At 35.3% G+C, this 57,671-nt stretch carries 51 protein-coding genes and 5 pseudogenes (2 of these 56 cut by a window edge); 44 read left to right on the top strand and 12 right to left on the bottom strand.

Features of this window, described 5'->3' with window-relative positions; translation table 11 throughout:
• Positions 1-760: the 3' portion of a glycosyltransferase family 2 protein gene (locus AC1RRY_RS17330; protein WP_492822297.1), read on the top strand. Its footprint begins 26 nt before the window's first position; only the last 760 of its 786 coding nucleotides appear in the window; its start codon lies beyond the left edge, outside the window; its stop codon occupies positions 758-760.
• Positions 757-1,539: a polysaccharide deacetylase family protein gene (locus AC1RRY_RS17325; protein ID WP_492822299.1), complete on the top strand. Its 783-nt coding sequence runs from the start codon at positions 757-759 to the stop codon at positions 1,537-1,539. The genes AC1RRY_RS17330 and AC1RRY_RS17325 overlap by 4 nt, the downstream gene beginning before the upstream one ends.
• Positions 1,540-1,712: 173 nt before the next feature.
• Here the strand turns inward: AC1RRY_RS17325 and AC1RRY_RS17320 are convergent, their stop codons facing one another.
• Positions 1,713-2,120: an EthD family reductase gene (locus AC1RRY_RS17320; RefSeq protein WP_492822301.1), complete on the bottom strand. Its 408-nt coding sequence runs from the start codon at positions 2,118-2,120 to the stop codon at positions 1,713-1,715.
• A 124-nt stretch (positions 2,121-2,244) separates the two neighbouring features.
• On the opposite strand from AC1RRY_RS17320, the gene AC1RRY_RS17315 reads away from it, so the two are divergent.
• The 32 genes and pseudogenes from AC1RRY_RS17315 to AC1RRY_RS17160 all read left to right on the top strand — a co-directional run bounded on the left by AC1RRY_RS17315 (position 2,245) and on the right by AC1RRY_RS17160 (position 31,112).
• The gene (locus AC1RRY_RS17315) at positions 2,245-3,111 is read left to right on the top strand and encodes a LysR family transcriptional regulator (protein WP_492822303.1); all 867 of its coding nucleotides are present in this window, start codon (positions 2,245-2,247) and stop codon (positions 3,109-3,111) included.
• A 657-nt stretch (positions 3,112-3,768) separates the two neighbouring features.
• Positions 3,769-7,476, top strand: a complete 3,708-nt coding sequence (locus AC1RRY_RS17310) for a hypothetical protein (RefSeq protein ID WP_492822305.1) — start codon at positions 3,769-3,771, stop codon at positions 7,474-7,476.
• A 13-nt stretch (positions 7,477-7,489) separates the two neighbouring features.
• Positions 7,490-10,825, top strand: a complete 3,336-nt coding sequence (locus AC1RRY_RS17305) for a DUF6443 domain-containing protein (RefSeq protein ID WP_492822307.1) — start codon at positions 7,490-7,492, stop codon at positions 10,823-10,825.
• Positions 10,822-11,100, top strand: coding sequence for a hypothetical protein (locus AC1RRY_RS17300; protein ID WP_492822309.1), 279 nt, complete (start codon positions 10,822-10,824; stop codon positions 11,098-11,100). The genes AC1RRY_RS17305 and AC1RRY_RS17300 overlap by 4 nt, the downstream gene beginning before the upstream one ends.
• A 247-nt stretch (positions 11,101-11,347) precedes the next feature.
• A complete protein-coding gene (locus AC1RRY_RS17295) occupies positions 11,348-12,160 on the top strand; it encodes a hypothetical protein (protein ID WP_492892916.1) in 813 nt (270 codons plus the stop codon).
• Complete coding sequence (locus AC1RRY_RS17290; protein ID WP_492822314.1) at positions 12,157-12,579, top strand: hypothetical protein; 423 nt, start codon at positions 12,157-12,159, stop codon at positions 12,577-12,579. The genes AC1RRY_RS17295 and AC1RRY_RS17290 overlap by 4 nt, the downstream gene beginning before the upstream one ends.
• Positions 12,580-12,727: 148 nt before the next feature.
• Positions 12,728-13,612, top strand: a pseudogene (locus AC1RRY_RS17285) (RHS repeat-associated core domain-containing protein); the annotation flags it as partial.
• Positions 13,609-14,346, top strand: a complete 738-nt coding sequence (locus tag AC1RRY_RS17280; protein WP_492822316.1) for a hypothetical protein — start codon at positions 13,609-13,611, stop codon at positions 14,344-14,346. The pseudogene AC1RRY_RS17285 and the gene AC1RRY_RS17280, both read left to right, overlap by 4 nt.
• 139 nt (positions 14,347-14,485) lie before the next feature.
• Positions 14,486-15,277: pseudogene (locus AC1RRY_RS17275) on the top strand (RHS repeat-associated core domain-containing protein); the annotation flags it as partial.
• 8 nt (positions 15,278-15,285) lie between these two features.
• The gene (locus AC1RRY_RS17270; protein WP_492822318.1) at positions 15,286-15,663 is read left to right on the top strand and encodes a hypothetical protein; all 378 of its coding nucleotides are present in this window, start codon (positions 15,286-15,288) and stop codon (positions 15,661-15,663) included.
• A gap of 534 nt (positions 15,664-16,197) precedes the next feature.
• Positions 16,198-16,656 carry a hypothetical protein gene (locus tag AC1RRY_RS17265; protein ID WP_492822320.1) on the top strand — a complete coding sequence of 153 codons (459 nt, stop codon included), beginning with the start codon at positions 16,198-16,200 and terminating at the stop codon, positions 16,654-16,656.
• Positions 16,657-16,995: 339 nt separating this feature from the next.
• Positions 16,996-17,703 (top strand): hypothetical protein, encoded by a 708-nt coding sequence (locus tag AC1RRY_RS17260; RefSeq protein ID WP_492822322.1) that lies wholly within the window; start codon positions 16,996-16,998, stop codon positions 17,701-17,703.
• Between the two features lie 117 nt (positions 17,704-17,820).
• Entirely contained in the window at positions 17,821-18,651 is an 831-nt protein-coding gene (locus AC1RRY_RS17255) for an RHS repeat protein (protein WP_492822324.1), read from the top strand.
• Positions 18,623-18,991: a hypothetical protein gene (locus AC1RRY_RS17250; RefSeq protein ID WP_492822326.1), complete on the top strand. Its 369-nt coding sequence runs from the start codon at positions 18,623-18,625 to the stop codon at positions 18,989-18,991. The genes AC1RRY_RS17255 and AC1RRY_RS17250 overlap by 29 nt, the downstream gene beginning before the upstream one ends.
• Before the next feature lie 386 nt (positions 18,992-19,377).
• Entirely contained in the window at positions 19,378-19,668 is a 291-nt protein-coding gene (locus tag AC1RRY_RS17245) for a GH-E family nuclease (protein ID WP_492822328.1), read from the top strand.
• Between the two features lie 2 nt (positions 19,669-19,670).
• Positions 19,671-20,219 carry a suppressor of fused domain protein gene (locus tag AC1RRY_RS17240; RefSeq protein ID WP_492822330.1) on the top strand — a complete coding sequence of 183 codons (549 nt, stop codon included), beginning with the start codon at positions 19,671-19,673 and terminating at the stop codon, positions 20,217-20,219.
• 412 nt (positions 20,220-20,631) lie between these two features.
• Positions 20,632-21,090: a hypothetical protein gene (locus AC1RRY_RS17235; RefSeq protein WP_492822332.1), complete on the top strand. Its 459-nt coding sequence runs from the start codon at positions 20,632-20,634 to the stop codon at positions 21,088-21,090.
• A gap of 104 nt (positions 21,091-21,194) precedes the next feature.
• Complete coding sequence (locus tag AC1RRY_RS17230) at positions 21,195-21,536, top strand: RHS repeat domain-containing protein (RefSeq protein WP_492822334.1); 342 nt, start codon at positions 21,195-21,197, stop codon at positions 21,534-21,536.
• A 98-nt stretch (positions 21,537-21,634) separates the two neighbouring features.
• The gene (locus AC1RRY_RS17225) at positions 21,635-22,033 is read left to right on the top strand and encodes a hypothetical protein (RefSeq protein ID WP_492822336.1); all 399 of its coding nucleotides are present in this window, start codon (positions 21,635-21,637) and stop codon (positions 22,031-22,033) included.
• A gap of 126 nt (positions 22,034-22,159) precedes the next feature.
• Positions 22,160-23,482: a JAB-like toxin 1 domain-containing protein gene (locus AC1RRY_RS17220; protein WP_492822338.1), complete on the top strand. Its 1,323-nt coding sequence runs from the start codon at positions 22,160-22,162 to the stop codon at positions 23,480-23,482.
• Positions 23,483-23,630: 148 nt separating this feature from the next.
• A complete protein-coding gene (locus AC1RRY_RS17215; protein WP_492822340.1) occupies positions 23,631-23,972 on the top strand; it encodes a hypothetical protein in 342 nt (113 codons plus the stop codon).
• A gap of 146 nt (positions 23,973-24,118) precedes the next feature.
• A pseudogene (locus AC1RRY_RS17210) lies at positions 24,119-24,976 on the top strand (hypothetical protein); the annotation flags it as partial.
• Positions 24,977-24,980: 4 nt separating this feature from the next.
• Entirely contained in the window at positions 24,981-25,328 is a 348-nt protein-coding gene (locus tag AC1RRY_RS17205; protein ID WP_492822342.1) for a hypothetical protein, read from the top strand.
• A gap of 313 nt (positions 25,329-25,641) precedes the next feature.
• A complete protein-coding gene (locus tag AC1RRY_RS17200) occupies positions 25,642-26,148 on the top strand; it encodes a hypothetical protein (RefSeq protein ID WP_492822344.1) in 507 nt (168 codons plus the stop codon).
• Between the two features lie 117 nt (positions 26,149-26,265).
• A pseudogene (locus tag AC1RRY_RS17195) lies at positions 26,266-27,123 on the top strand (RHS repeat-associated core domain-containing protein); the annotation flags it as partial.
• Between the two features lie 59 nt (positions 27,124-27,182).
• Entirely contained in the window at positions 27,183-27,575 is a 393-nt protein-coding gene (locus tag AC1RRY_RS17190) for a hypothetical protein (RefSeq protein ID WP_492822345.1), read from the top strand.
• A gap of 150 nt (positions 27,576-27,725) precedes the next feature.
• Complete coding sequence (locus AC1RRY_RS17185; protein ID WP_492823128.1) at positions 27,726-28,592, top strand: RHS repeat-associated core domain-containing protein; 867 nt, start codon at positions 27,726-27,728, stop codon at positions 28,590-28,592.
• Positions 28,589-28,993, top strand: a complete 405-nt coding sequence (locus AC1RRY_RS17180) for a hypothetical protein (RefSeq protein ID WP_492822347.1) — start codon at positions 28,589-28,591, stop codon at positions 28,991-28,993. The genes AC1RRY_RS17185 and AC1RRY_RS17180 overlap by 4 nt, the downstream gene beginning before the upstream one ends.
• Before the next feature lie 124 nt (positions 28,994-29,117).
• Positions 29,118-29,291, top strand: a pseudogene (locus tag AC1RRY_RS17175) (RHS repeat-associated core domain-containing protein); the annotation flags it as partial.
• 63 nt (positions 29,292-29,354) lie between these two features.
• Positions 29,355-29,924: a polymorphic toxin type 24 domain-containing protein gene (locus AC1RRY_RS17170; RefSeq protein ID WP_492887685.1), complete on the top strand. Its 570-nt coding sequence runs from the start codon at positions 29,355-29,357 to the stop codon at positions 29,922-29,924.
• Complete coding sequence (locus tag AC1RRY_RS17165; RefSeq protein WP_492822348.1) at positions 29,921-30,316, top strand: hypothetical protein; 396 nt, start codon at positions 29,921-29,923, stop codon at positions 30,314-30,316. Before AC1RRY_RS17170 ends, AC1RRY_RS17165 begins: the two co-directional genes overlap by 4 nt.
• A gap of 289 nt (positions 30,317-30,605) precedes the next feature.
• Positions 30,606-31,112 carry a hypothetical protein gene (locus AC1RRY_RS17160; RefSeq protein ID WP_492822351.1) on the top strand — a complete coding sequence of 169 codons (507 nt, stop codon included), beginning with the start codon at positions 30,606-30,608 and terminating at the stop codon, positions 31,110-31,112.
• Between the two features lie 1,047 nt (positions 31,113-32,159).
• On the opposite strand, the gene AC1RRY_RS17155 is transcribed toward AC1RRY_RS17160, so the two are convergent.
• Positions 32,160-32,579: a hypothetical protein gene (locus tag AC1RRY_RS17155; RefSeq protein WP_492822353.1), complete on the bottom strand. Its 420-nt coding sequence runs from the start codon at positions 32,577-32,579 to the stop codon at positions 32,160-32,162.
• Positions 32,580-32,909: 330 nt separating this feature from the next.
• On the opposite strand from AC1RRY_RS17155, the gene AC1RRY_RS17150 reads away from it, so the two are divergent.
• The 10 genes from AC1RRY_RS17150 to AC1RRY_RS17105 all read left to right on the top strand — a co-directional run bounded on the left by AC1RRY_RS17150 (position 32,910) and on the right by AC1RRY_RS17105 (position 44,355).
• The gene (locus AC1RRY_RS17150) at positions 32,910-33,728 is read left to right on the top strand and encodes an EboA domain-containing protein (protein WP_492822355.1); all 819 of its coding nucleotides are present in this window, start codon (positions 32,910-32,912) and stop codon (positions 33,726-33,728) included.
• 31 nt (positions 33,729-33,759) lie between these two features.
• The gene (locus tag AC1RRY_RS17145; RefSeq protein WP_492822357.1) at positions 33,760-34,779 is read left to right on the top strand and encodes a TatD family hydrolase; all 1,020 of its coding nucleotides are present in this window, start codon (positions 33,760-33,762) and stop codon (positions 34,777-34,779) included.
• A 16-nt stretch (positions 34,780-34,795) separates the two neighbouring features.
• Positions 34,796-35,677 carry a UbiA-like protein EboC gene (eboC, locus tag AC1RRY_RS17140; RefSeq protein WP_492822358.1) on the top strand — a complete coding sequence of 294 codons (882 nt, stop codon included), beginning with the start codon at positions 34,796-34,798 and terminating at the stop codon, positions 35,675-35,677.
• 40 nt (positions 35,678-35,717) lie between these two features.
• Positions 35,718-36,872, top strand: a complete 1,155-nt coding sequence (locus tag AC1RRY_RS17135; RefSeq protein ID WP_492822360.1) for a 3-dehydroquinate synthase — start codon at positions 35,718-35,720, stop codon at positions 36,870-36,872.
• On the top strand, positions 36,869-38,062 hold the full coding sequence (eboE, locus tag AC1RRY_RS17130; RefSeq protein WP_492822362.1) for a metabolite traffic protein EboE: 1,194 nt from the start codon (positions 36,869-36,871) through the stop codon (positions 38,060-38,062). Before AC1RRY_RS17135 ends, eboE begins: the two co-directional genes overlap by 4 nt.
• A gap of 22 nt (positions 38,063-38,084) precedes the next feature.
• Positions 38,085-39,461 (top strand): alkaline phosphatase family protein, encoded by a 1,377-nt coding sequence (locus AC1RRY_RS17125; protein WP_492822364.1) that lies wholly within the window; start codon positions 38,085-38,087, stop codon positions 39,459-39,461.
• 307 nt (positions 39,462-39,768) lie between these two features.
• On the top strand, positions 39,769-40,749 hold the full coding sequence (locus tag AC1RRY_RS17120; RefSeq protein WP_492822366.1) for a class I SAM-dependent methyltransferase: 981 nt from the start codon (positions 39,769-39,771) through the stop codon (positions 40,747-40,749).
• A 497-nt stretch (positions 40,750-41,246) separates the two neighbouring features.
• Entirely contained in the window at positions 41,247-42,020 is a 774-nt protein-coding gene (locus AC1RRY_RS17115) for an FkbM family methyltransferase (protein ID WP_492822368.1), read from the top strand.
• Positions 42,021-42,596: 576 nt separating this feature from the next.
• The gene (locus AC1RRY_RS17110) at positions 42,597-43,439 is read left to right on the top strand and encodes a polysaccharide biosynthesis/export family protein (protein ID WP_492822370.1); all 843 of its coding nucleotides are present in this window, start codon (positions 42,597-42,599) and stop codon (positions 43,437-43,439) included.
• A 178-nt stretch (positions 43,440-43,617) separates the two neighbouring features.
• Positions 43,618-44,355 carry a tyrosine-protein phosphatase gene (locus tag AC1RRY_RS17105; protein ID WP_492822372.1) on the top strand — a complete coding sequence of 246 codons (738 nt, stop codon included), beginning with the start codon at positions 43,618-43,620 and terminating at the stop codon, positions 44,353-44,355.
• 26 nt (positions 44,356-44,381) lie between these two features.
• Here the strand turns inward: AC1RRY_RS17105 and AC1RRY_RS17100 are convergent, their stop codons facing one another.
• The 10 genes from AC1RRY_RS17100 to AC1RRY_RS17055 form a co-directional block, all read right to left on the bottom strand.
• On the bottom strand, positions 44,382-45,770 hold the full coding sequence (locus tag AC1RRY_RS17100; protein ID WP_492822374.1) for an undecaprenyl-phosphate glucose phosphotransferase: 1,389 nt from the start codon (positions 45,768-45,770) through the stop codon (positions 44,382-44,384).
• Between the two features lie 766 nt (positions 45,771-46,536).
• Positions 46,537-47,439 (bottom strand): class I SAM-dependent methyltransferase, encoded by a 903-nt coding sequence (locus tag AC1RRY_RS17095; protein WP_492822376.1) that lies wholly within the window; start codon positions 47,437-47,439, stop codon positions 46,537-46,539.
• A 172-nt stretch (positions 47,440-47,611) separates the two neighbouring features.
• Positions 47,612-48,466, bottom strand: a complete 855-nt coding sequence (locus AC1RRY_RS17090) for a hypothetical protein (protein ID WP_492822378.1) — start codon at positions 48,464-48,466, stop codon at positions 47,612-47,614.
• 7 nt (positions 48,467-48,473) lie between these two features.
• Complete coding sequence (locus AC1RRY_RS17085) at positions 48,474-49,490, bottom strand: Gfo/Idh/MocA family protein (protein ID WP_492822380.1); 1,017 nt, start codon at positions 49,488-49,490, stop codon at positions 48,474-48,476.
• Positions 49,491-49,497: 7 nt separating this feature from the next.
• On the bottom strand, positions 49,498-50,586 hold the full coding sequence (locus AC1RRY_RS17080) for a DUF1972 domain-containing protein (protein WP_492822382.1): 1,089 nt from the start codon (positions 50,584-50,586) through the stop codon (positions 49,498-49,500).
• Positions 50,587-50,885: 299 nt separating this feature from the next.
• On the bottom strand, positions 50,886-52,142 hold the full coding sequence (locus AC1RRY_RS17075; RefSeq protein WP_492822384.1) for a glycosyltransferase family 4 protein: 1,257 nt from the start codon (positions 52,140-52,142) through the stop codon (positions 50,886-50,888).
• Between the two features lie 185 nt (positions 52,143-52,327).
• Positions 52,328-53,437 (bottom strand): glycosyltransferase, encoded by a 1,110-nt coding sequence (locus AC1RRY_RS17070; RefSeq protein WP_492822385.1) that lies wholly within the window; start codon positions 53,435-53,437, stop codon positions 52,328-52,330.
• Between the two features lie 322 nt (positions 53,438-53,759).
• Positions 53,760-54,929, bottom strand: a complete 1,170-nt coding sequence (locus tag AC1RRY_RS17065; RefSeq protein WP_492822387.1) for a hypothetical protein — start codon at positions 54,927-54,929, stop codon at positions 53,760-53,762.
• Positions 54,930-54,969: 40 nt separating this feature from the next.
• Positions 54,970-56,394 (bottom strand): hypothetical protein, encoded by a 1,425-nt coding sequence (locus tag AC1RRY_RS17060; protein WP_492822389.1) that lies wholly within the window; start codon positions 56,392-56,394, stop codon positions 54,970-54,972.
• Positions 56,395-56,563: 169 nt separating this feature from the next.
• Positions 56,564-57,671: the 3' portion of an O-antigen ligase family protein gene (locus tag AC1RRY_RS17055; RefSeq protein ID WP_492822391.1), read on the bottom strand. Its footprint extends 188 nt past the window's final position; the window shows 1,108 of its 1,296 coding nt (coding positions 189-1,296); the start codon falls outside the window, past its right edge — the gene reads right to left on this strand; the stop codon is at positions 56,564-56,566.

Raw genomic sequence — 57,671 nt, 5'->3', positions numbered from 1 at the left:
ATTATCTATTATCACCCTTACACTTAATAATACCAGAACATTAGACGGCGTATTGAAATCTGTTGCAGATTGGGCTGATGAACTTTTAGTTTTAGACTGCGGAAGCACCGATGAAACCGAAGCCATCGCCCGGAAGTATCAGGCAAATTTCATTTACCGCAGATTCGATAGTTTTGGTAAACAAAAGGCATATGCGGTTTCAAAAGCCAAACACGACTGGGTTTTTATTGTAGATTCAGATGAGGTGGTGAGTGATGAACTGAGGGAAGAGATTCTGAATGTATTTCAAAATCCTGATTGTGAGGGATTCATGATCCCGAACACATTGATTTTCTTAGGTAAGCCCTTGCGGTTTGGCCGGGAATATAAACTGCCGCATCTTCGGTTATTTAACCGAAAACATGGCAATTACAACGACCGCGAGATTCATGAAGATGTTATACTGAATGGAAAAAGAGGAATGCTGAAAAATCATGTTTTGCATAATAGCTATGCCGATGTGAGCGATTATTTAACTAAAATAAACCATTATACAACCAAAGGAGCGGTTGAATTACACAAAGCAGATAAAAAGGTGTCTGTTTTAAAAATAGTGACCAAGTTTCCTGTCAAGTTCTTTATTGAATACCTGGTCCGGTTAAATTTTCTGAACGGCTATCGTGGTTTTGTCTGGTCATTTGGGCAGGCTGTCAGTACGACTATCAAGTATATCAAACTGCATGAGATTAATCACGAAAACTTTAACTCTGAGCTTCGATGACATACGCTTTCATTGCTATTGCAGTAGCTTGTTTTCTTTGGTTGTATCTGCTGACTATTTCCCAAAGAGGTATTCCGGTTTTAATGTATCATAAAGTTTTACCAGATTACACGGATGATCTGACAGTAAGTGTTGCTCAACTGGAGGAACACTTACAATTCCTGCAATTGAACGGGTATCAGGTTCTTCCACTGGAACGTCTGGCAGCCAGTATTTCAGAGAACACAGAGTTACCTGCAAAGGCTGTTTTCATCACTTTTGACGATGGATACCTGAATAATTTTAAGTACGCCTATCCTATACTGGAAAAATACAAGGTACCTGCCACCATTTTTCTGCCCACCAATTATATCGGCCAAAAAAGCAGCTGGGATAAAGCAGCCGACGATTTAATGAGTATCGATCAGCTAAAATCATTAAACCCTGCCCTTATATCTTTTGGATTACATTCTCACGCACACCAAAACTATAAAACACTGAATATTGCTGAAATAGCAGACGACTTGAAAAATAACATCCGGTATTTTACTGAGAATGGTTTGCTGTTTGTACCTGCTTTTGCTTATCCTTATGGCGGGCGACCTAAAGATAAAATCGTACTTCGTCAGATGAAGGAAAAAATGCGGGCCATGGGAATTGTTATGGCTTTCAGAATAGGCAACAGGTTGAACAGGTCATTTAGCGATGTTTATGAATTACAGCGCTTGGATATAAAAGGAACTGATTCCTTGAAGATTTTTCAGAAGAAACTGAAAGGAAAAATGAAAGTAGTTTTTTAGTATTTAATGTCAGACGCTTTAGATTACGATTCCCAATCACCAACCCGGAAAGTAAAAAAAGCACTCAGCAATGGGTGCTTTTTGCGATCCGGACGGGACAAGACTTGAGCAGAAAAAAACTGGTGAATGAGGCTCATTCACCAGTTCATGCGCAGGATGCCAAGAGGCTATGCTTACTTTACTACCTCGCTCACCAGAATAACAGGACTGATATTGGTATAATTAGGGAAATCTGCTCGAATGGCATCTCTGTTCGGCCCGATAGCAGCCTGATAGTCTTTTAAGCTTTTTATATAAAATGTGCCAATAGCCATAAAAGGTAGTGGTTGGTTAGGAATACCACTGGCAAGCCCTTTTTCAATGGTGTATTTAACCAGATTTGACCCTAAATACCCTGCCACCATGGGCATGTGTTTGGTTTCGTAGTACTCCATATTAAAGGTTTTACCTTCAGCATAAGGGTACATAACAGATACTTTAATTAAGCCTTTTTCAGCAACTGCCGCATTGGGTTTTTCTTGACTAAACGCAACCAAGCAAGTGGTTAAGAGAAAAAACGATACTATTAGTTTAAATTTCATAGGTAATTTATTTAAGTGATAAAACATTCAATACAAAACATTATTCTGTAAATATCTATATAGTGTCTATATTTACAAAACGCTATTTTTCGATGAAAACAATCGAAAAAACCGATTTAGAAATATGGAATTAAGACAACTCAGGTATTTTCTGAAAGCCAAAGAGCTATTGAATTTTACGGAAGCTGCAAAAGTTTTGAATATCAGCCAAAGTACTTTATCACAGCAAATTAAGCAGTTGGAAGATGAATTGAATGTTCCTTTGTTTAACCGTATCGGAAAACGAATTACATTGACCGAAGCCGGTAAGCTGTTTGGCGAATACGCTTTGCAATGTATCAATAGAGCCAATGAAGGATTATTGCTTCTACAGGATCTGAAAAATCTGAACACGGGAAAAATAACCATTGGTGTGATTTACTCCATGCGTATTCTTTTTGCCAAAACACTGATACAATTTGCAAAGCAGTATCCGAATATCAAAATACAGGTTGTGTTTGGTACTACAAAAGACCTGCTCGAAAAACTCAATTTGCATCAATTTGACTTTATTTTGTCATTCCATGAAAAAACCAAAGAACCACATCTGAAATACCAGACACTTCTCAACTCAAATATGGTATTGGTAACTGCTAAGAAATCATCGTTGGCTCAAAAAAGCAGTATATCACTTAATGAGGTGGCCGAGTTGCCATTGGCTTTACCTTTCAGTGGTTATAGTACAATACAGTTTTTTGTGGAATCGTTCAGCCAAAAAAACTTAAATCCGAACATTTGTATGGAAATAAACGATATACCTACACTGTTTGAAATTGTAAAAACAGGGCATTGGCACACCATATTAAGTGATACCAGTGTAAATGACCCCGAAGTAGTAGGTATACCCATTGAAGGAAAAAACATGAGGCGAACTATTATGATTATTTCTCTCAAAGAAGCCTACGAAAAGAAGGCCGTGAAAAAATTCTATGAACTGCTGACTAAAATTTAAAGTTTATGCCTTCATAAAAGATAGATAATAAGAACTCTCTTTCATTGATACATTAGTTGATTCCGAATGGCGCTTGAAGCAAGACATTGCATCGACGTACTCCTTCTAAATGACAGCAAACGTTTAAATTTTCTCCTCTAAATTAACTAATCTGAAGCTCAGAAAAAACCAAAGACTCGGTAGATAATTAGGTATTTTCCGATGTAAAGCCACTATCAGCAAGGGTTGGCTTTGTTTTATCGCTCAATCAAATGAGATGACATATTAATCTGTTAATTTTGATATAAAGAATAAGGGACAATGTCAGAATCCAAAAGATGAAGGGAAAGACAGGGAAATTACCGTTAAGTAATTTCATAACATTTTCTCTATTTCGTAAGGATTGATTTGTCTTATTTGATTCATACCACAACTAAATCAAGCACTTAAAAAATCACTTTTGCACATGACAACCAGAAAAACAAAACTCACTTCACATCCCGGCTCTGGTGACTATCAAATCTTCTTGTAGGTCATCGCATAGGCTGAACAAGCGTTAAAGCCTGCCAATTCCGAATATTTTGATTCGATAACCCCCAATAACAATTGGGTGGGCTTTGCTATGGCCTTAATGGTTCAATTTCTTTCAATTAATTAATTAAATCCGCAGAAATGCTCATGAAAAATCCACTCATTTTAGTTTTTTTTATCTGCCTCTCCATTGGCTCGATGGCTCAACAAGGTTCTTCCCTTGTTTCGCCATTTGAGGGCCTTTCAGGGAGATTAAGGCTATTGCCTCCCAATGCTGCCAAAACGGAGGAGTTCGGAAACCTTCCGGTTAATTTCAGCACCGGCCAGTTGAATTACAACATGCCGCTTTACCAGATTCAGGTAGACGAAAATTTAACTATACCTATTCAGTTAGCGTATAACAACACGGGCCTCAAACCCCAGGATGTACCCACATGGGTGGGAAATGGCTGGAACCTGGAAGTTGGCGGAACGATAGTTCAGAACGTTAATGGTATATCTGATTTTGGTAGTAATGGGTTACAAACCCCTGGTGTAAGTCCGCAAATGCAGAATTATCTGAATGGAACGATGTCTGATCCTGATAAATACTACTATTTAACGGAAGTACTTAATGGTCTGAAAGACTCTCAATATGACCTGTTTTCATTCAATATTCTTGGCAGAAGCGGTAAGTTTTACTTTTATGGCGACAGTATTATTCTGTTGAGCAAAATGCCTCTGAAAATTGCATATGCGTCTAATGCATTCACGATTACTGATGAAAAAGGTTACCAGTTTGCTTTTACCTTGTCTTTAGCTAATGGCGGAACTTTCTCAGACGGATTTGTACATCCGGTTAGTGACCCCTCCTTTTTAAGTAGCGTTACTTGGTATCTCACAAAAATAACATCGCCCAATGCGGTTGAGGTAAATTTCAACTATTATCAGGATATTTCTTACGGAACCAGTGTTACGGGCACTTCCTACTCTACCGGATGGACAGGAGGGGATAATTGTCTATATAATGGTGGATTTTCCCCAAGTGCAACTAGTACTGATATAGGTGTCGCACAATACCTGTTGGATAATATTACATGGAAGAGCAAAACGGTAGATTTTCAATTCGTTGATCGTAATGACCTGATTAGCGTTACGGGCGCGAAAGCCAAGGCTCTCTCGGCAATTGTTGTGTCTGATGAAGCGAGTCTGGAAACTAACCGGATTGGTTTCAACTACGGCTATATCGGGACAAATGACCGTCTGAAACTGAATTCGGTATCTTTTATTGAAAACAAAAGCCCGTATGCATCTGTTCAGACCACTTCTTTTGAATATTACGAAAAGAGCGGTGAAAATATTCCAATCCCCTCTCTTAAGACACCAAGCGGGACTCGCCCTGCTAACAACGCTGTAGATCATTGGGGCTATTACAATGGACTGGGTGGTACAGATAAAATTCCGGCCGCTAATTACTCTCTGATTACCTCAACCCATTCAACAAACTTCGGATCTGCTGACAGGCGAGCTGATAATACTTATTCAAAAATAGGGTTGTTGAAAAAGATTAATTATCCAACAAAAGGGTATACTGAAATATTCTATGAACCCAACATAGTTACCTTCAAAACGTCAGAAATTCCATTCTTTTTAAAAACACAAACAGCTGAAGCCGTTGTCGGAGATAGCAGCAGATTGCAGATAGGTGGCAACCGCGTATCACGTATTATAGATAATGCAGGTACTACTGAGGCCAACGAAAGAGTTATCACTTACGAGCAGGCTAGTCTTCTGGCTGTACCCTACTATGTTACAGCCATCGAGTCAGGTTTAATAAGTAAGGCTCCATGGCCAACGGCTCCTTGTTCATCCTGTGGGTCAAGATACTTTGTTTCAGAGAATAATGTCTATAACTGGGATGGGTACCAGATAGAATACAGAAAAGTAACTGAGACTTACGGTGGTACTGGAGCAAACGGAAAAAAAGTATATACGTTTAAAGGTAATGCTTATGAAGGCACTCAGATTTCTGAACCCCCTCACGCCGCTACTGTGAACTTAACCTGGCGAAGTGGAAATCTTGAAAAAGAACAGACCTATGAGAAAACCACCTCTACTTACACACTGGCAAAGGAGGTAACAAATGTCTATAACAACAAAACTACTATTCCCGTTACTCGATACGGATTTAAAGCCGGAAGAATCATGGCTTGTACACAAGAGTATACTTCAACGGGATTCAATTATGATTTCTTTACACATGTAATTACCCCTGTATTTACAGATCATTACAAGCTAGAGTCTACTACTACTACAGAATATTCAGGAGGTGCAGCTTTAAGTAATACCGTCAATTACGCTTATACGCCGGAAATGCTTTCCAGAAGCACCAAAACTTTAAACAGTAAAAATAAAGCAGACTCGACTGTCAATTATTATGCAAATGATTTCAATAACATTTCCGGTACAAACATTGATCAGTTGAAAAGCAAAAACATTATTAGTTTGCCGCTGAAAGTTATCCGTTATGTCGATAATAAAACAGTTGACGGAGTAATGATTAAAAGTGACACCAAGGGGAATCCAATAGAAGTATATCGTTATGAAAATGCTTCACTGGCTACGCTTACACACAATCCGGCACTCTATATCCTGCCTGAATTTAAACTGTTTGAAACCAGAAAGTATAGCAGTAAGGGGAACCCGATAGAGATAAAAAGGCTTAACCAGCCGCCTACTACTTATGTTTGGGGGTATAAGCATTCGTACCCTATTGCCTCTGTACAAAACGCCAGTGTAGCAAACGTAGAAGGTGTGATTGGCAGCCTGGAAACAGTGGCAGACACTTATACAGCTGCTAATGTAGAAACCATTGGTACAAACCTGAGAAGTGGTCTTCCATCAGCGATGGTAACTTCGGGCGTAATGAAATCAGGTGCTGGGCTCAGCCAGATTACTGCTCCTAACGGACTAAAAAACACGTTTGAATATGATGGTGTCAACAGGCTGAGCGCTGTTAAAGACCATGCAGGAAACCTGACAGACCTTTACAGGTACTTCTACGCTACAACTACAGAGTCATGCACTACTCCGTCAGCACCGGTAATATCAATAACAGGCTCTACGCTTTGCTCGGTTACGCTTACGGCTACAGGTTGCACAACCGGAACGGTTCAATGGTCAAACGGAGCTATCGGTTCATCCATTTCTGTGGGTACTACTACAACAACTAATTATACTGCCAAATGCAAAGTCGGAACCTGTGAAAGTGTGGCCTCCAATACCTTAAAAGTACCAGTAATACCTTTAAACGGAAGTACGATGGACATCGGGACACCTTCTTCGCCCGGATGTACTCAGGTTTCTTCAGGAACCGTTACCATGCTTGGTTATGGCCCTTACGGTACTGCTTCTGAGAATTTTCATTGGATATATGCACCCTTTAGCGGAGATGTAACATTCATTGCTAAAATTGCTTCGATTCCAGGAGATGACGGCGACAGATCTGGTTTCATGATCAGGAGTAATCTCACTGCTAATTCCAAATATTACACCCTGATTCAGGATGGCAATGGCCATGTGGGTGAGCTGAAGCGTGATGTGAACGGCGGCATTGGTAATCTTTACAGTTTTGCGCCCTCTGCTCTGAACCAGACCTGGATAAAAGTAGTGAAGACAGGAAGCACAATCAAGGGATACTACAGCACCAACAGTAATCCTGAGGCCAACAATGCCTGGAATGACTCCTTTAGCCTGACCGGAAACAGCCCTACTACGCTCGATTTCGGCAGTAACTTCTATATAGGCTTTGCCGTGTGGGGAGACGCTAACCAGACAACTTTTACCAATATTACCATTAACGGGACACCGTTCTAAATCCACAAATCCAATGAAAAAAAATATCATCTTATGGCTTTTGCTTCCACTATGTAGTTGGGGGCAAACCATTACCACTCATAAAAACGCCATTGTGCACAGCTCGTTCCGCGTCAGTGGTGCAACAACCGGTGATGCCGGCGACGCAACGAAAGCGTTGATATCGATACAATACATGGATGGTCTGGGTCGGCCACTACAAACTGTCGGTTATAAACAGTCTCCTACGGCAAAGGATATCGTATTTGAAGGGAAAGTCTACGACATCTTAGGCCGCCCTGTTAGAACGGCTCTGACTGCCCCAACAACTGTGCAAACGGGAGAATACCAGTCTAATCCGTTTAGTCTTGCGACTACTTTTTACGGAGACAGTTATTCATACAGTGAAGTTACTGCCTTTGATAATTCGCCGATGAACCGACTGCGGACACAATACGGCCCCGGTCAGGCATGGCGAACCAATACCAAAAATACTCAGATTTTTGATGAGATAGCCAGTACTGTACGTCTTTATAATTCAGACCTTACGGGTAATATTACACTATCCGGAAGTTTCCCGGCTAATAGCCTGTATAAAACCCGGGTGATTGATGAGCAGGGCAATACAACTGTTGAAATAAAAGATAAGTCGGGCAACCTGATTCAACGTGAGCAGCCTGTTGGAACTGAAACATTGGTTACCTATTATGTGTATGACGACTGGCAAAGGCTAAGAGCGGTTATACAGCCGGAAGGGTATGCCTTAAATTTAAGCATTACCAAAAACTCAAGCGACTGGAGCAAATGGGTATTTGGCTATACTTATGATGCTGCAGGAAGGGTCATCGAAAAGCACACCCCCGGTGGTGGATGGGAATACATTGTATATGACCGGAACGATCTTCCGGTGATGACTCAGGATGCCAGCCAGACTGCCTTAAACAAATGGTCATTTACTAAATATGACAGATTTGGCCGGACTGTCGTGATGGGAGAACTCGACAATACTTCAAGCCGGACTACACTGCAAACAGGTTTTGACGGCATGTCGACAACTTATGAAAGCTGGACCAGCCCGTATGGATATACCAATAGCAGCTTTCCGATAAGCTATAGCTCAACGGCCGAAAAGACCCTGAACATTTATGACACCTATGAGTGGATTGCCGGAGAATGGTCATTCAATTCGGGCATTGCCTATAATTCAGGCAACTACCACAACAACCCCAGAGGGCTTCTGGTAGGATTCGGTGCCCGCAGCCAGGACGACCCCGCCAAATCGTACTTCACTACCTCCTACTACGATTTCAAAGGCCGCATGATGCAGAGTTTCCGTACCCACGACAAGGGAGGAGCTACTCCCTGGGCTAAACCGGTGATTACAAATCTGGCATATAATTTTGCCGGTGAAGTAATCAATGAGAAAGTGTTGTATCAGGTAGACGGTTTGTCGAATACAGAAACCCTTGCTACTTATGAGTATGATAATACGGGCAGACAGACGAAAATATCACATGGTATCAACGCTGCTGTATCAGAAGTCAGAAGGTCAGAGTATGATGAAGCAGGCCGTTTAAAACAGGCCAAAATAAGGGCTACAGGTACTTATACCGCCAATGGCACTTCGATTAGCGGTTTACAGACAACAGATTATGCTTATCATTTAAGAGGACAGCTACGGGGCATTAACCTGGATGGCTCCGGCAATCCGGTTCCGAACGCCAGCCAGGGTGATTTGTTTAGCTACAAGTTGGATTATGAAACAGCCGGTTTTTATAATGGCAACATTGGTAAACAATACTGGCAGGCCAGTACTAACAATGCTCCCGCGGGGGTTCGAACCTATACTTTTACCTATGATGCGGCCTCAAGGTTAAAGTCGGCTACTTATACCGGAATCGGCTCTGAAAGTTATGGATTGCCAACCATTAACTACGACAAAAACGGTAACATCACCAGTCTGCAACGGAATGGTAAACTGACCAGTACATTTGGCTTAATGGATAACCTGACTTATACGTACTCTGGTAACAGACTAACAAAAGTGGAAGATGCCGTAACAGGTGATTATACTGTGGATTTTGTTAACCGTAATACAGTAGGTGATGACTACAGCTACTACGCCAACGGAGCGTTGAAAACTGATAAGAATGAAGACATTAACGATATTCTTTACAGTACTTATGACAATCAGCCTGTGGAAATTCAGCTTACCGGCAGCAGATGGATTAAAAACTTATATGATGGCAAAGGCCGGCTATACAAAACTAGTTATTCTACAGGAGAATACTGGGAGTATCTGGACGGTTTGGTTTTCAAGAATGGTGCTTTGTATCAACTGACCACGCCCGAGGGGCGGGGGGTTTATCAAAGTGGAGCCTGGTCTTATGAATATTTCCATACCGACCATCTAGGCAACACGCGTGTAGCCTACAAAACAAACGGCACTGCTCTGACCAAGACCTCAGAAACTTCATTTGACCCTTGGGGGATTGTGTTAAATGGAATAAATCAGTTAAATTCGTATCAGAATAGATTTGAGTTTTTAAATCGGGAAAAAGAAAGTACTTTTAATCTGAATTATATCCGCTTAGGTGCAAGAGGTTATAATCCGACGATTGGACGTTTTGATAGAACAGATCCTATAGTTGAAGGACAGGAATTTTTAAGTAACTATCACTATTCTTTCAATAACCCTGTCCGTTTTTCTGACCCTGATGGGTTAATGGGTGAGGGTTGTTGCCAAAATGTTGTAGATTTTTTTGCGGGTGCTGCATTGACATTTATTGATAACAACTCTCCGGCACCAACTAAGTTAGATGGTGGTGGATATAGAGGTAGTGCATATGAAAATGGCAGAAAAGCAGGAAATGTTTTATCAATTCTTAGTGGTGGGGTTCAAGTAGTTGTAGGTGCATTAGGAACTCTTGGTGCAGGTGGTGCAGAACTTGTTACTTTAGGAGGTGCTATACCAGTAGCTTTACCTGCCGGAGCTGCAGCTGTTGCTACTGCTACAAATGGAGCTGCAACTATTTCTAAGGCCCTTAATAATTTAAATTCAACTGGAACAAATAGTGGAGGTAATGGTCAAAAGGCCAATCCTTATTCCAAAATGAATGATAAACAACTTCAAAGTTCGAAATCTACTTATGAAAAATTAATAAAGCAGCATAGAGACAAATTATCAGATTTTAAGTCCAATCCACTAGAGAAAAGTAATCCGAATAAATTAAAAGAAGCCAAGAAAGGAGGGGCGGAGGCTGTAAAAAAATTCTTACAAGGAAGAATTGACGCTTTAAATAAGCAAATAAAAAAACAAGAAGGAGAACTAGAAAAAATTAATAGCGAAATTAAAACCCGAAATTTATGATTAAAATTAGTAAGAATGAATTGAAGCAATTTTTCAGTAAAATAATTGACTTCATTCCTGATGAAATAAATCTTTCAGAGGATAATTATTGGTTAATAGGGAGTGATATATGGACTGACTTTAGCAAAGACGGTTCTCCTGAGGTTGGTTCTCTGAATGATGATTGGTACTTTCTTTGTCAATTAGTAAGTGAGAATCGAGAAGTATCAAGCTCTGATTTGGATAGACTATCTTCTATTTTAAGGGCTATAAGCCAAGTGGTAAATCCAATTTAATATGTCTCGTCTGAAATAAGTTGACAAACTTAAGTGAGAGTATTTATTTTAAGACCATCCAATAATTAATTTGTTGGATGGTCTTTCTATATAAATGAAATGCTAATTACGCAACCCTCCCCCAAACAGATTCGAATATCAAAATAAAGAGAAAGAAAGTACGTTTAACTTGCGAAGAATTGATTTTGGTGCCAGAAGCTATAATGCGAGTATTGGGAGGTTTGATGGAGTGAATCCGCTGGCGGAAATGAATTATGAATTAACAGGGTACAGGTATGGTTTTAATAACCCTGTTCGATATGCTGATTTTATGGGTTTATGGGAAACGGACAAAAACGGTAATCTGACAACCGACAATAAAGAGGATATCACAAGGTTTATGACTTATTTGCAGGCTCAATCTGCAAATGGCAATAATTCAACAAGAGAGGAAATAGATAGGTTTATATCTTTTGAAAATAATGGCGGCGGTGATTCATATAACCTAAGAGATGGCTCAACTTTGTTGTTTGATGGTCCAACCGTTAATGGAAATATTGAAAACGGTCGCTGGAAAACTTCAAGTGTGGAGTGGGGTGCATTGTATCCACATCAAGGATATTTTGACAGATGGGGGCTTGGCAGTACTTACGCTGGATTAGCCAAAGATGGTTTAGAAGCCTTAAATACAGCATCACAAGGGATGTGGTTTGGGAAAAATGGTATTCAATACTCTCAAAGTTGGGGTGGAAATCAGTATACAGGTGGGCGGACAGCATCAATGGCTCAATCTGTTAAAGCTTTGAAGACAGTAAAAACCTTAGGTAAAGGGGTATTTGTAGCAGATATTTTTATGAATGCTGCCGAATTAGACTATAATGGTTATTCAAACAGAGGGATTGCTAAAGTTGGTGTAGCAATTGCCATAGGTGTGGTAAGTGCTGCAACAGGTGGATTGGGTGGAATAGCAATAGGTTTTGCTTTAAGCGCTATTGAAGCACATGGCGGCTTTGATGCGGTTTATAAACAATTCTCGAATGACCCAAGATTTAGTATAAGCAATCCAAACTTACAGAAATGAAAAGAATAGCCAAATATTTTGATTATTTATTTTACTGTACCTATCATTTTTTGATGAAAATCAGAAAGACAAGTGATAGAGTTGATGATGTAGTATGGCTAATATCTATGCTATTTTCAGCGCCACTTTTTGGAATCATTTTTCAGTTCTGGGGTTATATTTTTGAAAGAGGATTAATAAACATTAGGCCAACTTTACCCGCATTATATGTTTTGATTCTAATTTTAGTATTCTTGTCATGGTATTTGTCAGATATTTATTACATCAAAAATGATAGGCATAAAAAAATACTCAAGAATTTTGGAGGTGATCCGACCCGTAAAGATGTTTTGATTGGATTTATTTCATTTTTATTTTGCACTTGCATGATTGGTATTGTAGCAATAGGGATGTTTTTATTCATGAGACTTACTCACTGATGCTCACATTGCCTTTGTATTGTATTGAAATAAGTTAACAAATTTAAGTGCGAGTATTTAGTTTTAGACCATCCAATAATTAACTTGTTGGATGGTCTTTTTATTATTAATGAATTGCTAATTACCCAAACCTTCCCCAAACAGATTTGAATATCAAAATAAAGAAAAGGAAAGTACGTTTAACTTGCGAAGAATTAGCTTTGGGGTAAGGACTTACAATGCGAGTATCGGGAGATTTGACGGGGTGGATCCATTGAGTGAAAAAGACAGAAAGACAACAAGTTTTGCGTATGCATTTAACAATCCTCTAATTTTTGTTGACCCTGATGGAATGTTTGCTGACTACTATGATAATCAAGGAGTTCATTTGGGGAAGGATAAAAATGAAGATGGGAGAGTTTTTGTTTTAAAAGATGGATTTCAACCGAACAAAGCAAATACAACTGTTAATTGGGGAGGTGTTTTGAGCGAAGCTCATGCTAACGACTTGAAAAATCATTCTTTAGAGGCAGAAACTCCCGGAGCAATTACTTATTCTCTCGATAAAGGTGAAAATCCATCATCAGGTAAATATAACCAGTTTGATAAACTTATTGCAGTTGCTACGCATTTAATTAATCGACAAATAAGTAAAAACGCCTTGTCTATTGGAAAAGGTTATAAATTAGGCAGCAATGCAACGCTCTTAGATGTAAATTTAGTAAAATCGCTTGCTTATAAGGAGTCTAGATTAGGTCAGGGTGTTTCCCAGTCAACGAATGCAAGTGACATATTTAGCATGTTTAATATAGGAGATTATGGAGACAAAGGAAAAATGGGAATGAGTATAGAGAATGTACAAAATGGAAGTGGTGCCATTCAAAGTACGCAATGGGGTTTAAGATGGTTATATTATAAATCCTTTAGCTCGTCTGACGGTAAAACTAAGAATTTTCAAGGATGGGATTATGCCATAGAGAAATATGGTCCTGGGCAGAGAGAGCCCAATTATAAAGAAACAGTATATAAAATATATAACTCAATAAAAAAATGAAACTTCTTTTCTGTAAGCTAATTATAATAATATTTTTCATCTCTTGTAATTACAAAAGAAATGAGAACGTAAGTTATATATCCAAAACAAATGAGGGTGAAATTTTAGAATTACCTATTAATCTAAAAAAGTATCCTAACAAACAAATGGCCATAAGGAAATGGCTCAATGAAAATTATTTTAGAATTAATACAGATATAAAAATTGAAGAAATTGATGACTCAGCCAACCTATTGAGTATTTTCAAAATTTCATTTAATGGTGAGCATGCCAATAGCTTTAATAATTTCTATTCTTTAATATATTTTCAAAAAGATAATAAGTCTTATTTGATTCCTATAGAATACCTTCAGTCGTATAAAATAAATAGTATTCCCATGCTTGGTGGTGTTTATAGTAAACGAGAATTTGAATATTACTTGATTTATGCTTTAAAAGATAATAGTTTAAAAATAATTCTAGATTCCAGAAAACAAGGAGAATACGGCCTAAAGATTGGATACTTCCGTAATGACGAATGTATTGTATATAAACCGAACCGTTTTCTTTACAATTTCAATGATAAAAATAGCACTATTAAATTTACAGGCACAATACTAGATTATTGCAAACCAAACTTTGATAGGGATACTTCTCAAAAAAAGCCAATAAAGAGAAAAGATATAACTATTGAATATATTTTTACCAATAATCAATGGATGTATTCTAGTAAATCTGATTATATTTTCTGGTAACTGTCTAGTCCCGAAAAAGCTAGCTAATTTAATTACTAACACTTAGCTTAAGACCATCCAATAAATAGTTTATTGGGTGGTCTTTTTATTCAGTTGCAAAATTAAACGATGATTACCCAACCCTCCCCCAAACAAATTTGAATATCAAAATAAAGAGAAAGAAAGTACGTTTAATTTGCGAAGAATTAGCTTTGGAGCCAGGACTTACAATGCAAGTATCGGGAGATTTGATGGGGTTGACCCGTTGGGGGAGAAAAGATTATGGGCAACACCATACAATTTTGCACAAAACAACCCTCTTAATCGTTTAGACCCTAATGGTACTTTGGATGAACCTTGCTGTGGAGATGGTGCTGATGGTATTGGCAACGGGATGACAATGGTGGAGAATATTTACTGGAGTACAAGAGACGCTTTAGCCAGTAGTATTACAACTGTTAGTACTTTTGTAGGGTCATTGTTTGGAGACACTAAAACCCAAAGGCTAAATGCCTCTTACGAAAATGGTAAAAGAACATTATCAACAGAAGTAGTACCAAAAGGTGAAGTTACAAAAGAAGTTGTTGCAAGTACATTAGTTTTAACTACAGCAATACCTTCAGGTGGCAGTAATGCTGGTACAGGAATGTTACTGGCTAAGACCGGAACGAAAGCTTCTACGGCTAGCACTGTTGTTAAAGCGGTTGGGGAAGGTTCTCAAAAACTATCCAAAGTAGAAAAAAGCAAAACAGTAGAAACAGTTGGCGAAAAATTCACTAAAAAAACTGAAGTGCGTCCTGGAAAAGGCCCCGGTCAATCAAGGGCTGAATATGTTACATACAAAAACGGGGAAGGAAAGACTGTTAAAACATATAAGGATAGTTATGATAGGAGTAATAAATTTCAAGGCCGTAAACCTTTAAGAGGCGGCCCAGAAGGTCGTCCACAATAGATATAACAATGAAAATTAGTCAGATAAAACAGGTATTAAATAGGCAGATATCAATGAGTGAGTTTAAAAAGCTTATTGAAAAAGAGGTTGATGATTACAAATTCTCATTAGCTAAGAAAGGCGGAAGCGCACCAATAATCCTAATTGAAGATATAGACTTATTGGTGGGCAAAATTGAGATTGCTGCATTAAGCCAAGCATTTATAAATGACGAACTTTCCGAATATCAAGTTTACTATATTATAGATGCGTTATTATTGTCAGACAAGATAGCGTTTGAAAGTGAGGGCTTTAAAGATGTAGTTGAAACCTTAACAGATCCTGTAGTAAATGGCAGGTTAACAAAGTCTACTGCCCTAGAAATCTTGTCTTATTGCAAATCATAGAAAGACACAACACGAACAAAGCCCGATTGCTTGGGCTTTGTTCATTTATATGACTCAAATAATTATAAGTTTTACGGATTTCATGAAGCCGTCCAGTACATGCAAGATATGTTTATGCATTACCCTCCTTTTAATCTAACCATAACAGTTATTCCACTACAGTGTCTCTGAATAAAGCACTTAAAGTCAGCCACTAACTATGATCATCCAATAAATAACTTGTTGGATGGTCTTTCTATATAAATGAAATGCTAATTACCCAACCCTCCCCCAAACAAATTCGAATATCAAAATAAAGAGAAAGAAAGTACGTTTAATTTGCGAAGAATTAGCTTTGGGGCAAGAACTTACAATGCGAGCATTGGGAGATTTGATGGGGTGGATCCGTTGGCGGAGTCTAGTATATGACCAATCCTCATATCAATATACATTTAATAGTTATAATCTAATTGACCCTCTTGGCAAGGCAGCAGCAGAACCAGAAAATGAAACACTAATAAATTCTTTTTCTGATGATAATTCACAAAGAATGACATGAAAAATTCCAAATCATTTTATCTATTAATACTTATGGCTATTTCTTTATCAGCTGTTCTATTTTATTTTGCTTTCAAGATACCAAATGAGGATAACAACCAATATGAGAGTTTGTCCGTTATGGAAGTAAATGTTGGACAAGAATCAATATTTATAAAAAAAGCAATTTGGGGTGTTTCTGCGGATAAGGCGGCAATTGTTGTTTCTCGAGATAGTTCTCAATTTGTTGACATTAAAAAAGATTTGGTTTTTGAGGGAATACGAACTGAATACTTGTACTACATAAAAAATGACACCTTAAATCTTTTCATGGATACAATGATTCCAAAGTTTTACAATGATTCTTTCAAAAATCTGGTTCGTGTAGACACAAATTATAATTATGTAAGGAGAGTTTATGAAATGCATAGCAAAAATGAGCTAATTCAAGACAGCATTAAAATTATAAAGTTCTAAAAGTGTCTTGTTTAACTAATTTAAGAACAAGTATTTAGTTTTAGACCATCCAATAATTAACTTGTCGGATGGTCTTTTTATTAAGCAGTTAAATGAGAATATGATTATATTGACCATTTAAGAAATACATCTGTAACCTATAAAGCAAGCAGTCCTGCATTGACTAAGACCTCTGAAACCTCTTTTGACCTTTGGGGGGATGTTGAAGGGTTTACTTATAAAGATTCTGGATATCAAATATCAGCTACTTCAATAATTGGTAAAACATTATATACAAATTTAAGAACCGTTAGAGGAGAAATAAAGCAGAATGCTTCAAAATTTAAATGAATAATAAGCATGAAAAAGAGAAGATTTATGTCTCTTGTAGCTAGTTTTTTGTTAGCAGGACTTGCTTTCTGTAATGGTAGCTGTGAAACTTCAAAAAAAGAAGACAGGAGTAGTAAAGACTCTATACAAAATGAGCAACTCATAAAACTTGAGGATGCTATATTAACTCTCGATACTTTAATAGTTAATAAAGAACCATTAATTAAATTTTCAGAAGACAATGAGTTTAGATGTTTGTTAAGGGCTGATGGTGATACTATTGTAAAATTTAATGATTACTATAACAGTATTAAATTTCTAGACATCAACCAAGATGGTTATAGCGATATTCGTGTGTTTGTGTATAGTAATACCCCAAACCAATGTATTAACTATTTTTTTGATAAAAAATCTAATAGCTATCAAGAGATTACGAATTCTTATCTGGATATTGAATTAATCAGGGGCACGAATCTTTTTTATTCTTACAATTCAACAGGCTGCGGAGATATGAATTGGGAAAGCCATATTAGTAAAATCGAAAATTTTGAAGAAACTAATATTGGCTCTATAGAAGTGAATGGATGTGGAAATAAGGATGAGAAAATAAACATCTATAAACTCAATAATACAAGTAAAGTGCGAATTGATTCAAATCCAATAACAGTATTAGAAAAACAGAATAAATTTGACTTTATTCGTGAATATTGGCGAAGAAATTATGCTTTATTCCAATAATGTTAATTGCCTCGTCCTGAAAAAATTAACTGATTAAGTAAGAGTACGTTGTTTAAGACCATCCAATAATTAACTTGTTGGGTGGTCTTTTTATTAAGCTGTAAAATGAACCACTGATTGTACCAGCTCTTTCCAAGCAGATTTGAATACCAAAATAAAGAGAAAGAAAGTACGTTTAATTTGCGAAGAATTAGTTTCGGCGCCAGAACTTACAATGCAAGTATCGGGAGGTTTGATGGGGTTGATCCGTTGGCGGATGAAAGAGAGCAGATAGATAAAAGCCCTTACGCATATGCATGGAATAACCCAATTAAAAATATTGATCCAGATGGAAAGTGTCCTAATTGCTTTACTGCGCTTGGTGGTGCGTTATTAAAAGGAGGAATAGAATTAGGAAGTCAATTACTTTCCGGTAAAAGTCTGAATGAAGTTGACTGGGCTGATGTAGGTGTTGAAACAGTTAAGGGTGCTATTATAGGGTCAGGAGTTGGTGCAGTTACTTCTGGAATAATGGAAGTTGGAGGTATTGCAGTAAAAGCCAATTTAGATATAAGCAAAAAAGACGGAGTAAAAACCACTATTAACGGAAGTAAAAGTGTTGGAGAAGCGACCTTTGATGCGACCGCTGATGTTGTTGCAGGAAAAGTATCTGGTAAAATTGGTGGAACAATTACATCAGGTCTTGAAAAGAGTGCTAAAAAACTAACTGCCGAAGCAACGACAGCAAATAGAGCTTCTTCAATAGCTAAATCTTATGCCACAGAGACAAACAAACAAGGGGCTAAAACATTAGCAACTAATTTAGGGAAAGAGGCTACTGCTGCTACGGTCAAACAAAAAGTAGTATCAACTACAGCTCAGGTTTCTAAATCAGCAGTTGGAGAAGTAGTTAAAACCACATACCAAAATAAATTTACCGATGCAGTCAAAAAACTATTTGGATATTAAATCGAGCATATTTCAGAAAATTCTTTCGATTATTTTTGCAATAGCAGTAACAAGTGTAATAGTTTTGGCAATATGGCAATATATGGATATGGATTTTGAAGAAACTAGAGCAGAAATCTTAGCAAATCCAGTTTACACGAAAGGAATAATTACCGCTAAGAGAACCTATAAAGGTAAAGGTGTAGATATAGAGTATTATGTTGAAAGCAAAAAATATGAGTTAAAAACTGGGATTACTACCGAATTTTATAAACAACACAAAATTGGAGATACAGTTGAGATAGCATATTCAAAGAAGAATCCCAAGATAGTATTATTAAGCCAAGACTTAAAGCCCTAATATTTAGCATTTTGTCCTGAATTAAGTTAACAAATTTTAAGAACAAGTATTTAGTTTAAGACCATCCAACAAGTTAATTATTGGATGGTCTTTATATTAAGCTGTAAAATGAAACGATGATTACATCAACTCTTTCCAAACAGATTCGAATATCAAAATAAAGAGAAAGAAAGTACGTTTAATTTGCGAAGAATTAGCTTTGGCGCCAGAACATACAATGCGAGTATCGGGAGGTTTGATGAGGTTGATCCACTGGGAGATAAAAGATTGTGGGCAACACCATAAAATTTTGCACAAAACAACCCTCTTAATCATTTAGACCCTAATGGTGCTGTTGATGGTGCAAAGGACATTACAAAACGCCCAAGTTCCTTTAAAAAAAGACCGTGAAAGATAGTTGGGATGGTGCAGCAGACGGTTCCAAGCCGAACACCAAAAAGTGCCCCACTTGCGATAAAGATGTTGAGAGTAACCCTAATAATGGTGAAGGACGCGGTGGTGAAAACGGTTGGGACGTTTCTCATAATCCATCTTGGTCAAAAAGAAAAACCCCACCTGACGCAACTCGCAAAGAGGTTTTGGATGACTATAATAGAGGCACCGAATTAGAATGTAGAAGTTGCAATAGAAGTCGAGGTAACAAAGATGAAAAAAATCCAAGAAATCAAAATCCATGAGCATGATTGAACACATAGAAACCTATTTGGGTGAAATTACTAAAAGCTTTCATTTAAAGAATGACAAAATAAGTATACACGCTTTAGAATTTCTGAATACCCCGATTCCCGATGTAACTACTTACTTAACACTAGGGGTTAGTAAATTTGATTTACATAGACCGGATATTGGGAAAAAATACAAGCAAGAGTATCTTTTTGCCGCTCATAAATCATTTGATAGATCTGACATTGCCTCAATGTTATTAACTTTTTCAGAATCAATCATTGAAAAAGGGATAGCATTACTAAGGGGTGAAGTGATTGGAGAAAAACCTCTAATTTCTGATGTAAGGGCAAATTCCCTATATGTTTCAATACCCGTCTTTTGGGAAGATAAATTTGATACATTTGATGGCTCTATACCACCAACTACTTTTATTTGGTTGATGCCTATAATGAGCGAAGAATACCATTTTGTAAAATCAAATGGTTGGAATGACTTTGAAGACAAATTAGAGATGGTTGAATGTGATTTTTGGGATTTGAATAGAAAATCCATTTTTACTTAGTCTTATATAAATGATAAGAAAGACATTTATATATTGAAATGAGGTGACTACTTCAAATAAGAGTTGTTAGCTTAAGGCCATCCAATAATTAACTTGTCGGATGGTCTTTTTATTAAGCAGTTAAATGAAACGATGTTTATAATAACCCTCCCTCAAACAGATTTGAATATCAAAATAAAGAGAATGAAAGTACGTTTAATTTGCGAAGAATTAGTTTCGGCGCAAGGACTTACAATGCGAGTATTGGGAGATTTGATCGGGTGGATTTATTGGGAAATCTAGTATATGACCAATCCTCATATCAATATACATTTAATAGTTCTATTAATCTAATTGACCCTCTGGCAGCAGTAGAACCAGAAAATAAAACACTAATAAATTCTTTTTCTGATGATAATTCACAAAAAATGACATGAAAAATTCCAAATCATTTTATCTATTAATACTTATGGCTATTTCCTTATCAGCTGTTCTATTTTATTTTGCTTTCAAGATACCAAATGAGGATAACAACCAATATGAGAGTTTGTCCGTTATGGAAGTAAATGTTGGACAAAAATCAATATTTATAAAAAAAGCAATTTGGGGTGTTTCTGCAGATAAGGCTGCAATTGTTGTTTCTCGAGATAGTTCTCAATTTGTTGACATTAAAAAAGATCTGGTTTTTGAGGGAATACGAACGGAATACTTGTACTACATAAAAAATGACACCTTAAATCTTTTCATGGATACAATGATTCCAAAGTTTTACAATGATTCTTTCAAAAATCTGGTTCGTGTAGACACAAATTATAATTATGTAAGGAGAGTTTATGAAATGCATAGCAAAAATGAGCTAATTCGAGACAGCATTAAAATTACAAAGTTCTAAAAGTGTCTTGTTTAACTAATTTAAGTACGAGTATTTAGTTTAAGACCATCCAATAAACAACTTATTGGATGGTCTTTTTATTAAGCTGTGAAATGAAACGATGATTGTACCAACTCTTTCCAAACAAATTCGAATACCAAAATAAAGAGAAAGAAAGTACTTTTAACTTGCGAAGAATTAGCTTTGGCGCTAGAACGTACAATGCGAGTATCGGGAGGTTTGATGGGGTGGATCCGTTGGCGGAGAAAATGAGGAGATTTAATCCTTATAATTATTCATTTAATAATCCGCTTAGATTCATTGACCCTGATGGAAAAGACGCAACTGACTGGATAAAACTAAAAGATGGCAATGTAAAATTCGATGCTTCTGTAAACAATCAAGCACAAGCTACCGCCAAATACGGAAGCGGAGCCACTGACATAGGGAAGCGGGTGTTTATATGAATGGACAATAAAATTGATAATTTTCGGTCCAATAAAGTAATAAATTCACAAACAGTAAATACTTCGAGAATAAGAATAAAATGAAATATGTAAATCAAATGATAGTTGCATTGTTTCTACGAAATAAAGACACAATTAAATACTCTAATGGACGTACTATCCTTTTTATTGCAAAACTCACATTCACTTTGCTTCCATTTATTTGGTTATTATTTGTTGCTCTAATTGTTGAACGAAACTTTGATCAAATTGTTATCATTAGCCGTCTTCCAAAAGGTCGTCTTGCTTACATAGCAATTCTCTTACCATTGTATTTTGTTGTAAATCATTTTACCTGGAAAGTTTCAGAAGTCGAAGCCTACATTTCGGATGAACGTAACTATGACGAAATTAAAAAAGCAACTTGGCTGTTCTATTCTTTACTGATAACAAGTATTATTTTATCTGTAAGTATGGCTCTTTATAACAAGTGGTATCCAAGTCAGTATTATAAATAATAAAAACAGTCAGAATGTCTCTTCTTAAATAAATAGATAATTTTAAGTACGAATATTTAGTTCAAGACCATCCAATAGATTATTCATTGGATGGTCTTTTTATTAAACTGTAAAATGAAACGATGATTGTACCAACTCTTTCCAAACAGATTTGAATATCAAAATAAAGAAAAGGAAACTACGTTTGATTTGCGAAGAATTAGTTTTGGAGCAAGGACTTACAATGCGAGTATCGGGAGGTTTGATGAGGTTGATCCGCTGGGGGATGAACGAAATTGGTTAACTTCATATAATTACGTACAAAATAATCCACTTTTGCGTATTGACTCTGATGGAGCTTTTGATGATTATGCACTAAAAGACGATGGCAATGTTGAACTCATTAAGAAAACAGATGACAAATTTGATCGTTTAACAGCATCAAACAGTGAAGAGATAAAAATTAATAAACCAACCGCCTCGAGCGGAAGCATAATTTCCCAACTTTCAAAAAGCGATGCAGATGGTTTCAGCATAGGTAAAACAAACAACGCCACCGATGCTGTAAATTTGTACAATTTTATGAATGATAATACTACACGAGGTATAGAGTTTAGTTTAACTGGGGTGATGGAGAAAGGGAAAGCAAGCTATTCTGTATCAACAAGCCATGACTTACTTTCTACTAGCTTTAGTAAAATAAATATTAACCCCTTAAACTTAATTTTTCATATCCATAATCATGATGGCCCTTTAGATAATGGGAATGTTACAAGTCCATCAATTGAGGATGTAAATATAGCTACAAGTACACTAAATAGTGTTGGACGTTCGACGTCGATGCTTCCCAGATTTTTTATCTCTCTAGAAAATGGGAATATGAAAGAATATTTTCATTCTAATAGAAAAAGTGAAAATACAAAAATGAATATTAAAACTGTAGATTTAAAAAATATGATTACTTTAAAGGGAATCGTTAAAAGTTGCTTTTGGCTAGTAGTTTTGTTTTACACAAATTCTTGTAGCCGAAATACAGAAGGGAATAGATATCTTGAAAGTGCCTATATTCAAAGTAAGTTAGATAAAACAATGATTTCTATTCTCGCTAGTGTACCGTATCCCAATTATATGACTGTATATTTTACAGAATCAGAAGCAAAAAGCTATGTTTTTATAACACCTCACCGAACGATTGAGAATATTAAAAGCAAGTATTATTTTAAGAAAGATAATAAATTGATAATCATTGGGTATAAAAACGAACAATTGGAAAAGAGATTTGCAAATTTAAAATCTTCAAAGTCTGAGAAAAGTTTCAATTTCACCAAAAGTAGAGTGGAAATATATGATGGGAAACAGGTGGTTTTCGAGATTTTAAGCGACAATAGTATCCAAGAGATAGCTCCTACTGAGAAAATTTTAGGATTAAATGATTTTGGCCGTGTCGCATTTAACCCACCTATAAAATAATGATGTTTGTCTCGTATTGAAATAAGTTAACAAATTTAAGTGCGAGTATTTAGTTTTAGACCATCCAATAATTAACTTGTTGGATGGTCTTTTTATTGAACTGTAAATTGAAGCGATGATTATACCAATTTTTAACTTTAACAAACTCATGTATAAAAACGTATGGCTGGGATATCTTGAAATCCGAGCAAAAGAAGGAATAAGATTCAATGATTTACTTGATTTGGAGGATACAGATTCTCAAGAATATATAGGAGCTTGGGGCAATATCTTAATTATAAGTGATAGAATAAATGAAGTACCCGATATAATAGAAGCCGGATTGAATGAATTAGGTATGACAGTTGTATTCATTGATAAAATAGAGAATGTAAATTCTTTAGTAGAAGACGAACAACTTAACGAAAATGTGATAGAAGAAGCAAATTGGCTTTTATCCTCAAAGTATGTATTCAAAATTAGTAATAAACTGTTTCCGTACATAGAATAGTATGTATTGTCTTATCCTAACATAAGTAGACAAATTTAAGAACAAGTATTTAGTTTTAGACCATCCAATAATTAACTTGTTGGATGGTCTTTTTATTAAGCTGTAAAATGAAACAATGATTACATCAACTCTTTCAAAACAGATTTGAATATCAAAATAAAGAGAAAGAAAGTACGTTTAACTTGCGAAGAATTAGCTTTGGAGCAAGGACTTACAATGCGAGTATCGGGAGGTTTGATGGGGTTGACCCGTTGGCGGACCACCCGCTACAGTTTCATTACTCACCTTATAATTCTTTAAATAATAATCCAATTAATAACATTGATTCTGATGGCAGAATACCATTACCATTAATTACAGGAGCCATTGGAGCAGCAGGCGGATTAATTTATGGCGTAGCTACAGGTAAATCTTGGAAACAAACAGCGGCCTTAACAGTTGGTGGTTTTGTTACTGGAGCTACATTAGGATTGGGAGGAACCGCTGTAGCTGCTGCGGGTGGTATAAAGGCTCTTGGTGGAGCAGGGGCTTCTTACATTACCTTGGCATCAGGTGTAGCTGGAGGGTTAATAGGAAATGCCGCAGAGCAAGGTGTTAAAATTTTGCTAGATGAAGGCAGTAAATTCAGTGCACAAGAAGTTGTCCTAAATGGCGCATTCGGAATGTCGGAAGTAGTTTTAGGCCCTGCAGGTGAGGCAGTTGGAGGCATAGCTAAAAACTCCATCAAAAACGGCCTTTCAGAAATGTTTAAGCCAGCGTCGCGTACAGAAATTAGAGCGACCCAAAGAGAATTGGCTAAGCAAATTCGTAGTAGTGCTGCACCTGGAACAATCACAAAAGCTGAAGCAAATAAAGCAGCTAAAGCACTTGTAAAAGCCGCACAGGAACAGAAATCAAACACTCTTAAAGGGACAGTTAAAATTTCAAATGGTACTGTAGATGTAAGTGTTAGTGCTGTTAGCACAACAGCAACAGAGGAAACAAAGTCAAAAACAATGAATTAATATTATGAATTCTAGAACAAAAAAAAATACAATAGCTATCTCAATTCTATTTTTTATTGTCATATATGTAGTAAGATACTACTTTGAGAATAAAGAACATAGTGTCCCAGAAGGTATTTGGGAGACTAAAGAAGTAGATAAAAATAATTTTAAAATTCATTTTTATTCTTCCGATAGTTTACTGATTGAAAAGGATTCGCAATTTATTAAGAAGAGATACGCTGTTTACTCAAATGAACTGCAAATCTTTGACGAAGACTCAGTTGAAAAAAAATATAATTATCAACTAAAAAATGATAAACTCATCTTAGTTAATGGTAAAGATAAACTAGTTTTCTATAAAATTAACTAGATGTCTTATCCTGAAATAAGTTGACAAACTTAAGTAAGAGTATTTAATTTAAGACCATCCAATAATTAACTTGTTGGATGGTCTTTTTATTAAGCTGTAAAATGAAGCGATGATTATACCAGCTCTTTCCAAACAGATTTGAATATCAAAATAAAGAGAAAGAAAGTACGTTTAATTTGCGAAGAATTAGTTTCGGCGCGAGAACTTACAATGCGAGTATTGGGAGGTTTGATGGGGTTGATCCGTTGGGGGATGAAAGATTGTGGGCAACATCATACAATTTTGCAAAAAGTAACAGATTTTCTAAAAAAATATGGATGGGATTTATAATATCAGAGAATGGCTAGATAGCTCAATAAAAAAAGTATTAGAGGCAAATCTAGTTGTTGATGCACACATTGATGAATTTGTTGACCTATTTAATGAAGCCGATATATTAGAATCATCGGTAAAAATTTTCAATAAATGCGTTAAGGAACTTTCAACACTAAAAACAGAAAGTGTTAGTATTTATTTGTCAATTGACCTAAAATCTAGAAGTAGGAAGCCCTCTTCAATAATCAAATCCTATGAAGAGCTTAAATCCCAAGTTCAACAAAAGATGATGCCTGAAGTTATAGTCTATTGTCCTAAAGAACCTGAAATACTCCCTTTGGTTGAACTTCATAGAGTTCCGATAAGTAGAGATGTACTTTATTTAGGAGAAAGAGTGAACGTTTTTTTAAAAGAGAACCGGACAATAGACGATATATTAGAAAATAGGGTACTGCAGAAAGAGTTATTGTTTATTTATAACCCTGTCTCGTCTGAAATAAGTTAGCAAATTTAAGATAAGAGTATTTAATTTAAGACCATCCAATAAATAACTTGTTGGATGGTCTTTTTATTAAGCTGTGAAATGAAACGATGATTACATCAACTCTTTCCAAACAGATTCGAATACCAAAATAAAGAGAAAGAAAGTACGTTTAATTTGCGAAGAATTAGTTTCGGCGCCAGAACTTACAATGCAAGTATCGGGAGGTTTGATAGGGTGGATCCGTTGGCGGATAAGATGCTATTCTCATCATCTTATGCTTTTAGCCTAAATAACCCATTAAGGTTCATCGACCCCGATGGGAGATACCCATATCCAATAACTATTCGAGCTTTTGCACCATTTAAAGAATTTGGTGGTTGGTTTGCAGGAGATAATAGAAGTTTTTCTACTTCTCAAAATGTAACATCACGACTTGCTCAATCTTTTACAATGAATACAGATAATCATACTTATAGTGGTTTACAAACTTCATCAAGCCCTTCTTCACACCCAGTATTAGGGACGGCAATGGCAACGGATGATAAAGGAAGCATATCAAATTTTGTTTATTCTAATAACAAAGATGGAAGTACTACAACTTCGTGGACTTCAAAAATGTCTGGACATAATCCGTTAATCCCAGGTTCTTCAGACATAGACGTTACAACTAATTTTACTTTGACGGAAAACAAACAAGCAGGTACTTTGGGTGTGAATGTAACTCAAACAGGAGATGCTTTCCCATCTGCCGAGACAATGATAGGAGACACAAAGGGAAACCAACTTATGATAGGTGTTAGCCCCGCTGTTGGCGGTCCTTATACAAGTTTACCAGGAGACAATAACAGACCGATGATGAGTGCTAATTTTACCGTTACAATGGATAAAAAAGGAGCATTTACGGGCGTAGTTGTAGGAAGCGGGAAAAACGCAACTACATATAGTGTTTCAGATTGGAATAAAATGATGCAATCTACACCTGCAATAAAAAATTAACCTTTAACAATATATACCTGAAGTTCCAGGCATATCTTTTTCTATAAAATAAAAAATTTATGAAAATCATACTAACAAATTGGATAAACATAGTATTCGTGTTTATAGCAGTATTTTTGTATTCTGTTATTTATAGCCTTACGAATGATGACGGCGTATCAAGAAACTTTCTTCAAGCTATTTTAGCTAGTATAATTTTAATTGCTTTATATGGGATAATACTTTGGATAGGTTTTATAGTTGCACTGGTTGCGCTGGATTTACTTTTAATTGTTTTCAATCAGAAACATTTAATGCTAAAATTAGTTATCGAATGGTTTATTGTTAGTAGCCCATTTATTTATTGTGCAATTATCTACGAGCAACAGCGCTGGATTTACCTTGTTGCTGTAGCTGCTTTTTTGATTAGCCAATTATTGCGAGAAAAATTGATAATTAAAGTAATAGTGTAGATAGATTTAATATTTAACTGAGCCAACTGCAAAGCGTTTGAGAGGGTACCTTTCAAACGCTTTTTTGCTATTGCAATATCAATGGCAAAGAACATTATGCTTTTTGGACATTGTCCTAAGAGACTCAGAACTAGCTAATTCTCTCCAAACATATTTGAATATCAAAATAAAGAAAAGGAAAGTACGTTTAATTTGCGAAGAATTAGCTTTGGCGCAAGGACTTACAATGCGAGTATTGGGAGGTTTGATGGAGTGAATCCGCTGGCGGAGAAAATGAGGAGATTTAATCCTTATAATTATTCATTTAATAATCCGCTTAGATTCATTGACCCTGATGGAAAAGACGCAACTGACTGGATAAAACTAAAAGATGGCAATGTAAAATTCGATGCGTCTGTAAACAATCAAGCTCAAGCTACCGCCAAATACGAAAGCGGAGCCACTGACTTAGGGAAGTCAGGTGTTTATATGAATGGACAAGGTAATCAGGTAAACCTTAATGCCGATGGTACAGCTACTAGTTCAACCATGCTAAGTGAGGTTACTGTTTCTGCAAAAACAGCATCAAGCATGTCAGCTTCCGATCAGGCTATGGGATTGAACGATGCAACGGGAATAACTGGTGATTTTCTCGGTACAACAATGGATGTTGCCCAATCATTTGATAAAGCAGGTGATGGTGCTGCTGGCTTTAAAGCAGTGGGAAAAGGATTAGATGGAGTGGGTAACATTACTGGTTTTACAGGAGCAGTAAGTTCATCAATAGATGCGTATAATAATCCGACTACTGGTAATATACTAAAAGCAAGTTTAGATGTAGGGATATTTGCAGTTGGAATTGTAGCGCCTGAGGCACTCCTAGCAAAACCTCTAGTTGGAGTAGTTGATGGGATTTGGGGAGCCTCGGGAAGTAAAGATGCGTTTTTTAAGGCAATCGACAACAAAATTGATAATTTTCGGTCAAATAAAGTAATAAATACTCAAACAGTAGATGCTTCTAGAATAAGAATAAAATGAATGAAATAAATAAAATGATTGTAGCTATTTACCGGAGTAAACAAAAAAATATGAAATACTCAGAAGGTAAGATGAGGCTTTTTATTTCAAAGTTAGCCTTTTGTGTTTTAGTATGTATTTGGCTTTTGCCAATTATTGGATTATTAGAACATGCATTTGGTGGAATTAATATTATTTCTTATCTCCCCAAAGGAAGATTATTTGCCTTTTTAATAATTATAATGTTATATTTTCCTTTAAACTCTTTTACTTGGAAATTAAAAGAAGTAGACAGGTATTCGACAAATGAAGAGAACGAAGAAAGTATAAAAAAAGCAAAACGCTTATTCATTATTTTGTTGATAATAGGATTTATCTTTTTAATTACTATTGCAAAGTATAATCAAGGTGTCTCGTCCTGAAATAAGTTAACAACTTTAAGTACAAGTATTTAGTTTAAGACCATCCAATAAATAACATTTTGGATGGTCTTTTTATTAAGCTATTAAATAAACCACTGATTGTACCAATCCTTCCCCAAGCAGATTTGAATACCAAAATAAAGAGAAAGAAAGTACGTTTAATTTGCGAAGAATTAGCTTTGGAGCTAGGACTTACAATGCGAGTATTGGGAGATTTGATGGGGTGGATCCTTTGGGAGATAAAAGATTGTGGGCAACACCATACAATTTTGCACAAAACAACCCTCTTAATCGTTTAGACCCTAATGGTACTTTGGATGAACCTTGCTGTGGAGATGGTGCTGATGGTATTGGCAACGGGATGACAATGGTGGAGAATATTTACTGGAGTACAAGAGACGCTTTAGCCAGTAGTATTACAACTGTTAGTACTTTTGTAGGGTCATTGTTTGGAGACACTAAAACCCAAAGGCTAAATGCCTCTTACGAAAATGGTAAAAGAACATTATCAACAGAAGTAGTACCAAAAGGTGAAGTTACAAAAGAAGTTGTTTCAAGTACATTAGTTTTAACTACAGCAATACCTTCAGGTGGCAGTAATGCTGGTACAGGAATGTTACTGGCTAAGACCGGAACGAAAGCTTCTACGGCAAGTACGGTTGTTAAAACCGTTAAAGAGCAGGCAGAAGAAATAAAAACCACCTTGAATGGGAATAAAAACTCTGTTACTGTTAAAACAACTCAAGGACAAACAAGATATGATTTATCTGGTAAACCTCACGCAGGAGTGGATACACCTCATTCTCAGAAATATAAAAATAATACAGTAAACGGAGTAGTAAAAAGTGTTACACGTGAAAGTAAAAATGCTTCTCCAATGACTCAGGCAGAAATAAGAGCAATTCGTAAATTTTTAGAAAAACTACAATGATTTTAGACATCACAAATTATCCTCTATTTGAAAACTTGCTTTTTTTTGAAGTGGAGAGTACTCATTATGATTTACATAATGACTATGATTTCGAAAAGATAATATTTTCAAATGAAAAGCTCGAGATTTTTTTCAAGAAACACAATCTCAATGTAGTTATGACATTTTTAAATGTTGAAATAAAATGTATTGATGTTGTACAATTTCGAATAGATTCAGAGCTAATAATAGACAATTTTTACAGAGGTAGGTTTTTAGCCAATGAACAACTCTTAGAAAAGGATGAATTAGACAGAAATTACTATTATTTAGAGTTTACTCAAAATGTAAAACTTGATTTTTTTTCATCTGTAGGTAAAGTCGAGATTGTGTCTTATCCTGAAATAAGTTAACAAATTCAAGTACAAGTATTTAGTTTAAGACCATCCAATAATTAACTTGTTGGGTGGTCTTTTTATTAAGCTATTAAATTAAATGCTAATTACCCAACCCTCCCCCAAACAGATTTGAATATCAAAATAAAGAGAAAGAAAGTACGTTTAATTTGCGAAGAATTAGTTTCGGCGCAAGGACTTACAATGCGAGTATCGGGAGGTTTGATGGGGCTGATCCGTTGGGGGAGAAAAGATTATGGACAACAACATACAATTTTGCAAAAAGTAACAGATTTTCTAAAAAAATATGGATGGGATTTATAATATCAGAGAATGGCTAGATAGCTCATTAAAGAAAGTATTAGAGGCAAATCTAGTAGTTGATGCACACATTGATGAATTTGTTAACCTATTTAATGAAGCCGATATATTAGAATCATCGGTAAAAATTTTCAATAAATGCGTTAAGGAACTTTCAACACTAAAAACAGAAAGTGTTAGTATTTATTTGTCAATTGACCTAAAATCTAGAAGTAGGAAGCCCTCTTCAATAATCAAATCCTATGAAGAGCTTAAATCACAAGTTCAACAAAAGATGATGCCTGAAGTTATAATCTATTGTCCTAAAGAACCTGAAATACTCCCTTTGGTTGAACTTCATAGAGTTCCGATAAGTAGAGATGTACTTTATTTAGGAGAAAGAGTGAACGTTTTTTTAAAAGAGAACCGGACAATAGACGATATATTAGAAAATAGGGTACTGCAGAAAGAGTTATTGTTTATTTATAACCCTGTCTCGTCTGAAATAAGTTGACAAACTTAAGTAAGAGTATTTAATTTAAGACCATCCAATAAATAACTTATTGGATGGCTTTTTAACAGTAGAATGAAACGATGAGTATGATTGATAGGTTTCTATTCGCTCAAAAAGAATAAGTTTTAGGGAAAATGGATTTCGGTGTGAAATATTTATCCGATGGTAACCATGATGGAATTGATGGAAGAGATGGTGTTTACAAGTCTAAGCCTTAGGTTTTTTATCATGGGAAGGAATAGAGCTTATAATACTTTAGATGCTGGAAACTTTTTATGGTGTAATACGATGAATCGATTATTCAACAACTCAATTTGGTTCTCAATTTAATGAGGATTTCTAATATGCTCAATGTGATAAGCGGGCAATTAAAACGGGGATTCATTATAAAACAAAAATCAGAAAAAATGAAAAAAAACCTAAGGCTTAGGAATGAATTATCATCTTTTCAATGGTGGGAATCTAATCGATTATACTTTATGTATATACAGATTTTTTGGCTCTTTATAGCCACCAGTATAGCTTATATCATAAAGTCTGAAATGATAAATTTTTTCCACTTTGCTTTGTTACTATTTTATATAATTGGAACAAATATCTTTTACTTCTCTGGTTTTATATTGGAAATATTGATTGGGGCCTCGGAAATAGGAAAATACAAAAGAGAAATTTCACTCATATACTTTCTTTTCCTAAATGTCATTAGCCCATTCCTAATTTTAGGTTTATTTGTAGTACCGATATTATGACGAATGAAAGTGTCTTGTCCTGAAATAAGTTAACAAATTAAGTGCGAGTATTTAGTTTTAGACCATCCAATAATTAACTTGTTGGGTGGTCTTTCTATTATTAATGAATTGCTAATTACCCAAACCTTCCCCAAACAGATTTGAATATCAAAATAAAGAAAAGGAAAGTACGTTTAATTTGCGAAGAATTAGCTTTGGCGCCAGAACATACAATGCGAGTATCGGGAGGTTTGATGGAGTTGATCCATTGGGGGAGAAAAGATTATGGACAACAACATACAAACGAACAGACCAATAATTATTTTGAATTCCCAATAACTTTAAGGTTTCGTAATGAGACTTTAATTGTTTTACTACAAGTTTCAATTGAAAAATTTCTTTCCTTATTTTCTTTTACAATAGTTGTAAAGAAAATAATCCCCTCATAATCATTTTTATGAGAAAGAACGGGTTCAATTGTTTTGGCCAAAGCGATTACTTCTTTGTAAAGTGTCAGACTATCCTTAGTACAAAAGCTATCGCAAAGTGTAACCATAAACATAGCATTGTTGCTATTTCCTTTGATAGCGTGGTAATCGTGTCTAAATTCAAAATCATCGCAAGCAAACTCTTTTTTTAGTTTACTTTCTAAATTCTTTTCCTGCTCAGTAAGTTCAATTTTGGGAACAACACAGGCATAACAAAGGGTTAAAAGCGATATAATGATAGTTTTATTCATTGTTGTGATATTTTAGATCATCCAAAAGTTCTTTCAACTATTTTTCAGAATTATTATCTTGTCTTATCCTAATATAAGTTAACAAATTTAAGAACAAGTATTTAGTTTAAGGCCATCCAATAACTAACTTGTTGAATGGTCTTTGTATTAAGCTTTAACCTGCATGCCAGCTACCAATAACTGCGATTGCCACGTAGCCAAACCCTCCCAACAGTTCATCTACATTTTGTCGGTGTTGTCTATTTTAATCAGTTTTTTGGTATAAATACTATAAGAAGCTCAAAATTCTTCTTTAGATTTGTCTCCAATTATTACAAAGCACCTAACACTATGAATTATTCTTCACTGTTGCTTGAGAAAATCAAACTTCAGGCATCTGATAAAGAGATTAATTGGATTGAGTCAAAAAGTAATGGTAGTTTACAATCATTACAAGTAGCGTTTGTTGCCACACCAAGATTTATCAGTAAAAGCATAGTACAATCTACCGATTCGGTTAACGGTGTTTCTTTCAATAACTGGCTTCTCGACAAACTGGTCAGGGTTTATTTATTGTCAAATCTTGATAGTACCGACAAAGAAGCCTACACGAAGACCCTCGACATTCTTTTTGATACTGCCGAAAACAACGAAGCTATTGCTTTAATTGCGGCCCTCCCCTTTTTAGCGTTCCCTGACTATTGGCTTTTAAGAGCAACTAACGCCGTAAGATCAAACATCGGGCCCGTTTTTGACGCTATCGCTTTCGAAAACCCGTTTCCTAAAATTCATTTTTCTGAGCTGGCATGGAATCAATTGGTTTTAAAATGCATTTTTAATGATAAGCCTATTCATAAAATCGAAGGTCTGGAAGAAAGAGCCAATCAGGAATTAGCCAATTCAATTTCTTACCTTGCCCATGAACGCTGGTCGGCAGGCAGAACCATTCCGTCGCAAGCCTGGCGTTTGGTAAGTAAATTTATGAATGAGGCCATTTTAGAAGATATTAAGCATTTGTTTTCAACAGAGAACGAGCCTGATAGAATTGCAGCTGCACTCATATGTGGCGAATCAGATTTCCCTACCGCTAAAGAAGAGTTAAAGCGCCATAAAGAATTGCATGATAGACTGCAAAACGAAACGCTCAACTGGCAGATGTTAGAAAACTAACAAAGAAGTATTTTTAAATTACCAAAAGACTATGTGTCAGAAACATACAGAAATAGCACAGAATCCGTCGCATTTTGAAGTTAGTCCCGAAGAGCTTAAAACTTCAACTGAGATTCAGGCTAATTATACCGAGTACATCAAAGGAATGAAGTTTTTTGATCCTCATATCCATATGACCTCAAGAACTACCGACGATTACACAGCCCTGATTGATGCCGGAGTAGTTGCCATTATAGAACCTGCTTTCTGGTTGGGACAGCCACGAACCGGAGTAGACTCGTTTAAAGATTACTTCAGCAGTTTGGTTGGCTGGGAAAGATTCCGCTCTTCGCAATTTGGTATTAAACACTATTGTACCATCGGTCTGAACTCCCGCGAGGCAAATAATGAAGCACTGGCCGAGCAGGTAATGGAAATATTGCCCGTATTTATTTATAAAGAAGGCGTTGTGGGTGTGGGCGAAATTGGTTTTGACGACCAGACCGCGGCTGAAGAAAAATATTACCGGCTTCAGTTAGAACTGGCTAAAGAGGCCAATCTTCCTGTTCAGATACATACGCCACACCGCGACAAGAAAAAAGGTACTGAGCTGAGTATGGCTATCGCTTTAGAACATGGCATTGATCCAAGCATGGTAATTATTGACCATAACAACGAAGAAACCGTTGAAAGTGTGCTTGATAAAGGCTTCTGGGCTGCGTTTACCATTTATCCGTTTACCAAAATGGGGAACGAGCGCATGGTAAAAATTGTAAAAAAATATGGTTCAGAACGAATAATGGTTAATTCTGCCGCTGATTGGGGTATCAGTGATCCACTGGCTGTGCCCAAGACAGCAGCACTGATGAAAATAAAAGGGATTTCAGACGAAGATATCCGACTGGTGACCTATCAGAATGCCATTGATGCTTTTGCACAAAGCGGGCAGATTGACCTTGCAGATTTTGAAAACCCGATGGTAATTGACCAGAGTTTGAAATTCAACGGAAACACGGTACTGAGAGGTGGTCAGATTCCGAGAGTTGATAAAAATTCAATTATTATCTCTTAAATAATAGCATAAAGCCTTGAATATAAAACCCTATCTACAACTCACCCGACCTGCAAACGTAATCACGGCCATATCTGATATTCTGGCTGGAGTTGCTATTGCCGGATTTTCCTTTTCATTAGAAGAGATTAATTATTGGAATGTGGTGTTTTTATGCATTTCAACTATCGGTCTTTATGGCGGAGGTATTGTTTTTAACGATATTTTTGACCTGGAGTTAGACCGGGTCGAACGTCCGGAAAGAGTGATTCCAAGTGGGAAAGTGAGCAAGACTAATGCAATTATTTTTGGCTCTTTACTACTCTTGCTGGGGATTGTGGCCGCCTGGTTCAATAGCCCAATTAGCGCAGGTATTGCCGCATTAGTGGCCATCTGTGCCATAGTATATGACAAATTCGGCAAACATCATTCATTCTTAGGGCCAATCAATATGGGCTTGTGCAGGGGTGGAAATCTGATTCTTGGTATGAGCATAATCGAGAGCTCAATTGAGCAGTGGTGGTTCATTGGCCTTTTGCCGGTATGTTATATTGCCGCTATTACCATGATTAGTCGCGGAGAAGTGCACGGTGGTAATAAAAACACTCTGTACTTTGCAGCGTTTCTCTATATTATGGTGAGCGTGGCACAATTATATGTTTCGTACCAATTAAACAACCTCTTAATTGCAGCTGCATTTGTAGTTTTGCACATTTATCTTATTTTTAAACCTTTGCTTACGGCAATAACCAATCCGATTGGGCCAAATATCGGCAAGGCAGTAAAAGCGGGGGTTTTGTCGTTAATAGTTATGAATGCCGCATGGGTGAGCGTTTCGGGTAATATCGTATTGGCTTTGGCAGTGCTTTGTCTGTTACCTGTTTCTATCAGTTTGGCTAAGTTTTTTGCAGTTACCTAGTAGCTATAGTTTTCTTTGTTCTTATTTATTTAATTTTCCAATGAACGTAATTCAACAGGCCTTTCAAGTGCCTTTTTCTTTTAATATTGTTTTTACACAAAACCTTTTTTCGTCTGAAAATAAAGAGTTTATCAATTTTTTATCAAACTTCGGTGAAGCCGGCTTTCAGAAAAAGATATTGTTCTTAATAGATGCCGGAGTTGCCGAAAAACATCAATACCTGCCTGAATCAATCAAACAATATTTTCAGGGTCAGAGCCAGATTCAATTAGTTGACGAAATTCTGGTTTTACCGGGCGGAGAACTCGTTAAAAATGATAGTCAATATCTTGATAAAGCATTATTGGCTATCAATCAATACGGTATCGACAGACACTCGTTTGTGGTAGCTATTGGTGGCGGAGCCTTTCTTGACATGGTTGGCTACGCCTCTTGCATCGCGCATCGTGGTGTAAAGCATATCAGAATCCCGACAACGGTTCTCTCACAAAATGATTCAGGCGTGGGTGTTAAGAACGGCGTCAATTTTCTGGGTAAAAAGAATTTCCTCGGCACTTTCTCGCCACCCGTAGCGGTTTTTAATGACTCTTTTTTCTTAACCTCTCTTTCAGACCGCGACTGGCGCTCAGGAATATCCGAAGCTGTAAAGGTTGCCTTAATCAAAGACTTAGCATTTTTTGAGTGGTTGGAAGCAAATGCACAAGCTATGGCAAACCGGGAGATGGAGGTAATGAATGAGCAGATTTTCCGTTCGGCAGCTTTACATACCAATCATATTTCAAGCGGCGACCCATTTGAAATGGGTTCAGCAAGACCCTTGGATTTTGGGCACTGGGCAGCACATAAATTAGAATATCTGAGTAATTTTGAAATCAGACACGGAGAAGCCGTTGCCATTGGTATTGCTCTGGATTCTGTTTATTCTGAATTATCAGGATTAATTTCAGAAGAAGATTCAGACCGTATTATCCGTCTGCTGAAAACTTTAGGGTTTACGCTTTACCATGACTCACTCGCAGAAAACGACAAGTTGAATCTATGGGAAGGTCTGAATGAATTCAGAGAACACCTGGGCGGTAGACTGACCATCACTATATTAGAGAAACTCGGTAAAGGCAAAGAAATTCATGAGGTGAATTTTGATTTGATGAAATTGGCCGTTGACCGTTTGAAATCAACCCTTGATCAATTATGAAGACTCCATACGGACACTTAAGTTATTGCAGTAATATTCATCCCGGTGAAGACTGGAAAGAACATTTTGCAGTTTTACAAACCAGTATTCCGGAAATTAAGGCAGCTATCTGTCCTGATGCGTCTATGGGCATAGGGTTAAGGCTAGCCAATCAGGCCAGCATTGATTTATCTGTAGAACAAAATTTTGAAAGTTTCCAACACTGGTTAACAGAGCAGAATTGTTATGTTTTTACGATGAACGGGTTCCCGTTCGGCAACTTCCACCATTCGGTTGTGAAAGATAAAGTTCATGCACCAGATTGGACAACTCAGGAAAGGCTGGATTATACTGTAAGGTTATTTAACTTACTTGCCAGATTATTGCCTGATACTTTAGATGAGGGCGGAATTTCCACTTCGCCTCTCTCCTACCGTTTCTGGTGGCTGAATGAAGCCTCGTTAGAGGAAGCAACCATTAAGGCTACCAAAAACATGATTGCGGTAGTTGAGGCGCTGATAGACTTAAAAAAAAGCAGCGGTAAAACACTGCACCTTGATATTGAACCGGAGCCGGATGGGATTCTGGAAAACTCCGAAGAGTTCATTAACTGGTACAACAATTATTTACTCCCAATCGGGATTGAGCAATTGGCGGCAAAAGGGTTCTCGCCGGAACAAGCCACTGATTCTATTAAAACGCATATTCAGCTATGCTATGATGTTTGTCATTTTGCCGTTGGGTTTGAAGCCCCGCAAGATGTAATCGCCAAACTAGAGGCAGAGAATCTGAAAGTCGGGAAAATACAAATAAGCTCTGCTCTGAAAGTTGATTTTGCTGATAAAGCTCAGCAAAAACTGGAAGTGATAGCTCAATATAACGAGCCCATTTATTTGCATCAGGTGGTTGCACAAAAACACGATGGCAGTTTCTTAAAATACCCTGACCTTAGCGAAGCCATTGCGGGTTTTGATAGTAGCATTAGCTCATGGCGAGTGCATTTTCATGTACCCTTGTTTTTAGAGCAGTATGGTTTACTGGGTTCTACACAGTCTGATATAGTGAATACCATTGGTGTGCATAAAACAAAGCCTTTTACTAACCACCTTGAAGTAGAGACCTATACCTGGGGAGTTTTGCCAAAAGAGTTTCAGGCACCGCTCAACGAGTCAATTATCAGAGAATTGAATTGGGTAAAAGGAATTTTATAAGAATCTTTAAAATTCGACTAAAATGCAAAAAACTGTAGTTATTGATATTGTTGGTCTCAGCACCAGTGTAATTGGTGAACACACACCATTTTTACAGAAATACATAGCTAAAAATACGCTTACGCATATTAAGCCGGCTTTCCCGGCTGTTACTACTACCTCACAAAGTTGCTATATTACGGGTAAAAACCCTGACGAGCACGGAATTGTAGGAAACGGCTGGTATGACCATGAGGCGAGCGAAATGAAGTTCTGGAAGCAATCTAATAAATTGGTTCAGGCTGAGAAAATATGGGAGGCCGCCAGACGTGAAAACCCGGATTTTACTGTTTCGAAGATGTTCTGGTGGTATAATATGTATTCATCAGCAGATTTTTCAGCCACGCCACGCCCTCAATATCACTCAGATGGTGTAAAAGTACCTGATTGCTACACCTATCCGGCCGATTTAAGAGATAAGCTACAGGCAAAGTTTGGTACGTTCCCCCTATTCAAGTTCTGGGGGCCTAACACAAGCATTGAGTGTTCGAAATGGATTGCCGATGCCTCTCTGGAAGTCGACAAAACCGAAGACCCAACACTAACGCTGATTTATCTGCCTCATTTAGATTATTGTCTGCAAAAATTTGGCGTTGATTTCAATAAAATTTCTAAAGATTTACATGAAATTGACAGTCTGGTGGAAGAGCTGGTCAACTATTACGAACAACGCAATGCTAATGTTATTCTGCTTTCGGAGTATGGTATCAACAATGTGAGCCGCCCTATCCACATCAATAGAATTCTACGCGAAAATGGTTTACTATCTGTTCGTGTAGAAAGCGGACTGGAATTACTGGACTGTGGCGCTTCAAAAGCTTTTGCGGCTGCCGATCACCAGATTGCCCACGTTTATATCAACGATGAAAGCCAGAAAGAACGAATAAAAGAAATTTTGTCTAAAATTGATGGTATTGCATTGATAATGGATGAAGAAGAAAAACAAAAACACCACATCAATCATAAACGAGCGGGCGATTTAGTCTTAATGGCTAAGGCCGATAGCTGGTTTACCTATTATTATTGGTTTGATGATAAGGTTGCCCCTGATTTTGCCCGTAGTGTTGATATTCATAACAAACCGGGCTATGATCCGGTAGAAATGTTTATGAACCCGGCTAATCCTTTCATCAAATTAAGAGCAGCCTACAAACTACTTCGTAAGCTAACGGGATTCAGATATAGAATGGATGTGATTCCGCTTGATGCCAACCTTATTAAAGGCTCCCACGGCACACTTGATATCGGCAAAGAGTATTATCCGGTATTGATAAGTAATCAAAGAATTACAGAAGACATAGCTGCCACAGATGTATATAATGTTATCTGGAAAAGTTTGTTCGGAAACGATACAAAATAATCATGTCCTACTCAGGTCGGTTTCATTTTGGAATAGACCTGATAGATAGAGCGAGAATAAAAAAGAAGAAGCCCATTCATACACTTGAAATGGGCTTCTCTGTTTTCAGAAAGGTTTCTCAATTTACAGGCCTATTTCAGGACGTGACAGTAACAGCAATGTTGGAAAATCGAAATAAGTTTATTTTATTTACATCAATAGCCAAAGATAAAAAGGGTATTCAACAGAAATTTAAAAGTAATGGATAAAGCCCGCTTGCTTTATCATTCCAATTAATGAATTTCCTGATAAAATACTAAAAACTGATATGACAAATACTAAAGAAGAGCCAAGAGGAGAAGAACTAATAAGGAGATATAAGGAAAATTATAGCATTCCCGCTGAAGCAGTCGTAACAGAAGAAATGATCTTATCCCATTGGGATTTGGAAAAACAATTAACACAGGATTTAATTCAATCTACTCCTGAAAATCGTTGGAAAACGTTTGAAAGAGCTTACGGGAAGTTGTATCATGAATTGGAATGGCTGAATAATTTAGTACATACTTCACTGCCGACTGATCCTCAAAAACAATATTTCGGATGGGTGGATGCTATAGGAGAGAAGCCATTAAATATATATGAAGTTGGCTCGGGAAAAGGTACAATGATAAAATATCTTGCAAAATGTGGCCATCATTGTACAGGAACTGAGGTTACTTCCGAAAGAGGGGAAGTATTTGTGTCTCCCGATTCAAATGTCAAGTGGGTCACTACTGACGGTGTCCATTTAGATCTTTTTGAAGAAGATGAAAAATATGACCTCATTCTCTCAGATCAGGTAATTGAACATTTTCATCCTGACGATATCTTTGTACATTTTCAAACAGCTTTCAAAATCCTTAAGCCGGGAGGCAGGTATATATTTAGCACGCCTCATTCATATTCCGGACCTTTCGATATTTCTTCTGTATTTGGATGTGCAACGCCCAAGGGAATGCATTTAAAAGAATATACATTCCGTGAGCTTATCAAAGTAGCCCAAGAAAGTGGTTTTACGAAAATATCGTATGCATATAAACTTACGGATATTTTACAGAAAACAGGGGTGTCTCAAGTATTGAAATTTATAGGGTTTGGAATTGAAACGCAGAAAAAAATGACGGGCTCTTTTTATTTGAGAATTGTTGTTTTATCTGAAAGGGTTTTAGGGCTAATTCCATCTATAGCTTTTCGTAAGAAAACAGCGAATTTATTACGCAAGATTAATTTGTTTAGTGCTAATATTTTTCTTGAAGTGGAAAAATGAGGCATAGATAAATTTTAATAGTATTTTATTTCTTCCTGGTATGCCAGAGATTGTATTTATTATCTTTTTAGGATATTCAAAAATAGAGCCCTAGTGGTGGCTTTAGCACATGTCCGCGTTATATTTTCATTGATTCTGTTTTCTGTAGAACTATGAAAATCATAAAATTCATCTTTCTACAAGCCTTATTTACACAGCTTTTGATGGCTTGAAAAACTAAATGAGAAATAGAATAAAAGCAGTATCTTATCAGAAGTTTACAATCCTGTACATCCCGCTTAATCTGCACGTAATTACGCTATACCATTCCAAACATTCTCTTTTGATAACCATTTAATATAATTCCAAACACTTCGCCAATATACTTGCGCTTTCTTTAATGTTTTTTTGATAAATTGCCATCGGCATCTAATCAATTAATCGAATATATATTTCTTTTAAATAATTAGACGCTCCTATTAATCTCTTTATAGCTATTATAAACAGGCTTTCAAATAATGAAAAACAAAATAAAATATCTTGTCAGCAAATTACCTTTTTCCTTAAGATTCAATATAGAAAAAAATATATATCACAGGGTAGATGAAGTAGAAATAGTTTACAATGTTCTTAAAAAAGAAAATGGGATAATGATTGACGTCGGCGCCCATTTTGGCGGTTCATTGAAGCCCTTTATGAATGATAATTGGACCATACATGCATTCGAACCGGACCCTAGTAACAGAGAAAAACTATTAGATACAATTAAAGGCAGAAACAATGTTTTTTTATCTACAGAGGCTGTTACAAACGAAAGTGGTTTAGAGCTGGCATTCTTTACGAGCGACGTTTCTACGGGTATTTCAGGGCTTTCTAAATTTCATCATTCTCATAAAGAAACCCATAAAGTCAAAACTATTACTTTAAAGGATTATATTAACTCTACGAAAATACCTAAGATTGATTTTCTAAAAATTGATACCGAAGGGCACGATCTATTTGTACTACAAGGGTTCGATTGGGAAAATCATTCTCATCCGAGAGTAATTGTATGCGAATTTGAAGATAAAAAAACGATTCCGTTGGGCTATACCACTACCGAAATGTATAATTTCTTAAAAGATAAAGGCTACACTATTATTCTTTCAGAGTGGTTTCCGATTATTGAATACGGCAGAGCGCATCAGTGGAAACACTTTACCAAAAAGTTGCAATACTCAAGCGAAGGCTGGGGTAACCTGATAGCGATTCGGAACGATTTGGAAGGATCTTTTGACAGGTTTTGCAAATAAATATCCGATTAAATTCATTTGCCCTAAAACAATTTGTTTCTACTGCTCAGGGTTGGTTAATATCAGCCCTGAAACCTTACAAAAGACCAGCATTCCCTCTTATTTATCTGTGGCCATTATGGGTAATTCTTATCATGTACTTTGTTATAACCTTTCAATAAAAAATAAGTCATTTACTGATTTTTCTTGTTTAAGTGAATGGTTTCAATTGATTGTAATTCCATTTTTTAATTATTCAGACCGCATAATGCCGTCAAATAATTTTTTGCGTAAATTCTTAGAACAAGTATAGTCATTACGTAAACCTTACATCTTTTTTTTTGTTATATTTGCTTAAGGTTTACATAAATTCTGTTTTCTGTAGAGCTATGTAAATCACAAAGTTTATCTTTCTGCAAGTCTTATTTATTAGCCTTTAATCGCTTGAAAGACCAAATGAGAAATAGAGTAAAATGCTTAATTAAATTACATCAATCCAAGCTACAAAAATTGTAAATTTTCTCCTATTTTTGTATTATTATCAAGTAGGAGGTTAATGAATGGTCTTTCATAATTGATATTAAAATCAAGTACTTTATGTCACATAACAGACAACAGAATTTAAATAGGATTTTTGTCTCTTTACTTTTTTTTTGCACTATAATTTTATTTGCTTCTTCTTGCGTCCGGATCACGACAAAGGATATTACCTATTTTCAGAGTAATGATACATTATCTTATCAGACTCTGCCTTCCATTACTCCTCCTATTACGCTGATTCAACCCGATGATATTTTAGCAATTACCGTGAGTAGTTTAAGTGAGGAGTCAAATGTAATTTTTAACTTCCCTAACATTAATCCACTTACAACTACTAATTTCCCGGGTACTAATAGCAATGGTATGGCACGTAACCAACCTTTGGGATATTTGGTAAACCCTAAGGGAAAGATTGATATGCCTTTGATAGGGACTATCCAGATAGTCGGAATGAGTTTAGAGCAAGCTGCAGATACTATTAAAACAAAGCTTTTGAGTTACTTAAAAGAGCCAACAGTTAATGTACGTTTCCTTAATCATAAATTTACTATCATAGGAGAAGTAAACCGGCCAGCCGTTATTAACTTAGTTGACGATCATACCACACTACCGGAAGCAATAGGTATGGCAGGCGATTTAACCATTTATGGTTTAAGAAAAAATGTAATGTTAATTCGTACCGAAAACAAAAAACGTGAAGTTGTCAGAATAGATTTAACTAAAAGAGATTTCTTTAATTCTCCGTATTATTACATTCGTAATAATGATGTAATTTACATTGATATAGGCAAAGGTAAGGTCACTTATACAGATCAACGCATACAAGCACTACAGTTAATTCCTGTATTTACCGGTATTGCTACAACGCTAGTGCTCATTCTGAATTTAGCATTCAAGTAGTATTTAATCAGAAAAAGGCTATTTAATGTTTTATTATAAATAAAAAAATAGTTTAACAAGTTACAAGGGCCACTTGTAACTTGTTTTGTTTTAAACATGTTATTTAGCAGGCAAAGCAAGAAAATCATTTTATTAGATTTGCTATACCATAATTGTCTGGCACCAAAATTCAAGATTTATGTTTTCTATTTTTAGTCGAAAAAAATCGCTTAATGATATATTCTCATTCTTAAAAACGGATATTCACTCTCATCTACTGCCCGGAATAGACGATGGTTCTACTGATATGGAAAAGACCATTACGTATATTCAGGAGTTGAGTAAATTAGGTTATAAAAAGTTTATAACGACCCCTCACGTTAAAGCAGGAATATATCCTAATACACCTGAAATAATTACAAGGGCATTGAGTGAAGTCCGGGAGGCATTAAAAGCCCGGAATATTGAGATAGCTATAGAAGCAGCCGCTGAGTATTTGTTGGACGAAGAATTTGAAAATATCCTTAAAAGAAAGGAGCTTCTGAGTTTTAATGATCAAGGTTACTTACTTATTGAAATGTCGTTTATTGCCCCCCCTCCTAATTTAAACGAAATTATCTTTTTGTTGAAAACAAGTGGATATGCCCCGATTATGGCTCATCCCGAACGATACAGCTATTGGTGGAATAATCTTAATAAAATAGCTCATTTACACGATATCGGATGCCTGTTACAATTGAATCTTTTATCATTAAGCGGTTATTATGGCAAGGAAGCAAAGCAAGTTGCCATCAAACTTCTGGAGGCAGATTTAATCGATTTTGTTGGAACTGATTTACATCATGAACGACACCTAACCCACCTTAATGAATTAGTTAGGGATTCAAAAGTCATGAAACTACTAAAAAATAAAGCATTTCTTAATGAAATGCTTTAGGAATAAGCTTTTATTTTCCATGAAAACTAATAGGCTATCAGCTCTCCTTTAATCATATTATAAACAGTAGCGACGATGATTTTTATATCAAGCCAGATGCTCCAGTGTCCAATATACCAGATATCGAACTCTACCCGTTTCTTCATTAATGCAATATCTTTAGTTTCGCCTCGATAACCATTAATCTGAGCCCATCCTGTGATTCCCGGCTTGACCCAGTGCCGTAACAAATAATTATCAATCTGTTCTTTACTTTCGATATTATGTTGAACTGCATGAGGTCTTGGCCCCACTACAGACATATTGCCTAATAATACATTAAAAAACTGCGGTAATTCATCCAGATTTCTTTTTCGCAAAAATTTACCTATTTTAGTTATTCTAGGGTCGTCTTTTTCAGTTTGCCAAAAAAGTCCATCTGTTTTACAGGTTGAGCTATCGTTATACATAGACCGAAATTTAAAACACGTAATTTTTTGATTATTTCTACCCCATCTTTCCTGTAAATAAAAAACCGGGCCTTTAGAATCAAGTTTGATAAGAATGGCCAGAATAGGAGTTAGCCATGAAAGAAGAAATATGATCACAGCTAAGCTGAATAATATATCAAATACCCTTTTAATTACTCCAAAATGCCATTCTTCCAGAGGGTTTTTTCGAAGGGTAAGTACCGGATTCCCCCCGAATAACTCAAGTTTATATTGTTGAATTCCGTATTGGCCATATTCTGGTATAATTCTGGTGGTTACTCCTTCCTTCTCAGTGATCTGGATAACCCTTTCCAGATATTTCTTATTGATTGTAGGTAAGGCTACTATTACCTCCTGAATAGAATTCGCCTTAAGAACGCTGCCTAGACTTTCTAAATTACCACTGTACTTCCCATTGAGAAAATGTGGCTTATGCTCGTCGATAAATCCTGTAACCTTGTAACCAAAATGAGGAGCATCAGTAAAAATTTTATAGAAAGACATGGCACTATCGCCTGTACCTACAATTAATACATTCTTTATCTTATATCCTTTCTCATATAATAACAAACTAATTTTTTTGAAAAGATACTTTTGCAAGGTCATAAGCATCGAAACAAGTACAATATCCCAGAATACTAATCTACGGGTATAAAAGTGATCGTTTAAAAGAAATAAATAAACCATCAGAATAACTCCCTGAACTATGATATTAGGTACTAGAACCAGAAACTCGTCTACATATTTTACCGTACGAAACTCATCATATAATTCAGTATATCTACTCGAAAAATACCAGGTTACCAAGAGAAGAAATAGTAGGAAAAAATCAATATTGCCAAAAGATCGGTTACTTAGTATCTGAGCCGTCCCAAAACAAAAAATTATACAGATAAAATCTGTTAACAATCTTATATGATATATTCTTTTTAAATTAGAAACCATATAGTTATGTGAGTTTTTTTTGCGCACGTTTATATTCTTCCTGTAAACTTATCAAGGAAGGTGATCTTCAAATAGTAGCCCAGCAAGTTTACAATTGGAGACCTAATAATTCTTTATTTCGTATTTAATAAAACTATTTTATATAGTTTCCAGAATTATACAGATCAATTCAGCAGTAGGTGATTATTTATTTATTTCCGCTGTAATAAACAATATCAATCAATAACAAATATTATATCGTTTAACTTTACAAACTGGGTAATAGAATTTATTAACCTTATTATCCTGCTTGTTGTTGGGTTTAAACCAACTTAGCTTAATAAACGATAGTTGAACATCTACGATTATTATATGGGTTACGATTAAAAAAATAAAATCTTCTGATTATTAACCTTAATCCTTTCAAAATCATCGATACACAAAATATTTCGATTAGCAGATTTGAGTAAAACAATTTGGCGTAGCTTACTTAGAACATAGTTATTTTAAAAATGTTCTGTTTTTATAGTTGTTCATGTGCCTGTGTTTCTACTTATAGTATTGCTTAACTATTCAAATGAGAGTTATTCCCCGAATCTTTTCACGTTAAAAGTTTGAAATTCTAGCATTCAGATTAATTAGAATTAACAACCTCATCACATTTCATTTCTTAAACGTATTTTAATGCTTACCTAATACGGAGGGCTCTAACTTAATAATTTCATTTACTTTACGAATATAGTAAGAATCTATAGATATTTTCTTATTTGAATAAGAAAATATCTATTTATGCTGTTTTCTGTATCCAGATACTCCCATAAATATTCTGATTCTTAAATAACAAAGGAAAATTCTTTTGCATTTCTTCTTTAAAAAGAGTTTGCAAATAAGTATTAAAGGCCACAATTTTAAACTGACTGTTAAATTGCAAAAACGAACTCAGTATATATATTTCATTCCATGCTCTACCTTCATAAACCCATTCCTTCGGATATTCAAAAGGATAAAAAATATCGTGAAAATGAATTAAGACTCCCTTCTTTAAAATTGGGAGTATCTGATGAAATATATAGTTTACATCACTGTTTATTTTAGAAACATGTGTTGAATCAATAAAAAGAATGTCATTTTCATTTAATTCTTGAAACACATTTAATGGAATATCCTGTAAGTTTTTTTGCAAAAAAGTATTCTTATCTAAATCTGACTGTTTAATCAAGCTCTTTAGACGTTCAGGATAAGGTTCTATAAAAGTACACTTGATAGAATTATCAAAAAATATTTCATTCGTATCTAATAAGAGACAAGAAGAATAGCCAGAACCTACCTCTATAACTCTTGACGGCTTGTATTTTCTTAATATAAAATAAAAAAATATACCATCAGAAAACATGTAATATGGATTGTTGAAATAGTATCTTAAATTTTCTACTTTTTCCGCGGCAAAGGGCATTTCATGATAATACTTCTCAACACTGGCAATAAATTCTTTTTGTTCTTCTAAATTCAGGTCTATTCCAGATATTTCTCGTATATTTTCAACAGGCCATATTACACTTTCAGAGTTTTCGACCTCACTAATAGACGGTAGCGGAGAATAGAAATGTCCCGGAGGAGCAAAGGAAATATATTTTCTATTTATTCGAACAGATTTAATTATTTCCAGCCATTTCAGTACTTTCAATTCCATTCCCATATGCGAGTTTTTCTGATTACAACTTAAATAGTACAAATTTAATAAAATCCTAAATCCAGAAAATATCTTAAGAATTGCTACAGGTTAAGATAAAACCCGGTATTTATAAAAATATAACCTCTAAACAAATTATTTTGTTTATTATATAAATACAATTTTTATAAGTTTAGACATACTTATTAATTAATCCGCTTGTTTCCTCAATATTCCCTTTTGAAGATGCTCCGAATAATACTGATTCAATATTGGGTAAAGTTCCGATATATGCGATAGCCTCTTTAGGGCGCAGTGCACCCGCAGCCAGCACCTGCATGGCAATGGCTCTGAATTGTTTCTCTCTCAGATATTTCTCATATAGGTCTTTCCCTCCTGACATCCTGAAACCAATTTTATTGATAGAAGAGCAAACAATGGGATTCGATATTCCGATTGAGTGTAAAACATCAACCAATGCAGGCATATTCATTGTGATATATCCAGGCTCAGCGTTATACTTTTTCCGGATATATGCGTCATACTCGCTAAATACTTCGTACATCCCCAACCCCAAGATCATATCTACTAAAACGTTTTGAAGAAATATAACCGGAGTATTAATTCCTTTAAACATTTTCATTTCTGCGTCAACAAGTAGTTCCATAATCTTAATAAAATCCTTATTAAGAAAAGCCAGACCACCTTTTGCAAAAGTGCCAAAGATGTTTCCGGGAACATACTGTTTAATGGTACCCATAATCCCCAATTCAGTTACTGCATTAGCATATTTATGTGCATAGGGCATGCAAGGATAAATTTTGAAATCAGAATATTTTGAAGGATTATGACGAATATAATCACAGATATTACCTATTCTATCATGCGTTGTGCACATAAATGTATTAATTCCTAATTCAATGGCCTGATCCAACACCTTTATAATAGCTGAGTCTTCCTTGAAACGAACTGATTGTGCACGTGATTTCTCGTCTGAAATATGATTCACAGCAAAAAACTGATTATCCCCAAATAATACCTTATCCATATATTAATTACAATCTTTTTGATTTCTGTAAAATCATTTCTATTACTTTATCTGTATACAAACCCTGCTCGAACGTATTAATTTCAGGCTTTGATTTAGTGAGAACATGCTTTACGAAATAGTCAATCTGTGCGCTGTATTCTTCTCCTCTTAAATAAAAATTAACCGGTATAGCAAAATCTGTAATATACTTTGTGGTCCAGCCTTTGTCCAGATTTTCCTTTTTGTTGGGCTCCTTAAGATATATTTTTATCTCCGTAGCATCACAGATAATTTTCCCATTCTTTCCTTGAATTGTAAGAGAAGTTGACATCTTTCTGTATGTATCATCACTCCAATTAACCAATAAAGAGCCGCTGATGTTATTCTCAAGTAACAATAGAGAGTAAACTGCGTCATCGACACCATTGGAATAAATACTCTTTAATATTCCGCCAATGACTTCTTTAGGTCTTCCCAGAATCTCTTGAATAAGGTTCAACACATGAGAAGCATAATCAAAAAGACATCCCCCACCCTCTTCTGGTTTCGAACGCCACGTGCCTACTTTTTCCTTAATAACAACCGGGCCGTAGGCTTCACCGGTAAAATTTACTATTTCTCCTAAAATGCCTGAATTAACAAGTCTTTTTAACTCCTGAAATGTGCCAATAAAATGATTATGATAGCCCACTTGTGTATTGAGATTCTTCTTTTGAGTCAACGCAACCAACTCTTCTCCTTCATTTGAATGAAGGCTAAAAGGCTTTTCGCAAAACACATGCACATTTTTTTCAAGTGCATATTTTACCATTGGATAATGAAGCTTTGTTGGAGTGGCAATTACTACGAAATCGAGTTTTTGCTCATCCAGCATTTTTTTTGAGTCATTATAGGTGGCAACCTTACTGAGTTTCTTAAAAGCATCTATTACTAAAGTTGAGGTATCGCAAACTGCTGCTAATTCTACATCTGCATGAGCACCCACTATCGCAGCATGAGAGAGCCCCATTTTACCTAAACCTATTATTCCTGCTTTTAGCATATTCTGTTTATTTACTTAATATTACTTCTTTGTATTGATCACTAATAGACTGCCAACGATAGTTGCTTGCAGCAATATCATATAAATCAGACCCTATTTTAGTTAACTCATAGCTCTCATAATTATTGACAAGATCAGTAAGCTGTTCTGATGAATCAAAATAAAGAGCTTTATTGAGTGTAGTATATTCATTGTATCCAGAGGCATATGCCAAAACCGGAAGTCCTAAAAACATAGCTTCTACTAAAGAGGGATTAGTACCACCTGCAGAGTGGCCATGAATATATATTAAACAATTACTTCGTAAAATGTCTAATATTTCTCTATCATAAATTGCATCTAATAGAACAAGGTTATTTCTATTCTCATATTTTGCTTTTGTGTCCTTACCATAAGTTGAATTATTCCAGTTACCAACCATTACCAGAGGTAGTTTACTCTGACGGGCAAAGGCATCAAGCATCATGTCAATATTATTATCCGGCTGGATTCTAATGACACTAAAGGCATATTTGTTCTTGAGAAAAGCGTATTTTATCAACGAATCCTCAGTAACAGGTCTTTTTTTTGCCTGATCTCCGCCATAGGCAATAAGGGTACTTTCCAACCCATACTCGCTTTCAAAATATTTTTGTATGCCTACATTATCTGTTATAATATGCCCGCTATTCTTAGCTAATAATTCTTCCGCTTTTTTTATGACTTTCCGGGCTCTTGGCGACCATTTATTTCTTTTCCAGTCCAGTCCTCCAATATTCAAAATGATTTTATGTCGAAAAGATTTAAGAAAGGGGATAATGAATCCGGCACCAAATCCTAAGAATAATACTTTATCGTTCGTAAAAACAGCATTCAAAAGAGAGATGCTATCATATATAATACCTGGTGCTCCATGGGAAGTAATCGGAATATACTTAAGTTTAGCTCCTTTGTATTCAGCAATTCGGGTATGCATATCTTTAGAAGAGCAGTATACTGTAATTTCCATTTCATCACTCAAATATTCTACCAAATATTCTGCAAGTGTTTCAAAGCCTCCATAATTATTAGGCAACCCTCTTATTCCAACAATTGCTAATTTTATTTTTTTACTCATCCAAATAGATTAATTACCCGTAGCAAATTAATTAGCTTATTTCTTTATATAAAATCTCAATACCCCACCACTTTTAAATAAGGAAGCCAAAACAACCTATTTTTAAACGGAAACAATAAACCTACCAACTTCTGCATTGCAAATTTTCTGCCAAAGTAATTTATGTACGGAAATTATCAAAAAGATTGTACAGTTCTGATGATTTCATGATAGAAAACAAGGCTTCAATGTTAATGCATTTCTTATGAATAAATTCAATTACTATGCTACTCGCTTTATTAACTTTCTACTTCTTTAAACTATTGGTTAATTTTCAATCCAGAAATTACATTCTCTATAACTTCCCAATGTGTTTCAAAATTAACTTTACTATAAGCATGTTTACGAGCTCCTTTACCCAGCTTAATCTCTAAATCCTTATCATTCCATATTTTTAGAATTTGTTCTCTTAAACCTATAGCGTCTCCGGGCTCGTGTAAAAAACCTGTTTCATTATCAATCACTAGCTCTGGTATTCCTCCAATTCTTGATCCTATAACTGGCTTAGATAGAAGCAGGCTCTCAATTACTGAAAATGGGTAGTTTTCGTACCATTCCGAGGGACAAACAACGCATATAGATTTTACTGTCAGGTCATAAACAGATTTTTTACTCTGAAATCCAATGAATTCTACATTTTCCAGTCCTTTATCATTGGCATATTTTATCATCTCATCCAAAGCTAAGCCTGTACCCGCAATTTTCAGTTTAACATCAGTTCCCTCAACCGCCTCTAGTAAGGTCTTGATACCTTTTATTTTTTCAATTCTTCCAACATATAGAATGAATTTTTCATTATCATTATCAGTCGTATCTTTTCTTTCTGACAAGTAGCTATCTATTACATCAATGTCGTAGCATAAATTAGTGAGTTTCAGCTTTTCTCTTTCGAATCCAAATTCTGCAAACTTATTTAATAGAAATTGTGAAGGACACAAATAGGCATCAACTGTATTATAAATACCAGACCATTTGTAAAAATAAGCATCTGCACTTGCCAAAACACTTGCCAAAAACGATTGTTTCTTACATTTATTTATAGCACAATTGTAGAACTTCCCACCAAAACACTTTTCGCAAATCTGGTCATTAGAAACAAAAGTACCCTGAGGGCATAAAAGTTTATATTCATGTAAAGTCCATATAATAGGTATGCCCCTTTTCTTAATCTTCCAGATTATTGCCGGGGTAATCCAATGATGTATGAGATGTAAATGTACCAGTGATATCTCATGATCATCTAGAAGTTTATCAATGTTATTCATCGCTTCAATTGAAACGATAGAGTTTTTTAACGCTTTAAAACCCGACAATAAGCTTTTGTTTTGATTAAGCTTATTATAGTCATATGCTTTAACAAAATATTCCTGATAGGCATTCGGTACATTTTTTTCGTTAATTGTGCTAAATGGAACTACTTCATAGCCTTTTTTCTCGTATAATCGTTTAATATTTTCAACGTAAGTCCAATCTCCACCAACCGGATACCATGTCCAACTCCCTATAAGAACTTTCATCTGGAATCTATATCTTTTTTATTTAAAACAAATTTGAGTTAAATTATAATATGTGAATTTGGCTTATGTTTAGTTTTTCAAACTAGTGGCAGGTCCATACTAACTCCGTCCTATCTAATTAGCTACTTTTAAATTACGAATGAATCAGGTAATTTTCCATTTAGCAAACCCGAATTGAAATGTGTTTAATTATACCTGAATTTTGAAAAAAAATTCAAATATTCATTTGATATACTCTTCAGCGAGCAATTCTCCTTAATGAAACTCTCCAAATTCAACTTAATACCAGTATAGTCTTCGCTATGATCAATAACATAGGCCATTTTTGCGGATAAATCATTGAAATCTTTCAATTTAAATAAGAAACCAGTTGCTCCATCCTCAATATATTCTCTAAACCCGGGCAAATCAGAAGCTATAGCTGGCAAATTATAATTATAAGCTATTAGCAAAGGCCCGGATTGGGTAACATCTAAATAAGGCAAAACCAGAAAATGGGATGAACAAAAAATATCTGCAATTTCTTCGCTGGGAATTTCCCGAAAATCTAAATAAAAAGATTCCGGGTCCTCAACTAATATAATGTACTTTTCCGGGTTCTTAGTATAGCCACAGATCTTAATGATAAATTTACCTTTATGCGTTTTAGATAATTCATTTCCGGCCCTAATCAAATACTCCAGCCCTTTGTTTTCTCTGATTGTACCAAAAAAAGTAAACACTACGTTTTTTTCAGGAGGTTTTGAATGAGAGCTTCCAAAATCCTTTAATGCTAATTTTCCTACGAAAGCATTTTTTGAAGGATATTCATTTTTAAATAAGCGATACTGTTCTTTACTAAATAATTGAAAATTATTAAAAAGATTAAAAATCAACTTTTGATTAAGGTTGAAAATTCTTCCGTTCTCAAATCCTACATGTATTTTAAAATCATGGCAGGCATAAACAACATTTTTAATGCGAAACCATAATAATAATGGCATAAGGTACAAATCCATTACGGCAATATAAACAACACTATAGTGCCCTTGTTTAATCGATTTTATTAAATTCATGTACTCCATTATTCTCTTAGGACTTCTCATTCGGGTCTTTGATTTGTGGGGGTACACCTGAATGTCGGGGTTATCCGGAAATGATGTGCTCATTATTGCCGGCTCATTATAGTGAAAATTATACCCCGATAAAATATGCCAGTCGATCTTATAATTCTTTGAAATTTCAGAGACCACAGGCAAATCCACATCAAAGAAATAATCCCCGGTCAACCAGAATATTCTTGCTTTATCATTCATTATTGATGCTTTCTGAAACCAATTAGTAGACTTGCTTTATAAGTCTTATGCAAAGTTTAATTATTAAATAGTTTCATGAAAGTTTAAGAAACTTATCAAAAAGAAAATATTTCCATCTTAAAGATTGTTGCCAGGAGCAATACGATTCCTATTTCCAATCAAGACAAATGCTTTATATCATTCCCAATTTGTGTTTCTTTAGTATTTTTTCATTCCTGAACTACAAAATATTTCATTTGTCTTAATCTAATTTTAAAAAATCATCCGCCGATGCGTGAAATACTTTTATGACATACAATTCTGAACACAGAAATGTAATTACTTAAGACTCAATAATATTCTTGCTATTCGGCTTATATCTTCTTTTTAGGGTTTCGGTCCATGTTTCGTGCATCATAGTAAACGACCATCCCTCTTGCTCTGCTATAGATAAAATTCTTTCAAGCTTTTGACCATGCACATCATCAACATATTTATTCTGATTATCCTTAGGCACATGAAAATCGAAAAACTTAGGGTGGTGTAGCTGAATTTCGCTTATTTTTTCTCCATAAGAATGCTTTTTAGAATTCGCCCAAAACAATTTATCATCCGGAGATCTGCCGTCAAATCCATACAAATAAACATTTTTAGATAATGAAGTAGCGAGGGGTAATAATAGTACATTTAATACATTCCCTATTTTAGTAGGAATGCTGAAATCTTCAAATAAACTAATATGAATCAAATCAGAATCATTTATCGGAATCGGAATAAGGCGCTCCTTAAATTCATTTAACTCTTCTTTCAGAAAACTATGATAATAAAATGGATAAATAAATACAGTAGAAGAGTCTCTAAGTCTGTTCTTTAAGTCACTTATGAATGCTTTAGCAAAACTATTATGCCCAAAATGATAAATGGCATCTCCTGCCACAATAAAATGGGGCTTTATATGATGCCAAAGCTCCGGATCTTTTACAATGGTATTGCAAACAATTCTGTATCCATCGGCCCAATCAATGTTTATAGCCTTGGCCAGAGAAGGTCCTGTACCAAGCGCATAAGATTTTTCAAATTTCTCAATAGAGCTAGTATAACTAATAAGTCTTTTTTTGCTCAGCTCAATCTCAGTATCTTCTGATGATTCGGTAAATGTATAAGCTGTTAATGCATTATGCCAATTCCAGCCATCTTCTTCATTGTTATTAAAATCAACATCAAAAAACAAAAACCTTTTCAGCAAATACCTTAATTTTCTGTTAGATTTTGTAAATCCATAATTAAGTTTAATACAAGGTTTAAAAACCATAGAGAAAAAAAGTAACTCTCCTCCCTTAACTATTTTTAGTTCTTGTTTATCACGGAAATAAAATTCAAACCGATTCACCAGATTTTCTTCGAGCGAAGCACTGTAAACATCTTCATTAATTATCAGAATAATCTTCTTATTCGTTATTAAATCGAATTTCTTTTTTACAGAACTGCTAATGAAGTTCATTATTTTTCCCATACATTTATTTTACCCAGAATTTAATAAAAAAACTATTTTTTCAAAAAAAATAAGCATAACTAACATAAATTAATACCAATATCAATGCTGGAAACGAAGTATTCCATTCGAAATCCTTGATATTAATTTTAAAGTGAGAATACGATTTTTTAGCCGGATACCAGGAATAAAAAGATAAATAGGCTATAAGCATTGAAAACGGGAATGCATAGAGCCCCAATTTTGGTATTGAAAAATACAATAACAAGAAAAGGATTATGCCTGTAACTGAATTAGCAATGTGCCAGACTATTGTATTTGTTATACTAAATAATTGCATATGCATTGCTCCAAACCTCTCGACGAAATAGGCTAAAATTAAAGCTGACCAGATTTTTTTATCTACAAAATTGATATTACTATGAATAAGTTGAATAATGAACGGAGCTAAAAAGCCTATGGCTATTGCAGAAACTATAAAAGATAAATGAGAAAACCGCATACTCCTTCTGGCTATTTTAATGAGCCCGTCATAATCGCTAGTAACGTACAATTGGGAAAGCAAAGGTATTTTACTATAAAACGGAGCCATGGAAAAGTTTATTACTACCTGTAAGATTCTTAATGAAAATAAATAAGATGCCGTACCGGCTGAATCGTCAGACTGTGCAATCAGGATAGTACTGATATTAATTATTCCAAACGACATTAATATTCCAATGGCACTTCTCCACGATGTTCCCCATATCTCGCTAATTAGTTCTTTATCAATTTCAAATGAGAATCTTTTACCTATTTCAACATAGATAGCATCTTTATGGCAAATCCATAAATTACGCACAATAGACATGACAGTCCAGAACTGATTTACAATAACCAGACTAACAAATCCCAGATCAGCCTGTATGACAATAATACTCGAAATAATTGAGCAAACACCAAAAATAGTCTCATAACGCCTGAAAAGGGTGATTTTATTTGTCCCCTGTAAGTAAATGGAAAAAATACTGCCCCAAAATGTCAGAGTGGTTCCGAGAATAACAAAACACCATGATAACCAACCTTCGTTTTCATTGGTTAATAGATTTATAGGCTTATAGACAACCCAACTACCCAGTGATGATATTAAGAGTAATACTACCAGAGTCAAAAAAAGATATACTACCCGAATATTCTGCCATATCTTCTTTAGAAAGAGAATATTGGGCTCGCCACTAGTGTTCTTCGAGTTTAATGAACTTGCCCCCCCCATTCCATACGCAATCGCTCTTATAAAAGTGGGGCTAAAACCCAAATCAAAAACAAGGTTAAAACTTGTTATAACAGTAAACAGATACCATAGTGTTATTTCTGCTGCATCAAATTTTTTAAGAATAAAAGGAAGAAGTAAAACCAAGTTTAATGTTCGAACAGCAATACTTGCCCAAGTATTTAAAGTAGCTGAATGAAACCCTTTTAAAATTAGTTGCTGAATTCTATTGTACATATACTATCAGAAAAAAGTACAAATGGTATTTTAGTAGTTAAAAATGCAATATAATTTCGAAATTATAGCATATTTCACTTAATAAGACGGACCAAAATCTTCCTTTTTTCTTATTTATTTTTTCCCTAAATCAATATTATAAACTACACTTAAGTATTATACATTAATACTATTTCAGAATCATAATTCTTTTTGGATATAAAACTACATATGCAATTATTATAATAAATAGATAAAAAGTAGAAGAAATAGCGTTTACAGCCTCTGTCCCTCCAATAAAAGATATGTAAATAAGGAAATTCTGAAATATGATTAAATTAGAATCACCTGAATACTTATACAATTTAAAAATATAATTAGATGTAATAATAAGTAATGAATAATAAACAATTACTCCCAGATAACCAATATCTAAAAAAAGTTGCAGTGTAGTATTATGAGCAGAAGTATATTGAGAATTTTTAAATAAAGAAAAGTCTTCGGCCCATAGGTTAGAAATTTTAGATCCAACCTGTCCAAATTCCCCAAATCCAATAATATGAATTAATTTAAAATTCATTATTTCCTGTATACAGAATGTCCATATTATATTTCTATTATTACCAGTTGCGATATCATTCGTTTCGTTACGAGATATAAATGAAAACAAATCTGCATTTTTTAATAAAAAACCTGTTAATACTAATACTAAAGGTAATATTCCTATTAACCAAATTACCTTTCGGGAATGATTCAGATAGGTTGTCGGTTTAAGGATTATAGTACTTATTGTAATTAAAAGTATTGCCAGCAAAGCAGATCGTGTATCTATAAGCAAAAGACAAATCAGACTTATAACACTTATAAATAAAGAGTATCCTTTTAATAACTTGTTGGTAGAGGATATGAAAAATGATAAACTAAGTACTGACATTGCACCTAAAAATGATCCGTACGTATTCAGCCCACCAGTTAAAGGGAAAGGTATTCTTCTAATTTCAATTCCAGTTAAAGAATATAAAGTATTAGCTATCCCTAAATCAGGACTATTTTTTATAACACCAAGGACATCCAATGAAAGTAATTTAAACAATAGATTAATTAAAATGAATAAAAGCGGAACCATTATTATACTAAAAAAAACCTTATCAGTGTCTTTATAGATTTTTTGTCGGGTGATATGAATAAAAAAACCCAAAGCCCCTCCAAAAGTAAGTATTAATTTAAGTGCTCTTCCTATACTATAGCTTATACTACTTTTAAAATTAGTCCTGAAATAGCTTATAACCATCAATGCA

This window comes from Emticicia sp. GW821-FHT11C11, assembly GCF_058808615.1.
The sequence above is the reverse complement of the archived record's forward strand: the minus strand, read 5'-3'. Positions and strand labels throughout refer to the sequence as shown.

Excerpts from the sequence above, each read along its gene's own strand:
- AC1RRY_RS17325 (WP_492822299.1), top strand. The coding sequence starts at position 757 with ATGACATACGCTTTCATTGCTATTGCAGTAGCTTGTTTTCTTTGGTTG.
- AC1RRY_RS17320 (WP_492822301.1), bottom strand. The coding sequence starts at position 2,120 with ATGAAATTTAAACTAATAGTATCGTTTTTTCTCTTAACCACTTGCTTG.
- AC1RRY_RS17315 (WP_492822303.1), top strand. The coding sequence starts at position 2,245 with ATGGAATTAAGACAACTCAGGTATTTTCTGAAAGCCAAAGAGCTATTG.
- AC1RRY_RS17310 (WP_492822305.1), top strand. The coding sequence starts at position 3,769 with ATGAAAAATCCACTCATTTTAGTTTTTTTTATCTGCCTCTCCATTGGC.
- AC1RRY_RS17305 (WP_492822307.1), top strand. The coding sequence starts at position 7,490 with ATGAAAAAAAATATCATCTTATGGCTTTTGCTTCCACTATGTAGTTGG.
- AC1RRY_RS17300 (WP_492822309.1), top strand. The coding sequence starts at position 10,822 with ATGATTAAAATTAGTAAGAATGAATTGAAGCAATTTTTCAGTAAAATA.
- AC1RRY_RS17295 (WP_492892916.1), top strand. The coding sequence starts at position 11,348 with ATGAATTATGAATTAACAGGGTACAGGTATGGTTTTAATAACCCTGTT.
- AC1RRY_RS17290 (WP_492822314.1), top strand. The coding sequence starts at position 12,157 with ATGAAAAGAATAGCCAAATATTTTGATTATTTATTTTACTGTACCTAT.
- AC1RRY_RS17280 (WP_492822316.1), top strand. The coding sequence starts at position 13,609 with ATGAAACTTCTTTTCTGTAAGCTAATTATAATAATATTTTTCATCTCT.
- AC1RRY_RS17270 (WP_492822318.1), top strand. The coding sequence starts at position 15,286 with ATGAAAATTAGTCAGATAAAACAGGTATTAAATAGGCAGATATCAATG.
- AC1RRY_RS17265 (WP_492822320.1), top strand. The coding sequence starts at position 16,198 with ATGAAAAATTCCAAATCATTTTATCTATTAATACTTATGGCTATTTCT.
- AC1RRY_RS17260 (WP_492822322.1), top strand. The coding sequence starts at position 16,996 with ATGAAAAAGAGAAGATTTATGTCTCTTGTAGCTAGTTTTTTGTTAGCA.
- AC1RRY_RS17250 (WP_492822326.1), top strand. The coding sequence starts at position 18,623 with ATGCAGTCAAAAAACTATTTGGATATTAAATCGAGCATATTTCAGAAA.
- AC1RRY_RS17240 (WP_492822330.1), top strand. The coding sequence starts at position 19,671 with ATGATTGAACACATAGAAACCTATTTGGGTGAAATTACTAAAAGCTTT.
- AC1RRY_RS17235 (WP_492822332.1), top strand. The coding sequence starts at position 20,632 with ATGAAAAATTCCAAATCATTTTATCTATTAATACTTATGGCTATTTCC.
- AC1RRY_RS17225 (WP_492822336.1), top strand. The coding sequence starts at position 21,635 with ATGATAGTTGCATTGTTTCTACGAAATAAAGACACAATTAAATACTCT.
- AC1RRY_RS17215 (WP_492822340.1), top strand. The coding sequence starts at position 23,631 with ATGTATAAAAACGTATGGCTGGGATATCTTGAAATCCGAGCAAAAGAA.
- AC1RRY_RS17205 (WP_492822342.1), top strand. The coding sequence starts at position 24,981 with ATGAATTCTAGAACAAAAAAAAATACAATAGCTATCTCAATTCTATTT.
- AC1RRY_RS17200 (WP_492822344.1), top strand. The coding sequence starts at position 25,642 with ATGGATGGGATTTATAATATCAGAGAATGGCTAGATAGCTCAATAAAA.
- AC1RRY_RS17190 (WP_492822345.1), top strand. The coding sequence starts at position 27,183 with ATGAAAATCATACTAACAAATTGGATAAACATAGTATTCGTGTTTATA.
- AC1RRY_RS17180 (WP_492822347.1), top strand. The coding sequence starts at position 28,589 with ATGAATGAAATAAATAAAATGATTGTAGCTATTTACCGGAGTAAACAA.
- AC1RRY_RS17170 (WP_492887685.1), top strand. The coding sequence starts at position 29,355 with ATGACAATGGTGGAGAATATTTACTGGAGTACAAGAGACGCTTTAGCC.
- AC1RRY_RS17165 (WP_492822348.1), top strand. The coding sequence starts at position 29,921 with ATGATTTTAGACATCACAAATTATCCTCTATTTGAAAACTTGCTTTTT.
- AC1RRY_RS17160 (WP_492822351.1), top strand. The coding sequence starts at position 30,606 with ATGGATGGGATTTATAATATCAGAGAATGGCTAGATAGCTCATTAAAG.
- AC1RRY_RS17155 (WP_492822353.1), bottom strand. The coding sequence starts at position 32,579 with ATGAATAAAACTATCATTATATCGCTTTTAACCCTTTGTTATGCCTGT.
- AC1RRY_RS17150 (WP_492822355.1), top strand. The coding sequence starts at position 32,910 with ATGAATTATTCTTCACTGTTGCTTGAGAAAATCAAACTTCAGGCATCT.
- AC1RRY_RS17145 (WP_492822357.1), top strand. The coding sequence starts at position 33,760 with ATGTGTCAGAAACATACAGAAATAGCACAGAATCCGTCGCATTTTGAA.
- AC1RRY_RS17135 (WP_492822360.1), top strand. The coding sequence starts at position 35,718 with ATGAACGTAATTCAACAGGCCTTTCAAGTGCCTTTTTCTTTTAATATT.
- eboE (WP_492822362.1), top strand. The coding sequence starts at position 36,869 with ATGAAGACTCCATACGGACACTTAAGTTATTGCAGTAATATTCATCCC.
- AC1RRY_RS17125 (WP_492822364.1), top strand. The coding sequence starts at position 38,085 with ATGCAAAAAACTGTAGTTATTGATATTGTTGGTCTCAGCACCAGTGTA.
- AC1RRY_RS17120 (WP_492822366.1), top strand. The coding sequence starts at position 39,769 with ATGACAAATACTAAAGAAGAGCCAAGAGGAGAAGAACTAATAAGGAGA.
- AC1RRY_RS17115 (WP_492822368.1), top strand. The coding sequence starts at position 41,247 with ATGAAAAACAAAATAAAATATCTTGTCAGCAAATTACCTTTTTCCTTA.
- AC1RRY_RS17110 (WP_492822370.1), top strand. The coding sequence starts at position 42,597 with ATGTCACATAACAGACAACAGAATTTAAATAGGATTTTTGTCTCTTTA.
- AC1RRY_RS17105 (WP_492822372.1), top strand. The coding sequence starts at position 43,618 with ATGTTTTCTATTTTTAGTCGAAAAAAATCGCTTAATGATATATTCTCA.
- AC1RRY_RS17100 (WP_492822374.1), bottom strand. The coding sequence starts at position 45,770 with ATGGTTTCTAATTTAAAAAGAATATATCATATAAGATTGTTAACAGAT.
- AC1RRY_RS17095 (WP_492822376.1), bottom strand. The coding sequence starts at position 47,439 with ATGGAATTGAAAGTACTGAAATGGCTGGAAATAATTAAATCTGTTCGA.
- AC1RRY_RS17090 (WP_492822378.1), bottom strand. The coding sequence starts at position 48,466 with ATGGATAAGGTATTATTTGGGGATAATCAGTTTTTTGCTGTGAATCAT.
- AC1RRY_RS17085 (WP_492822380.1), bottom strand. The coding sequence starts at position 49,490 with ATGCTAAAAGCAGGAATAATAGGTTTAGGTAAAATGGGGCTCTCTCAT.
- AC1RRY_RS17080 (WP_492822382.1), bottom strand. The coding sequence starts at position 50,586 with ATGAGTAAAAAAATAAAATTAGCAATTGTTGGAATAAGAGGGTTGCCT.
- AC1RRY_RS17075 (WP_492822384.1), bottom strand. The coding sequence starts at position 52,142 with ATGAAAGTTCTTATAGGGAGTTGGACATGGTATCCGGTTGGTGGAGAT.
- AC1RRY_RS17070 (WP_492822385.1), bottom strand. The coding sequence starts at position 53,437 with ATGAATGATAAAGCAAGAATATTCTGGTTGACCGGGGATTATTTCTTT.
- AC1RRY_RS17065 (WP_492822387.1), bottom strand. The coding sequence starts at position 54,929 with ATGGGAAAAATAATGAACTTCATTAGCAGTTCTGTAAAAAAGAAATTC.
- AC1RRY_RS17060 (WP_492822389.1), bottom strand. The coding sequence starts at position 56,394 with ATGTACAATAGAATTCAGCAACTAATTTTAAAAGGGTTTCATTCAGCT.